Raw genomic sequence first — 55,735 nt, forward strand, 5'->3', positions numbered from 1 at the left:
CCGAAACCCCTAGGTGGCCGATATGCGTCGATCCGTCCGTCGCCAAGACAAACCAAACCGCCCGCATATCCCTTCATGCGTTCAATTTTCAAAGAGCGAGGCGAAAAAACCCGATCGCACTGGTCTACCCCAGTCCAATCGCTGCCCTGTTCGCCTTGTTGCCTGCGGTCGTTCCCGCCAGCCCGGTGGATATAGGGGAATCGCCGGATCGAAGTCAACACCCCCATTTCATCCGATTGTCATTTTTCTGCCCGGCCCTCGCTTCGGGCCAGCATCTTGATCACCCTCAGCGTTCGCCCGAAGGCCGCAACCATCGAGAATGCAAAGCCTTTCCAGCCTCCGGTCACATGCCGGCGCAGCAGGTAGAACTTCACGAAGGCCAGAGGAAACTCCAGCGGCAGGCGCAGAATCAGGCCGGTGCGACCGCGCGGCCGGGCCGCGTTGGCGGCGAAGCTGGAATAGCGGTTCTCCTTGTCGACGAAATGCTCCCAGGAGATCAGCGGAAAGTGGTGGAGGGGCGCGGCCAGCCGGCCGGGCCGCACGCCCGGAGAAAGCTCGACCCGGTCGAAAAGCGGGTGCGCGCGATACCGGCCCGCCGCGCGATGGTAGAGCCGCACCACCTCGTAATCCGCGGCCAGCGGCCGGGGCCGGTCGTCCCCGGGATAGACGTTGAGGATCCGCACCCGCCATGCGCCCGGCGGCGGCGGGCCGTCCGCGAACTGCGCCGCGATCTCGGCGGCAAGCGCCGGTGTCACCACCTCGTCGGCGTCGACATTGAGCATCCAGTCGTTGCGGCAAAGGCTCTCGGCGAACGCCTTCTGCGGCCCATAGCCGTCCCAGTCGCGGTGATGGACCTCGGCACCCATCGCGCGGGCGACCTCGCAGGTCGCGTCGGTGCTGCCCGAATCGACCAGCACCACCTGCCCGGCCCAGCCCAGCGCGGCGAGCGTCGCGGGCAGGCGCACCGCCTCGTCGCGCGCGATCAGGAACACCGAGACCGGAAGCTTCGCCCCATCCGGCGCGGCCCCTCGCGCCGTTGCGTCGTCATCCGCCACGCCCGCCTCCCGCCGCATGTGCAGGCTCCGCCCGTTGCCCGGCGGCATCATGCGGGGCAAAACACCGCGCCTGCAACCCTGCCCCGCCGCGCGCAGGGGGTTGAATTTGCCGCGCCGCACCGCCACAAGGCGGCCAAGCCGGCCATGGCCCGCCATAGGCGCCGGTGCTCCCGCCAGCGAATTCCGGACACGCCATCATGCTCAACACCACGCCGATCCCCGAGCTCTACGTCTCGCCCGAGAGCGCCGCCAAACTGAAGGTCGAGGCCGGGCGCCTCGTCAGCCACGATCTCACCCACCGCCAGGTCTGCGATCTCGAGCTCCTGATGAACGGCGGCTTCGCGCCGCTCAAGGGATTCCTCGGCGAGGCTGATTACGACAGCGTGGTCGAGCACATGCGCCTCTCGGACGGCGCGCTCTGGCCGATCCCGGTCACGCTCGACGTGAGCGAGGAGTTCGCCGCCAGGGTCGAGCCCGGTCAGGACATCGCGCTCAGGGACGCCGAGGGCGTGATCCTCGCCATCATGTCGGTCACCGACAAGTGGGTGCCGAACAAGAAGCGCGAGGCCGAGAAGGTGTTCGGCGCCGACGACCTCGCCCACCCGGCGGTCAACTACCTGCATCACACCGCGGGCAAGGTCTATCTCGGCGGCCCGGTCACCGGGTTGCAGCAGCCGGTGCACTACGACTTCAAGGGCCGGCGCGACACACCGAACGAGCTGCGCGCCTATTTCCGCAAGATGGGGTGGCGCAAGGTCGTGGCCTTCCAGACCCGAAACCCGCTCCACCGCGCGCATCAGGAGCTGACCTTCCGCGCCGCCAAGGAGGCCGAGGCGAACCTGCTGATCCACCCGGTCGTCGGCATGACCAAGCCCGGCGACGTCGACCACTTCACGCGGGTGCGCTGCTACGAGGCGGTGCTCGACAAGTATCCGCCGGCGACCACGCATATGAGCCTGCTCAATCTCGCCATGCGCATGGCGGGCCCGCGCGAGGCGGTCTGGCACGGCATCATCCGCAAGAACCACGGCTGCACCCATTTCATCGTCGGCCGCGACCATGCCGGCCCCGGCAAGAACAGCCAGGGAAAGGACTTCTACGGCCCCTACGACGCGCAGGAGATGTTCAAGCAGTACGAGGCAGAGACCGGGATCGAGATGGTCCCCTTCAAGCAGATGGTCTATGTGCAGGAGCGCGCGCAGTACTTTCCCGCCGACGAGGTCGAGCAGGGCATGACCGTGCTCGACATCTCGGGCACCGAGCTGCGCCGCCGCCTGCGCGAGGGGCTCGAGATCCCCGACTGGTTCTCGTTCCCCGAGGTGGTGACCGAACTGCGCCGCACCTCGCCGCCGCGCTCGCGCCAGGGCTTCACGGTGTTCTTCACCGGGCTCTCGGGCTCGGGCAAGTCCACCATCGCGAACGCGCTGATGGTCAAGCTGATGGAGATGGGCGGGCGCCCGGTGACGCTGTTGGATGGCGACGTGGTGCGCAAGCACCTCTCGTCGGAACTGGGCTTCTCCAAGGAGCACCGCGACATCAACATCAAGCGCATCGGCTATGTGGCGTCCGAGATCACCAAGAACGGCGGCATCGCCATCTGCGCGCCGATCGCCCCCTACACCGCCACGCGGCGCGCGGTGCGCGAGATGATCGAGCAGTACGGGGCCTTCGTCGAGGTTCATGTCGCGACCTCGGTCGAGGAATGCGAGCGGCGCGACCGCAAGGGGCTCTACAAGCTCGCGCGCGAGGGCAAGATCAAGGAGTTCACAGGCATCTCGGACCCCTACGAGGCGCCCGAGAGCCCCGAGGTCCGCGTCGAGACCGTGAGCGTGACGCCCGACGACTGCGCGCATCAGGTGATGCTCAAGCTGGAAAGCCTCGGCCTGTTCGGCTGATACCGACGGGGCCAGCCCAGCCGCAACGCTTCGGGGCTCCGGCGCCAGCCGGGGCCCTTTTTCTTCGAGATCGGGCCGGCCCTCCGGGTCATCGGCGCGGATGGCACCATCCCGCGGGGGGCTAGGCCGTCGTCGGGCGCCACCAGCGGGCAGTCCGGCTCGACGGGTCGGCCAGCAGCGCCGCGGCTTCGCCCTCCTCAGCCACGCGGCCCGCTTCGAGCCAGATCACGTGATCCGCGAGCGCGAGCGCCGCAGGCCGATGCGAGACGAGAACGACCGTGGCCTCGCACAGTTCGTGCCGCAGCCCGGCCAGCACCTCGGCCTCGGCCGCCGCATCAAGCGCGTTCGTCGCTTCGTCCAGCATCACCAGCTGCGGGCGGCGCAGGATCGCGCGGGCAAGGCGCAGCCGCTGGCGCTCGCCGCCCGAGAAGCGCGTCGCATCCGGGCCCACCTGCGTGTCGAGCCCCTCGGGCAGCCCCGCCAGCAGCCCGCCCGCCCCCACGGCGTTCAGCGCCGCGCGCATCGCCGCCTCGTCGGCCTGCCCGCGCGCGCCCCAGGCAAGGTTCGCGCGCAGCGTCGGCTCGATCAGGAACGGCTCCTGCCCGACATAGGCGAGCACCTCGGCAAGCCCCGCGCGCAAGGCCGCGTCGGCAGGCGCCCCGTCGACGGTCAGAACCCCGCGCTCCGGCCGCGCGAGCCCCGATAGCAGGTCGCACAGCGTGGTCTTGCCCGAGCCGGAGTCCCCAGCAACGAGCGTGACGCGGCCCGCCGGCACGTGGCAGACGATGCCGCTCAGCAGCACGCTCCCGCCCGCCGTGAAGCTGACGCCTTCGAGCGCCAGCGCCGGCGGGCGCGTGACCGGGCGCGGATCCACCACCGGCTCGGCCCGTGCACCGGCCAGCGCCGCTTCCAATCTGCCCTCGGCCGCCGCATAGGCCGCCGCCGCGCTCGCCATGCCCTGCAACGCGTGTTGCAGGGTCTGGAAGGGGCCGACGATCCGCACGAGGATCAGCAACATCGCGATCAGCGCCTCGGGCCCCGCATCGGTCGCGACAACCCCCGCGAGCACCACCAGCGCCGCGGCGACCGCGACCGCCGTCTGCATTGCGATGCTGCCCAGCGCGAGGTCCATGCGGATCGCGGCTGAGCGCTCGGCGACCCGCTCGGCCGCGGCGACCGAGCGCGCGCCATAGGCCTCGGACAGCCGGTGCGCGCGGGCGGGCTTGAGCCCGGCGAGGAACCGCCCCGTCTGGCCGTAGAGCCCCGCATCCGTGGCGCTCAATTCGGCCCCCAACCGCCCGGCGCGCCGGCGCAACGGGCGCAGCGCTAGGAACAGCGCCGCGCCAATCGCGGCCGCCACCAGCGTCATCACGGGCGCCACAACCATCGCGATGGCGCCGTACACGGCCAGCGAGACGGCGGCGAGCAGCCCGCTCCAGAACCCCCAGACGAAGCCCTCGGCCCGGCCCAGGTCGATGCTCAGCGAATGCCCCGCCGCCTCGCGGTCGAGGCCCGCCACCGCGTGCCACGGCGCCGCCGCCAGCGCCGTGAAGAAGTGCCGCCGCAGGGCCACGACGAAGCCCATCGCCAGGCCCAGCATCGAACGGGCGCGTGCAAGATCGACCGCCGCGCGGAGCGCCACGACCCCGAGGAATGCCCCGAGCCCCAGCGCAAGCTGCCCGTCCCGTCGGGTCACGCCCAGCGCCTCGAAGGCCTGGGACGCGACCTGCCCGGCCCGGCCCGCGGCGTCGGGTCCGCCCAGGACCAGCGAGATCAGGGGCACCAGCAACAGCACCCCCGCCCCCTCGAGCAGCGCGGCGCCCAGCACCAGCGCTGCCGTGCGCCACAGCCCCGCGCCCGCGTGCGCGCGAAACAGCCTGAACAGCGCGAGCTGCGCCTGCCTGCCGGCCGCACCGTCCGCGGCACGGGGCTCGGCGGGCTCGCTCATCGCGCGCGCCCCTGCGCGACGTCGCGCGCCCCCGGGGGGCCATCGCCCGACCAGCGCGCGCGCAACAGCCCGGCCACCGCCTCGGACGCCGCGTGATCCCATGGCCGGACGAGGCGCGCCACCGGCACCGCGCCCGCCAGCGAGGCGACCTCGACGAACTCCTCGCCCCGCCGGCCAAAGGCCTCGGCGAACTGCGGCCGGTAGACGTTCTCGCCGATCGCCCGCACCGCCTCGAGCAGCGCCAGCGGCTCGATCCGCGGCACCTCTCCCGCATCCGACGCCGCGAGGATCAGGATCTCCGCCAGCTCGTGCGGGCGCTCCTCGGCGGCGCGGGGATTGGCCAGGTAGAACTTGTCCACCCGGCTCGCGACCCGCGGCCCGGCCGCGCCCGCCAGCCCCGCCGCGTCGAGCGCGTCGCGCCATAACTTGAAGCTCGTCCCCGACGGATGGATCGCGAAGCGCCCCGCCCCGCCCGCCGGCCACAGCGCCACCGTGTCGTCGCCCAGGATCGGGCAGCCGGCCACCCCAAGCCGCGCGGCCAGGGTCGACTTGCCGGCGCCGCTGCGGCCGAGGATCAGCGTCGCCCGCCCGCCATGCGCCACCGAGGCGCCATGCAGCACCAGCGCACCGCGCTGGAACAGCGCAAGGCCCATCGCCGTCCCCAGCGTGTAGAGCGCGACCATCCCCGGATCGGCGCCCGCATCGGGCGCCACGCGGATGTCACGCCCGTCGCGCACCCAGAACGCGCCCACGCCCGCGACCTCGAACGCGCCGCCACCCTCGGTCGGGTCGGCCTCGATCACCTCGGTATCCCGCGGCTCGCGGCCCGCGCGCGCCGCCGCGCGGCGCACGACCGCGGCTGCAGCGGGATCGTGCCGGATGCGGATGTCGGCCGGCGCGGCGCATGGCGAGCGGCGGAACTCCGGCACCTCGAAGTCCGACTGGATCTCGAGGCCGTGCGCGCGATAGCGGAAGCCGCCCGCGCCGGTCATGCCGCGCCGCCCCGCGCCCGTCCCGTCCGCCGCCACCCCAGGGCAGCCCGGCGCGATCCTGCCATCGTCCTCGACACCGCTTGTCTCTCCCCTCGCGCTCCGGCTGTTTTCCCCCAGCGCCGCGCCGATGTCGAGCAGCCACTCGCGCCCGTGCTGCGGCGCGCCGTGGCGTCCGCTAGCCACCCCGCCTGTGCAGCCATGCCTCGACCACCGGCCCCAGCGCGCTCTCCGAGCCCGGGATGCCGGTCACGGTCTGCTGGTAGTAGATCGACGTGCCGATGTTGCCCTCCAGGACGACCGGCCCGGAGGGGGAGATCACCACGTCCCAGGCGACCACCGGCACGCCGCAGTCCAGCATCCGGTGGGCAGCGCTGACGGCGCCGACCGACGCCTCCCAGAACGGCAGTGGGGCGTCGGGCAGATCGAGGCCCGCGACCGGCGCCAGCCAGTCGAGATGCGACTCCTGCTGGATCTGCGTCGTGATCGGGCGGCCCGAGCCGGGATCGATCACGGTGATGCCCATCACCCGCTCCGCCCCCTCGGGAACGAGCGAATACCAGAGCGTCGCATAGGCGAGGGTGACCGCCCCCTCCGGGGCGCGCCCGGTGATCATTCGCAGCACCGGAGGAAGCACGAGGTCGGCACGCGCCAGCGCCGGATGCGCCGGGACCATCGGCTGCAGCAGCATCGCGCCATGCCGTGTAGCGAGGTCTGCGACCCTCGCGCCCAGCGCCTTTCGCTCCAGCGTCAGGGCGGCGCCGGAGGCGCGCTGCCATCTCCCTTCCTCTCGGGGCACCCATGCCTCGAGCCCCTGCGCGCGGAAGGCCGTGACGGGCTTGAGCACGACCCCGTCGCAGGCCGCCGCAAGCGCGTCGCCAATATCTCCGGGCGCACCCGGCTGGACGACGGCCAGTGTCGCCGGCACCGGAACGCCCCGCTCGGCCGCGAGCCGCGCGAAGGCCACCTTGTCGTCGCAGAGCGCCCGCGCCGCCGTCGAGGCCAGCGCGCGGTTGAGGTGACAGAACTCGGCATGGAGGAACCAGCGGTTCGCCTCGGCCGGCCGGTCGGCGGGGACCCGGTAGGCAAACTGCTCGAGCGGCGTCATCCCGCTCCGCATCGCGCTGCGCCAGAGCGCGAAGGCGCCGGACCATCCCCGCCCGCCGCGCTGCGCAAGGATGCGCGCGGGCCTCAGCGTCATGACCGGCCAGCCCGCCGCCTGCCCGACGGCGACGAGGACGCGCAGGAAAGGCCCGAACCGCGCTCGCCGCGCCACCCATGCGGCATGCCGGATCTGCGCAGCCCTGTCTGCCCGCCGACTGCCCGCGGGCGGCCATGGCGCGCCCTCGCCAAGGACGTCGCGATAGCGCGCGGGGTCGAGGACGCGCCGCAGCCTCGCGCGCAGGCCCGCTGTCATTCGCGCCGGACCCACGGAAATTTCGCGGGGCATCCTCGCCACCCCGAATGGCGGCGGTGTCCCGGATGTTCAGCGATACCGTCCGACAACGACGTAATCCGCGAGGTCCGGAAGCGCGCCGGTCACCACGACATCCCCCACGGTGGTCCAGGCATGAGCGCCGAGCCCCGCCCGGACCCTGTCCTGCCCACCCTTGCGGCGCAGCCCGAAATGCACCGTCGATGCGATCCCGCGCCGGCGCAGCATCCGCCGCGCGGCAAGCGCGCGCTGCAGGCAGACGGCACGAAAACCGACCCGACGGCCCACCGCCTCGATCGCGCGCCCCACCGCGACCGCGGCCTGGACCGCCTCGGAGGCAGGCGCCGCGGCTTCCGCCGCTCCCGGCTCGCAGCGACGCAGGTCCAGCAGACGAAAGTACCACCGCTCCGGCAAGGCGGTCAGGGCCGTGCACAGTGCGATCTCGAGGAGGGCCTCGAACAGGATCGGTCGCGCCAGGCGGGCCGCCGGAAGGCGGTGCCTCGGGGGTCCCAGAGGCGCGATCATCATCGGGGAGGTTCGATCATCTTCTGATCGAGCAGCGACTCGGCGAACGCGATGACCTCGGCGCGGCACACCGTCTCCTCGACGTCGTATTTCTGCGTCAGCAGCGCGACGATATCGTCGATGCTCCGCTCGCCGTCGATCATGTCCCAGATGTCGCGGGCCGTGTCCTCGAGCATGAGATACTGGCCCGCATCGATGTTCATGAAGATCAAAGCCTGATCGAGCGGCGCCTGAATCACCCCGGGCGCACGTCTCAGGACAGTATCACGTTGCATTACGCTGGACATTCCCCCCGGATTCCGGCTCGACCTCGGCACCCGAAGGCTGCCGGCCCAAGACGGATCAGGAGTCGCACTTCTGCGGAATGTTCACCCCCGACGGCGTGCACCCCGGCAGAGTGGGATCCTCTGTCGCCTTGATCGGCAAGGACTTGATCACGGGCGGGGTCCACTTCACTCGATTACTCATCCTACACGCGCTCCAATAACACGATAACGTGTAGCAACCTACCGAGACGCGTGAAGAAGATCAAGATTGCTTGCGGGGGCGCCACCAGCCGGCAACATGTGCGACCCGCCGCCGGAAACGCCGGGGCGCAAACCCTCGGTCCCACCCCGCGCGGAACTTCCGCCCCCCGGGCGGCGCTCTCTCGCACGCCATCGGCTGGCTTCGCGGCGGGCATCTGCGCCCTCGACAGCGGCCCGGGGCGTCATTATCTGGAACGGACCCTTTCCCGGAGTTCCCCAGATGCCCCGCCCGCGCCGCATGCCTGTCGCCGGAATCCTGTTCGACAAGGACGGCACGCTCTTCGACTTCCAGGCGACATGGGCAGGAGTGGTCGAGATGCTGCTCGACGACCTCGCCCCCGCGCCCGCGGACCGCGCGGCGATGGCGTCGGATGCGGGTTACGATGCGGCCGCGCGCCGCTTCCTGCCGGGCTCGCCCATCGTCGCGGGCGCGACTGCCGAGACGGCGGCGATCTGGGCGCGCCACCGGCCCGACCTCGGCGCGCGCGTCATCGAGGAAATGGCGAATGCCGCCGCGTTGGCGGTTGCGCGCCGCCCGGGCGGGCTCGTCACCGCGGCACCCGACCTGCCGGGCCTCCTCGACGGCCTCGCCGCCCGCGGCCTCGCGCTGGGTGTTGCGACCCACGACACCGAGGAAGGCGCGCGCGTGCAGCTTGGCGCCGCCGGCGCGCTCGACCGCTTCGCCTTCATCGCGGGCTATGACAGCGGGCACGCGCTGAAGCCGGCTCCTGCGATGCTGCTCGCCTTCGCCCGGCAGGCGGGGATCGCGCCGGAATGCGTCATCATGGTGGGCGACAGCCGCCACGATCTCGAGATGGTCCCGGCGGCCGGCGCGGCCTTCGCCGTGGGCGTGCTCACCGGCCCCGCCACGGCCGAGGACCTCGCCCCCCATGCCGACCACATCCTGCCCTCGATCGCGGCGCTTCCGGCGCTCCTCGACAGCCTCGCCTGAGGCCCGCCGCCGCCCGCCGCATCGAAAACGCGACAGCGCGTGACGCATCCGCGCGCGCAATTCCCTCGGCCCGCGCCGCATTGTCGGCGCGACAGGGAGGCCCCGGCGATGGATCACGACGAGACGGCAGGCGAAGGCGGGCGCGCGCGGCGCACGGGCGGGCGGGCGGGACAGCGCCGGCGCGGCGGCGGGGGCGGCTTGCGCCAGCTCGACTGGACGATCCCGCAGCTGACCGACGCGCCGGTCGAGCCGCTGACGCCCGAGGGCGTCGCCGCCATCGACAACGCGGCAATGCGCATCCTCGAGGAAATCGGCATCGACTTCCTCCACCCCGAGGCCCGGCACCACCTGAAGGCCGCGGGAGCCGAGGTCGCCGACGGCTCGGATCGCGTCCGCATGGGCCGCGAGATGGTCCGCGAACTGGTGGCGAAAGCGCCCCCGCGCTTCACCATCACGCCCCGCAACCCCGCCCGCGCGGTCGAGATCGGCGGGCGCGCGCAGGTGTTCATCAACGTCTCGTCGCCGCCCAACTGCTCGGACCTCGACCGGGGGCGACGGGCGGGCAGCATCGAGGATTTCCGCAACCTCATCCGACTCAGCCAGCATTTCAACTGCATCCACATGCTGGGCGGCTACCCGGTCGAGCCGGTCGACATCCACCCCTCGGTCCGGCACCTCGACTGCATCCGCGACAAGCTGGTGCTGGGCGACAAGGTCGTCCACGCCTACTCGCTGGGAACAGAGCGGGTCGAGGACGCGATGGAGATGGTCCGCATCGCCGGCGGCCTCAGCCATGCCGAGTTCGAGGCGACGCCGCGGATGTACACCAACATCAACTCGACCTCGCCCCTCAAGCACGACTGGCCGATGCTCGACGGCGCGATGCGGCTGGCGGCCCGCGGCCAGCCGGTGATCGTCACGCCCTTCACGCTGGCGGGCGCCATGGCCCCGGTCACCCTCGCCGGCGCCATCGCCCAGCAGACGGCCGAGGCGCTGGCCGCGATCGTGCTGCTCCAGCACATCCGCCCTGGCTGCCCGGTGGTGATGGGCTCGTTCACCTCGAACGTCGACATGCGGTCCGGCGCGCCCGCCTTCGGGACGCCCGAATACATGCGCGCGACCCAGATGTCGGGCCAGATGGCGCGCTTCTACGGCCTGCCGATGCGTGCCTCGAACGCCTGTGCCGCCAACTGCCCCGACGCGCAGGCGGCGTGGGAGAGCGCCTTCTCGCTCTGGGCCTGCGTGACGGGTCACGCCAACGTCGTATATCACGCGGCGGGCTGGCTCGAGGGTGGGCTCTGCGCCTCCTTCGAGAAGTTCGTGATGGACTGCGAGACGCTGCAGCAGGTGATCGCCTACAACCAGCCGATCGGCGTCACCGAGGACGACCTCGCGGTCGACGCGATCCGCGCGGTCGATGCCATGCCGCCGAGCCAGCGCCACTTCTTTGGCGCCGAGCACACCCAGAGCCGCTACGAGACCGCCTTCTACGCGCCCTTCCTGTCGGACTGGCGCAACTACGAGACTTGGGAGGAGAGCGGCGCCGTCCAGACGCCGGAACGCGCGAACCGGATCTGGAAGCAGATCCTCGCCGAATTCGAGCCGCCCGCCATGGACGAGGGCACCCGCGAGGAACTCGACGCCTTCGTCGCTCGCCGCAAGGCCGAGGGGGGTGCGCCCACAGATTTCTGATCGGAGGGCGCGCGCGCCCAGGCGCTCAGGCGCGGCAGCCGCCGCCGTCGTAGCGCCAGGCCGTGACCCGGCCATCCTCCAGCGTGAAGGTGGTCTCGCAGCGGCGGGTGTAGATGCGACTCGCGCCGACGCCCGTGTAGACACCACCGCCCCAGACCGAGAAATAGCCGGGATCGACCGAGCCGTAGACTTCAGTGTCGGAATACTGGAGGAACCGGACCCCGTCGGCTTCGTAGATCGAGTCCGGCACGCCCCAGCCCGCCACCAACTCGCGCTCGCTGGCGCCGAGCCAGCCCTCCAGCATGGCCTCGTAGCCCTTGGCGGTGGCGCATCCGGCCACCAGCAGAATGGCGATCAGCAGCCGTCTCATGCGCCACATGATAGCGGGCGATCGCGCCTCCCGGTAGCGGTCGTCGCGCCACGGCATTGCCTGTCCGAGACATCCGCCGTCGCTTCCCGCCAAGCCCACTGACACCACGGCGCGTTAGCGTCGCGGAATCGTCGAACGGGGGAAACCTGAATGAAGACCGGATTCATCGGCCTCGGCAATGTCGGGGGAAAGCTCGCGGCCTCGCTGCTGAGAGGCGGCATCGACCTCAACGTGCGCGATCTTGACCGAGCGGCGGCCGAGCCGCTCGTCGCGGCCGGTGCGAAATGGGCCGAGAGCCCCGCTGCGATGGCGGCGGAGTGCGACCTGATCGTCACCTGCCTGCCCTCGCCCGCCGCCTCGGCCGCGGTGATGGAGGGGGCGGATGGCGTGCTCGCGGCCATGCGCCCCGGCGCCATCTGGGCCGAGATGTCCACGACCGACGCGGCCGAGGTGACGCGCATCGGCGCGAAGGTCGCAGCCGCCGGCGGCCACGCCGCGGACTGCCCGGTGACGGGCGGCGTGCATCGCGCGGCCTCGGGCAACATCGCGATCCTCGCAGGTTGCGAGCGGGCGGTGTTCGAGCGCCTGCTGCCGGTGCTCGGTCTGATGGGCCACGACATCCTGCATTGCGGCGCGCTCGGCACCGCCTCGACGCTCAAGGTCATGACCAACGTGCTGGCGACCGCCAATCTCGTCTCGCTGTGCGAGGCGCTGGCGGTGATGAAGGCCGCGGGCATGGACCTCGCCACCACCTACGAGGCCATCCGCATCTCGTCGGGGAACTCCTTCACCCACGAGACCGAGAGCAAGCTGATCCTGTCCGGCTCGCGCAAGATCGACTTCACCATGCAGCTCGTGCTCAAGGACATCGGGCTCTTCCAGGCGATTGCCGACCGCACCGGTGTGCCGCTCGACCTCAATCCCCTGCTGATCCGCGTCTTCGAGGACGGTGCCCGGCGCTACGGGCCACACGAGCAGTCCGACCAGATCATCCGCCGGATCGAGGAGGCGACGGGCCTTTCCGTCACCGCCCCGGGCTTCCCCGACGAGTTGGTGGACGACGAGCCGAAAGCGCCGGGCCGCGAGGTCGTGCCGCCCGCCGAGGTGCGCTGACCGCAGGGGCGTCGCGGGCGGGCGCTCCTTCGGCTACACTCAGTGCAAGCCGAAGGAGAGCGCCGATGTCCTGGAATCCCGCCCTCGACCCCCACTGCCCGACCGGCGACGAGGTCGACCGGATCGAGACCGTCATCATCCCCCGCGCTCGGGACATCGGCGGCTTCGAGGTGCGCCGCGCCCTGCCCGCGGCGCGGCGCCAGATGGTGGGGCCCTTCATCTTCTTCGACCAGATGGGCCCCGCCGAGTTCCTCACCGGCCAAGGCATCGACGTGCGGCCCCACCCGCATATCGGCCTCGCGACGGTGACCTACCTGTTCCGGGGCGCACTGCACCACCGCGACAGCCTCGGCACCTCGATGGAGATCACGCCGGGCGCGGTGAACTGGATGATCGCGGGATCCGGCATCACGCATTCCGAGCGCACCGGCGCCGCCGAGCGCGCGAGGCCCGAGAAGTCGCTGTTCGGCATCCAGACCTGGGTCGCCCTGCCCGAGGCGGCCGAGGATGCGGCGGCCCGCTTCGAGCACCAGCCGCGCGAGGCCCTGCCGGTGGTCGACGCCGAGGGCAAGTCGGTGCGAATGATCCTCGGCACCGCTTATGGCGCGCGGGCACCCGTCAAGACCTTCTCCGAGATGTTCTATGCCGATGCCCAGCTGGACGCAGGCGCAGCCCTGCCGATGCCCGACGAGCACGAGGACCGCGCGGTCTATGTCCTCTCCGGCACGGTCGAGGTCGCGGGCGAGCGGTTCGAGGCGGGGCGCATGATGGTCTTCCGCCCCGGCGACCGCATCACGCTTCGCGCCACCGAGCCCGCGCGCCTGATGCTGCTCGGCGGCGAGACGCTGGGCGGTCCGCGCCACATCTGGTGGAATTTCGTGGCCTCCTCGCGCGAGCGGATCGAGGCCGCGAAACAGGCGTGGCGCGAGGGCGACTGGCAGCATGGCCGCTTCCGCCTGCCGCCCGGCGACGACGCCGAGTTCGTCCCCCTGCCGGAGCGCTGAGCCCCGGGATCGCGGGGCCGCGTCCGCTCAGGCGAGCGCGGGCACCACGCTCGCGCGACGCCGCTCGCCAGCCCGCGGCGCGCCGGCCAGCATCCCCGCCATCGCCCGCGCAACCCGCTCGGGCGTCCAGACCGGACCGGGCGGGGGGACGTGGAGGAAGGCCACCCGCGGCACCGCCTCGCCCAGCGCCGCCCAGTAGGTCGTGTCGCAGACATAGCCGCCCGCATCGCGCGAGACCCGCACCGCGAGGCCCGCCCCGCGCATCGTTGAAAGCGCCGCGGCCCAGTCCCACCGCCCCCGCCGGGTCTCCGCCGACCAGGGCGCGAGCGGCCCGGGCCGGGCGAGCATCTCGAGCCGCAGGACGGGGTCGGAGGCGAGGCCCGCCATCAGCAGAACCCGCGGCCCCTCGCGCGCCACCGCCGCGGCGAGCGCCGAGGCCGCAGCGGCGTGATCGACCGGCAGGCACTCGGCCACGGTGTCACGCAGGTTCGCAGAAAGCAGGCGCGCGCCTTCCCAGCTCGAATTGCGGGTCCAGTGGCGGAAGGGCTCGAAGCCCGTGACGAGGATCTCGGCCATGCGGCGGAGGATGCCGCGGCGCGGCCCGCTGCGCCAGCCCCGCCGCGAACCCCGCATCACGCGATGCCGCAGCAAGGGCCGGGCGCCGCGTCCCAGCGCCGGTGCAAGGCCGCGCGTCGAGGCCGGATCTGCACCCTTCCCTGCGGCAGCAGCGCCGGGATCGGCCTTGCACCGCCCCGCCCGCGCCGCTAACCCGAAGGCCCACGCCGCGCCGCAGAAGAGGCCCGCCATGCCCGTCGCCCTCGCCCATCTCGACTACGCCGCAGCCGAAGCCGAGGCCGAGCCGCCGCTCCTGATCGCGCATGGCCTGTTCGGGCAGGGCCGCAACTTCCACACGCTGGCGCGGCGGCTCGCGACGACGCGGCGGGTGGTGGCGGTGGACATGCGCAACCACGGCGCCAGCCCCTGGGACCCGGTGATGAGCTACGAGGCGATGGCCGAGGATCTGGCCGACGCCGCCCGGCGGCTCTGCGGCGGGCGTGCGAACGTCCTTGGGCATTCGATGGGCGGCAAGGCCGCGATGACGCTCGCGCTGTCCGAGCCCGGGGTGGTGGCGGCGCTCGTGGCGGTCGACATCGCGCCCGTACCCTACCGGCACTCGCATCTGGGTTATGTCCGGGCGATGCGGGGCCTCGACCTCGGCCGCGTCACCCGGCGATCCGACGCCGATCCCTTGCTGGCGGGTGCGATCCCCGACGCGGGGCTGAGGGCCTTCATCCTGCAGAGCCTCGAGATGAAGGAGGGCCGCGCGAAGTGGCGGCTCAACCTCGCGGCCCTCGAGGCCAACATGGAGGCGATCCTGAGCTTTCCTTCGGACCTGCCCGGGAGCGCCTACGAGGGCCCGGCCTTCTTCCTGCACGGCGGCGCCTCGGACTACGCGGCGCCACCCACGCATCCCCGCATCCGCGCCCTATTCCCCGCGGCCGAGATCGAGGCGATCGAGGGCGCCGGCCACTGGCTCCATGCCGAGCGGCCCGACGAGTTCGTGGGCCGAGTGGATGGGTGGCTCAAGGGGCTGTGAGCCGCGCGCCGAAGCTGACTCTGACGCGTGAGACCGGAGTTATCGCGCTGATCCCGAGTTTCCTTCACGGAAATCCTCCACGCAGGCCCTGCCGCCGGAATCGAGCCCGTAGCGCAGGGTTCACCCAGCCATCGGTCGCGCAAAGATTGGCGGGGCTAACCCAGCCCTACGCCGCCGCTGCCATGGGGCCCGGGCTCGAGCCGTGACCTCGCAAAGCATTGGGACCATCCCGCATCGTGGCCCAGCGCCGGGCCCATCGCGCAGCACGACCCACTCTCAGGGAAAGCGAATTGCGGTGATCTCGAGCTCGGCGCGGCCGGCGGGGCGCTCCCAGACCGCGACGTCGCCCACCCGAAGCCCGACCAGCGCGCGCCCGAGCGGCGAGAAGGCGGTGATCCAACCCCGCGCGGGATCGGCATCGTCCTCGCCCACGATGCGGAAGACGCGGGATCCGCCGTCCTCGTCCTCGACCGTGACCTCTGCGCCGAAGGCGACGATGCCGGGCGGCTGCGCGGCCGGGTCGACCGGGATGGCGCGGCGCAGCCGTTCCTCGAGATAGCGGATGTCGCGCCCGGCCACCGCCGACGCCATCCGCGCCGCCGGATCGTCGCCCCCCGCCCGATGCGTCTCGAGCGCCGCGCGTGCCTCCGACAGCCGCGCCTGAAGGGCCGCGAGCCCCTCGGGCGTGACGTAGTTGGGGTGCGGGCTCTGCGGCAGGTCCGGCAGGGCCTCGGGGGCCGAGCCGTCGTCCTCGCGGGTGAAGGCCCTGCTCACGCCGCCTCCATTGCCCCCTCGCTCACCAGCTTCACGATATCCGCCATGATCCGGTTGAGCTCGAAATCCTTGGGCGTGTAGACCCGCGCGACGCCCCTCGCCATCAGGGTCCGGGCGTCCTCCTCCGGGATGATGCCGCCCGCCACCACCGGCACGTCGTCGAGCCCCGCCGCCCGCATGCGCTCGACCACCTCGGTGACAAGCTCCATGTGGCTGCCCGAGAGGATCGAGAGGCCGACCACATGCGCGCCTTCCTCCAGCGCTGCGTTGACGATCTGGGCGGGCGTCAGGCGGATACCCTCGTAGACCACCTCCATGCCGCAGTCGCGGGCGCGCACGGCGATCTGCTCGGCGCCGTTCGAGTGGCCGTCGAGGCCGGGCTTGCCGACGAGGAACTTGATGCGCCGGCCAAGGCGGCGCGAGACCGTCTCGACCTCGGCGCGGATGGCCGCGAGCCCCTCGGCGGACGCCGCAACCGCCTTTCCCACGCCCGTGGGCGCGCGGTATTCGCCGAACGCTTCGCGCATCACGCGGCCCCATTCGCCGGTGGTGACGCCCGCCTTCGCGGCGGCGATGGACGGGCCCATGATGTTCTCGTCCCCTCGCGCGGCACGTGCGAGCGCGGCGAGGGCGGCCTCGACGGCCGCCTCGTCGCGGCCTCGGCGCCACGCCTGCAGTGCCGCGACCTGCTCGGCCTCGACGGCCGGATCGACCACGAGGATGCCGCCTTCGCCCGCCGTCAGCGGCGAGGGTTCGGTCTGGGTGTAGCGGTTCACGCCGACGACCACCGTCTCGCCCGCCTCGATGGCTGCGAGCCTGCGGGTGTTGCTCTCGACCAGCGCGCCCTTCATGTGGTCGATGGCCGCAACCGCGCCGCCCATGGCGTCGATGCGGGCCAGCTCGTCGCGCGCACCGGCCTTCAGCGCCTCGACCTTGGCCTCGACCGCGGGGTTGCCGTCGAACAGGTCGGCGTATTCCAGCAGGTCGGTCTCGTAGGCGAGGATCTGCTGCATCCTCAGCGACCACTGCTGGTCCCAGGGGCGCGGCAGGCCCAGCGCCTCGTTCCAAGCGGGAAGCTGCACGGCGCGGGCGCGGGCCTTCTTCGACAGCGTCACCGCCAGCATCTCGATCAGGATTCGATAGACGTTGTTCTCGGGCTGCTGTTCCGTGAGCCCGAGGCTGTTCACCTGCACGCCATAGCGAAAGCGCCTGAGCCCCGGTTCGGTGACACCATACCGCTCGCGGCAAATCTCGTCCCACAGGTCCACGAAGGCGCGCATCTTGCACATCTCGGTCACGAAACGGATGCCCGCGTTCACGAAGAACGAGATGCGGCCGACGATGCCGGGAAAATCCGTGGCGCTCACGCGCGGGCGCACCTCGTCGAGCACGGCGCAGGCCGTAGCGAGCGCGAAGGCAAGCTCCTGCTCGGGCGTCGCGCCCGCCTCCTGCAAGTGATAGCTGCAGACGTTCATCGGGTTCCATTTCGGCACATGCGCGTAGCAGTAGGCCGCGACATCGCCGATCAGGCGCAGGGACGGCGCGGGCGGGAACACATATGTGCCGCGGCTCAGATACTCCTTGATGATGTCGTTCTGCACCGTGCCCTGAAGCGCCGCGATGTCCTCACCCTGCTCCTCGGCCACGGCGATGTAGAGTGCGAGCAGCCAGGCCGCGGTCGCGTTGATGGTCATCGAGGTGTTCATCTGCCCCAGCGGAATGTCCGCGAACAGCCGCCGCATGTCGCCGATATGGCTGACGGGCACCCCCACCTTGCCGACCTCGCCGCGCGCGAGCGGGTCGTCGCTGTCATAGCCGGTCTGCGTCGGCAGGTCGAACGCGACCGAGAGCCCCGTCTGCCCCTTGGCGAGGTTCGCGCGGTAGAGCGCATTCGAGGCCGCCGCCGTCGAATGGCCGGCATAGGTGCGGAAGAGCCAGGGGCGGTCTTTCTGGGCGGTCATGTCGGGCCTCTCGAAGGGTCGGCGTCGATTCGATCCGGAATCGTCCTGCCGCTCTAGCTTATTTCGCAGCGCAGCGCAAAATACATTGTAATTTTCTGTCTCGCTGGACCCACCTGCAGCAAGATATGGTCGATTCAGGCCGAATACCGCCAGATTTCAACCCGGAGCCGGCCAAGCCCTGTCATCAGGACGGATTTCCCTGATGCGCTGCACAAAACCCCTTGCGCCACAGTTGCGGCAATGTCATTAACGCGGGAAGTCAGTTTTTGAACGATTGTTGCGCGGCGCGGCCGCGCAGCACGGCCGCAGGAGACGAGACATGGACGGCGCCCCCGCCACCCAAGCCCCGCTGAAGGACCTCTACGAGGTGGGCGAGATCCCGCCGCTCGGCCATGTGCCCGCCCGCATGCATGCCTGGTGCATCCGCCGCGAGCGGCATGGCGAGCCCGACATCGCGATGCAGGTCGAGGTGGTCGAGACGCCCGAAATCGACTCGGGCGAGGTGCTGGTGCTCGTGATGGCCGCGGGCGTCAACTACAACGGCGTGTGGGCCGCGCTCGGCAAGCCGATCAGCCCGTTCGACGGGCACGGCCAGCCCTATCACATCGCGGGCTCGGACGCCTCGGGGATCGTCTGGAAGGTGGGCGACAAGGTGAAACGGTGGAAGGTGGGCGACGAGGTCGTCATCCACTGCAACCAGGACGACGGCGACGACGAGCACTGCAACGGCGGCGACCCGATGTACTCGCCCAGCCAGCGGATCTGGGGCTACGAGACGCCCGACGGCAGCTTCGCCCAGTTCACCCGCGTGCAGGCGCAGCAGCTGATGGCGCGCCCGAAGCACCTGACCTGGGAGGAATCGGCCTGCTACACGCTGACGCTGGCCACCGCCTACCGCATGCTGTTCGGGCACGAGCCGCATGAGTTGAAGCCCGGCGACAACGTGCTGGTCTGGGGCGCCTCGGGCGGGCTTGGCTCCTACGCGATCCAGCTCATCAACACGGCGGGGGCGAACGCGATCGGCATCATCTCGGACGAGGACAAGCGCGACTTCGTGCTGGGCCTCGGCGCCAAGGGGGTGATCAACCGCAAGGACTTCAAGTGCTGGGGCCAGCTTCCGAAGGTCGGCACGCCCGAGTACAAGGCCTGGTTCGACGAGGCGCGCAAGTTCGGCAAGGCGATCTGGGACATCACCGGCAAGGGCAACAATGTCGACATGGTGTTCGAGCACCCCGGCGAGGCGACCTTCCCGGTCTCGGTCCTCGTGGTCAAGCGCGGCGGCATGGTGGTGATCTGCGCGGGCACCACGGGCTACAATCTGACCTTCGACGTGCGCTACCTGTGGATGCACCAGAAGCGGGTGCAGGGCAGCCACTTCGCCAATCTCAAGCAGGCCTCGGCCGCGAACAAGCTGATGCTGGAACGCCGGCTCGACCCCTGCATGTCCGAGGTGTTCGATTGGGCCGACATCCCGACCGCGCACATGAAGATGATGCGCAACGAGCACAAGCCCGGCAACATGGCGGTGCTGGTCTCGGCCCCCACCACGGGGCTGCGCACGATCGAGGACGCGCGCGAGGCGGGCGCCGCCTGAGAGCCGCAATCGGCCCGGGTCCGGGGGAGGAGATGCGCGCCGCGCCGGGGCAACCCGGCGCGGCGCTCCGTTTCGCGCGAAACGCACTGGCCGCGCGGCGGGCGGGGGCTTAGACAGGGGCGATGCTGCTCGACAACCCGCGAACCGAGGCTCCGCTGCCCCTCTCCGACGACCAGGCCGCCGCTTGGGCGATGCTGGCCGCGCGGCTGAAGGCGCATGGCGTCGATATCGAGGCGGGCGATACCACGCCGCGCACCGAGGCGGCGGGCGAGGGCGAGGTGCTGGCCATCACCGGCAAGGCGGGCTCGGGCAAGACGGTGCTGCTCGCGCGGCTCGCCCACGGGCTTGCGGCGGCGGGGCTGCGCAGCGTGCGGCCCGACTACGAGCCCAAGCGCCGCGACGCTCGCTCGTTCGCCGTGCTCGCGCCCACCAACAAGGCGGCCTCGGTTTTGCAGGCGCGCGGCGTGCCCGCGACCACGATCCACCGCATCGTCTACACCCCGGTCTACGACCCCGACTTCGAGGAGATCGCCGAGTGGATCGCGGGCGAGCGGCACGCGAGGCCCGCGACCGATGCCATGACGCCGGAGGCGCTCGACCGCGCCAAGGCCTCGTTCGAGAGCCACGGCTCGGTTGCGAGCGCGCTGGCGGCGGCGGGCGTGCGAGGGTCGGACTTCATCACCGGCTGGAAGCGGCGCGACGAGCCCCTCGACATCGCGCTGGTGGACGAGGCCTCCATGATCGAGCCGCGTCAGCTTCAGGACCTTTCCGAGATTTTCGGCCTCGTCATCCTTTTCGGCGACCCCGCGCAGCTTGCACCAGTGGGCGAGCGCGGCGCGATGGTGTTCGACAGCCTGCCCCCAGCGCGGCGCCTTGCGCTGAGCCGCATCCACCGGCAGGCCGAGGACAGCCCGATCCTCGACCTCGCGCATCTGCTGGGTCGCGAGGGGCTGAGCTTCGAGGCGTTCGAGGACGCCGTGCGCGAGGCCGCCACGCGCGACCCCCGCGTGGTCATCGCCCCCCGCGCCGACGCCGACCTGATGTGCGAAAGCCCCATGCTGGTCTGGCGCAACAAGACGCGGCTGCGGCTGATCGCGGCCTTCCGCGCCGCGCACGGCATCGCCCCCGACGCGCTGGCGCCCGGCGAGCCCCTGATCTGCGACGGGCTGGAACTGCCTCTCAAACGCCGCAAGGAGCGCATCGCGCTGGAAGCGCACGGGCTCATCAAGGGCGCGCAGGCGGTCTATCTTGGCCCCGGCGCGCGGCCAGCCTACCAGCGCGTGCGCATCATCGGCACCGGCGAGCCTGGGGTGAGCGTGGCCTCCATCATCCAGATCGAGCAGCCCGACGGGGCCGAGCCGCTGCTGGTCTCGGCCGCGCGCATGGGGGCGGTGTTCCTGCATGGCGCGGCGGTGACGATCCACAAGGCGCAGGGCTCGCAGTGGCCGCGCGTGCAGGTGTTCGCGCCGGACCTGTGGGCCGCGGCGCGGGCGGGCCAGACCGAGGCGGGGCTTCCGCTGTGGGCGCGGCTGGCCTATGTCGCGATCACCCGGGCCGAGCGGGAACTGGTGTGGGTCACGCGCGCGATGATCGGCCGGGCGGCCAAGCCGCTGGGTGGCGCGCAGGACGGATGACCGCGCCGGCAAGGGCGCGCGGGAGGCAGGAGAGGGCGATGCTCAGGGCGGCGAAGATCGGCGGCGCGGCCGTCATCGTGGCGGCGGCGGGATGGGGCGCACTGTGGCTGACCGGGCGGGGCGAGATCCTCGCCCGGCTCGACCTCGAGCGCAGCCGTCTGGCCGCGCAGGGCATCGAGATCACCCATGGCGAGCCGCGCATCGGCGGCTTTCCGGTCGGCTATGTCGTCGAGCTGCCGCAGGTCGCCGCGCGCGACCGCGCACTCGGCCTGAGCGCCGAGCTGCCGCAGGTCGTCGCGGAGGCGGGGCTCGGCGCGCCCGACCGGATCGTCTACCGCCTGCCTCAGCGCTTCACGGCCGAGATCGGCCTCGCGGATGCGCCGGGCGGGCAGCCGGAGGGCGGCGCGCGCGCCCTGAGCGTCGAGTTCGAAGCCGAGGAGCTGGTGGTCGAGCAGCAGATGAGCGGCGAGCTTCCCGCGTCGCTGACCCTGCGCGCCGGCTCCCTGCTCGCGGTCCATGCGGCCGAGGCGCCCGAGCCCAGCGCCGCGGTCGAGCTCGCCGGCCTCGAGGCGACGCTCGATCTGCCCCGCACGGCGCAAGGTGGCGAGACGGCGCTGCGCGTTGCGGTCGCCTCGCTCGACTACCTCGCGACGGCCACGACCGAGACCGGCGCACCGACCCGGCTCGAGGGCGGCGCCAGCCGGCTGGCGCTGACCGCCTCGACCGACCAGCGCACGCCGGCGGCGATGCTGGCGGTGCTGGCCGGCGCGCCGGGCGGCGGCCGGTTCGCCGCGACGCTTCAGACCGGCGCCACGCGCATCGAGGGCGAGGTCGGCGGCGACGACCCTGCCCGCAGCGGCCGCGTCGCGGTGACGAGCGGGGCGAGCGGCGGGGTGCTGGCGATCGAGAATGGCCGGCTCGCGCTCTCGGGCACCAGCGAGAACAACCGCTTCGAGCTCGCGCCCGCCGACCCCGCGGTCCGGCTGCGGGGCGCGGCGGTGGTCGACCGGATCGAGACCGTCTACCGCTCGCCCCTGGTGCCGGCCGAGGCGATGGACGAGCTGGCATTCCGCGTGGCGCTGGGCCGCATCGCGCCCGACGAGGCGCTGTGGCAGGCGATCGACCCCGAGGGGGAGCTGGTCCGCGCGCCGGGCGAGGTGATCCTCGACCTGATCGGCTCGGCGCGGATGCTGGCCGACGAGGCGACCGGGCTGCCGGGGCAGGCCGAGCTTGGCAACCTGACCCTGCGCCACGCCGATGTCTCGCTCCTGGGAAGCTCGGCCGAGTTGCGCGGCGACATCGAGTTCTCGCAGCCCGCGAACCGGCCCACGGGGCAGCTGACGCTGACGCTCAACCGGAGCATGGAGCTGGTGGCAGAACTGGTGCGCGCGGGGCTGATCGACATCGGGGCGGCGCAGGCGGTGACGGCCACCGCGGCCAACCTGACGCGGCCCGGCGACACGCCGCAGACCCTGTTGACCGAAATCGAGTTCGAGGACGGCGAGGCGCGCATCAATGGCGAGCCGGCGTGGTTCTTCGGCGGTGGAGCACAGTAAACGACCCGGCGCCATCGCGTCGGACGACGCGCCCGGCGATCACCGGGAAAGGCGGCAGCCGGTTTCCCCCTCAGCCGGGGGTGAAGCCCTGCCGCGCGGCGTTCGCCTCGGCGTCGGACTTGGCGTTGTAGCCTTCCGATGCCGCGCCGACGATCTTGCCGTTCGAGGCCATGCGTCGCCAGCGCCACTGGCCGCGCTTGTCCTTGTAGATCTCCCACTTGTCCTTGGGGTTGCTGCCGCGGTTCATGTTGGCCTCGCAATCGGCCTTCGACATGTAACCCTCGCAGGACGCGCCAACGATCTTGCCATTGGCAGCCGAGAAGCGACGCCAGCGCCACTGGCCGCGCTTGTCCTGGTAGACCTCGAACTTGTCACCCTCTCCGGCCATGATACCTCCATGTCGCTGACGTGTGGGGACTCCCTCCAGGCGGTCTGACGCCACCATGCGCGAACAGAGTGGACAATGCGGCCGGGGGCGGCAAGCGAAAATCCCCCCGCACGGCAAGATGCCGGACCGGCGTGGCCGGTCAGTCCGGCTGACCAAAGCCGGGGCGGGTGGGGTGGTCGCGGAACGTTCAGTCAACACCGTCGTAGAGCGCGATCCGCCGTGGATCGGCGCGCCCGGCGGCGATCCAGCGCGCGACCGCCGGATGCCCAAGCAGCCGACCGGCATAGGCCTCGGTCCCCGGCGTCATCAGCGCGTAGCTGTCGAGCCGCGTCGCCACCGGCGCGAAAAAGGCATCGGCAGCCGAGAAGACCGCGCCGCCAAGCCATGGCCCGCCGGTCACCGCGAGCGCGTGGCCCCAGACCAGCGCGAGCCGCTCGAGATCGGCGCCGACGCCGTCGGGACGGGCCGCACGCGGGCGCCCTTGGCGGTGGAGATTCATCGGGCAGGCGCCGCGCAGCGCAGTGAAGCCCGCATGCATCTCGGCTGCGAGGCTGCGGGCCAGCGCGCGATGGGCGGGGTCTGCGGGCCACAGCCCGGCCTCGGGGTGGCGCTCGGCCAGCGTCTCGGCGATGGCGAGGCTGTCCCAGACCCGCAGCGTCCGCCCCCCCTCGGCGATCTCGAGCATCGGCACGCTGCGCCCCGGCGCCTTGGCGCGCTGCATCGCCTCGAACTCGGGGCTGTAGAGGGGGACGAATTCCTCCTCGAACGGCAGGTCGAAGGCGGCGAGCAGCAGCCAGCCGCGCATCGACCAACTCGAGTAGGCCTTGTCCGAGATGACGATGCGATAGCTTGCGGTCATGGGGCTCCCCCGAGGCTCACGGGGCGCGCGCGCACGCGCATGCGGCCGTGCCCCCTGTCGAGCGAGAGTGGCCGGGCGCACCCGGCCACTGCAATCGACATTTCGTGATGGCTCAGGGCGCGATGAGTGATGGCAGCCAGAGCACGATGCCGGGGAAGGCGATCAGCACGCCCACCGTAACGACATCGGCGATGAAGAAGGGCGAGGCCCCGCGGAACACGTCCTGCACCGAGATGTCATGCCGCTCGCCCGCCACGCCCGCCACGACGAAGCAGTTGAGCCCGATCGGCGGCGTGATCAGGCACAGCTCCGCCATCTTGACGACGATGATGCCGAACCACACCGCGCACTGGTCGGCCGACATGCCCAGCGCCGAGGCCTCGGCGGTCACGTTCGGCCCACCGTTCAGCGCGATCACGGCCGGGAAGGTGATCGGCAGCGTCAGGATCAGCATCCCGATCGCGTCCATGAACATGCCGAGCACGACATAGGCGAGCAGGATCAGCATCAGCGTCAGCATCGGCGACTGCTCGAGCCCACCGATCCAGGCGGCGAACTGCCCCGGCAGGTCGGCGAAGCCCAGATAGCGCACGAAAATCAGCACGCCCCAGATCATCGTGAAGATCATCGCCGAGAGCTTGGCGGATTCGTAGAGCGCACCCTTGAGCTGGGTCCAGCGCATACCGCGCTGCATCGCCATCACCAGCACCACGAAAGCGCCCAGCGCGCCAGCTTCGGTCGGCGTGCCCCAGCCGCCATAGATGCAGAAGATGATGATGAACACGACGAACATGATCGGCAGAGCGCCGGGCAGGCTCTCGAAGCGCTCGCGCCATGTGAAGCCGCCGACCGGCGGGCCGAGATCGCCGCGCCAGCGCGCAAGCCCGATGATCAGCCCGGCATAGATCACCGCCGACGTGAGCCCCGGCAGGAAGCCCGCCATAAGGAGCTGGCCGACCGAGCTTTCCGTGATGATCGCGTAGATCACCAGGATCGCCGAGGGCGGGATCAGCGAGGCGAGCGTGCCGCCCGCCGCCACGACGCCTGCCGCGAAGCGCTTGTCGTAGCCGAGCTTGAGCATCTCGGGGATGGCCACGCGCGCGAACACCGCCGAGGTGGCGACCGAGGCGCCCGAAACGGCGGCGAAGCCCGCGGTCGCGAACACGGTCGAGACGCCGAGCCCCCCCGGCATCCAGCCGGCCCAGCGCTTGGCGGCCTCGAACAGCGCGCGTGTGAAGCCCGCGTAATAGGCGAGATAGCCGATCAGGATGAAGGTGGGGATCAGGCCCAGCACATGGCTCGACATCTTGGAATGCGGCACCTGCCCCGCGATCTGCAGCGCCGTCATGAAGCCGCGCTCGAAGCCCTGGTTGCGGTCGATGGCGAAGATCGACCAGAGCCCGAGGAAGCCGATCAGCGCCGTCGCGAAGGCCACGCGGGCGCCCGAGAACACGAAGAGGATCAGCACCCCCGCCAGCAGGATCGAGATCTCGGTCGCATGGGTCATCGGCCGGCCTCCGCGCCGTTGGTCTCGTCATCGAGGCCCGAGACGGTCTCGGCCTCGCGCTCGGCCTGCTCGGCCGCGCTCTCGATCAGGGGCACCGCGACGGGCCGGTCGGCGCCGCTCGCGAAGGCAAGCCCGTAGGCCCAGAGCTGGATCAGGCAGCGCAGGACGAGAAAGCCCAGCATGATCGGTATGACCAGCTTGATGGGCCAGATCGGCAGGCCGATGTCGATGGTCGAATCGCGGCTCCAGAACGGCGCGCCCCAGGCGAAGGACCGGTCGAAATGCAGCCAGGCCCCCCACATCAGCACCAGCGAGACGAACAGGATCAGCAGCACGCTGATGAACTCGAAGACCCAGACCGCGCGGCCGCCAAGCTTGCTCAGGACCAGGTCCATGCGGATGTGCCCGCCCAGCCGCTGGCAGAAGGTAATGCCCAGGAAGGCGATCAGAGGCACCGCCTGCTCCATCCAGTCGACGAAGCCGGGCACCGGCATGTTGAACAGCTTGCGGCCGAGGATGTTGCCAACCGACACCAGCATGACCGCCATGATGGTGAGCCCGGCAACCAGCGCCATGGCCCGCTCGACGGCGAAGAGCGCACGGTCGGCGCGGCTGACGGGCGAGCCGTCTTCCAGAACGGATTGGGCCGTCATCGCTGCCCTCCCCCCTTCACGATGTCTGGCAGTTCAAGATGCGGGCGGCGCCGCGACGGCGCCGCCCGGGGAGCGCGCGTGGCCTCAGCTGCCGCCGCGGGCCTGCTTGAGCGCGTCCTTCACGGTCTGGATCAGTTCCTCGGCCGGGATGCCCTGCCCGCTCATGTCGGCGATCCACTTCTCGCGGACGCCGCCCGCGGCCTTGTCCTCGAAGGCGGCGATCTGCTCGGGCGTGTAGACGATCTTCTGCACGTCCTTCTCCTTGAGCGTGGTCTCCCACTTGTCGAGCAGCTTGCCGTAGTTCTCGATGTAGTAGGCGATCGCCTCGTCGACCGACTCGTCGAGCGCCTTGCGCTCGTCGTCCGAGAGCGCGTTGTAGGCGTCGATGTTCACGACCACCGGGCAGTTCACCGTGCCGGGGTTGAGGTTCGCGGTCCACCACTTGGCGATGTCGATGGTGCGGAAGCTGAAATGCGCGTGCTGCGCGAAGGCTACCGAGTCGACGACGCCCGACTCCATGGCGGTGTAGGCCTCGGCCGAGGTGACCGAGGTCGGCGTCGCGCCGATCGTGCGGAACGCCTCGCCGATGCCGCCGGTCGCGCGGATACGCATGCCGGAGTAGTCGTCGAGCGTCTCGGGCGCCTTGCCGACGCCGGCGACGTTGTACTGCGGCATGGGCGAGGTCATCAGGAGCTTGGCGTTCCAGCGCTCGAGGTCCTTGACCGTGGCGGGATGGCCGTAGACCGCGTTCGAGACCGCGACCTCCTCCTCGAGCGTGTTGACGCCCAGGAAGGGCAGCTCGAGCACCGTCAGCGTGGGGTTCTTGTCGGGATGGTAACCCGCGCAGAACTGCGCCATCTCGAAGGCCCCGATCGAGATGCCATCGAGGTTTTCCTTCTCGTTCGACAGGCCGCCATACGAGATGTTGAAGGTGAACTCGCCGTTGGTCTTCTCGGCCACCAGGTCGCCCAGCTTGTGGATGTGCTCGGTAAAGGCGCGCCGCTTGCCCCAGACCGAGACGTTCCAGGTGGTCGCCATGGCCTCGCCCGCGCCGAAGGCGGCGACGACCGCGGCGAGGGTGGTCAGCTTCAGCTTGCCGATCGTCATCTTGTGTCCACTCCCTTGTCGTGTCGTTGATGCCCTTCCGGGCATGGTCCTGTCGCGAATGCAGGCGCGACACTAGCAGGGAGTGGACTGGAATCCAGACCACAATCGCCACGCCGGGGAAGATTTGGCGCCGCTAGGCCCGGATTTTCCGCCACGTGCGAGTGCCAAATTCGCCGGAGCGCCGCGTGACCGGGACTGGTGGCCTGTCGCGAATTTGTCGTCATCCCTGCCAAAGCGCGCAATGCGGGGGCGTGGGTCCGTGGGAGGCTTGATATGTACACCCTGCCGGGAGATGCGCCATGTTCACCGATTTCATCCACGATCTCCACGCCGCCGACCTGCCAGTCGAGGTCCGCCACGCGGCGCGGATCGCGTTGCTCGACACGCTGGGCGTGGCGGCGGCGGCGACCGGCACGGACGCCTCGCGGATCGCGCGCGGCCACGCGGCGGCGCTGTTCGGCGCGGGCGGGGCGGCGGCATCACTGATGTTCGACGGGCGCCGCGTGAGCCCCGCGGGCGCGGCCCTGGCGGGGGCCGCGACCATCGATTCGGTCGATGCGCATGACGGCTGGCGGCCGTCCAAGGGCCATGCCGGCTGCCATGTCGTTCCCGCGGCGCTGGCCTGCTGCGAGGCCGAGGGCGTCGAGGGCGGGGACGAGCTGCTGGCGCAGATCGTGATCGGCTACGAGATTGGCTGCCGGGTCGCCGCCGTGCAGCACGCAACCGTGCCGGAATACCATGCCTCGGGCTCGTGGGGCGCGGTCGGGACCGCGGCGGTCGGTGCGCGGGCGCTGCGGCTCGGGCACGCGCAGACCCGCGAGGCGCTGGGGATCGGCGAGTATCACGGGCCGCGCAGCCAGATGCTGCGGGTGACGACGACGCCGACGATGGTCAAGGACAGCTCGGGCTGGGGCGCTATGGTGGGGGTCTCGGCCGCCTATCTCGCGCGCGAAGGCTTCACCGGCGCGCCTGCCGTCACCATCGAGGCGCCCGAGGCCGCGGGCTGGTGGGCCGATCTCGGCCGCCGCTGGATCATGACCGAGCAGTATATCAAGCCCTACCCGACCTGCCGCTGGTCGCATGCGCCGATCCGCGCCGTGCTGGACCTTGCCGCGGCGCACGGCATCACCCATCGCGAGATCGCGCACGTCGAGATCGCGACCTTCGCCGAGGCGATGACGCTGGCCACCGCCGCCCCCCGCACGACCGACGAGGCGCAGTATTCCCTGCCCTTCCCCGTCGCCGTGGCACTGGTGCGCGGCGGCGTGGGGCCGGCGGACATCGACGGCCCGGCGCTGAGCGACCCCGAGATCCTGCGGCTCTCGACCGGCCTCGTGATGCGCGAGGACCCGGAGTGCTCGGCCGCCTTCCCGGGGCGGCGGCTCGCCCGCGCCGTGCTGGTGCTGCGGGACGGGCGGCGTCTGGAGAGCCCGCCGACCGAGCCGCTGGGCGACCCCGAGCGGCCGCTGACAGAGGCGCAGATCCGCGGGAAGTTCCGCGCCTATGCCGCGCCCGCCGTCGGCGCGGACCGGGCCGGGGCGCTCGAGCGCGCGCTGATGGCGGTCGAGGGCGAGAGCGTCGCCGACCTCGTGCGGCTCCTCGCCCCGCCGCCCGGGATGGCCGCGGCCGCGGAGTAGTGCCTTGCGCGGCGGGCCCGGGGCGCGCCACTCTGGCGCACCGCCCACCTGAAACGGAGCGCTGCGCGATGACCGATCTCGTCTTCCTCGCCACCGAGGGCCCCGGCGCGCCCGCACCCGATCACGGCACGCCCGACCCCGCGAAGCTGATCGCGGGCGGTCACGCGACCACCACCTGGAACGCCTGGGAAGGCGAGGACGGGCGGCTTCACTGCGGCATCTGGGCCGCCGAGCCGGGCAAGGTCGCCATCGACTACACCGAGTGGGAGTTCTGCCACATCATCGACGGCCGCGCGGTACTCACGAACGAGGCTGGCCGGAGCTGGACAGTGCGCGCGGGCGACGCATTCGTCATCCCGCCCGGCTTCCGCGGAACCTGGGAGACGGTCGACCCGCTGCGCAAGCACTACGTGATCCTTCTGCCGCGCGGCTGAGGGATGCTGCCCGATCAGGGAGTCGGGACAAAATGCGGCGGCAGCTCGGACCATTTGTCGGCCTCGAACCCGTAGCGGTAGCCCAGATCGAACAGCGCGCGCATGTAGGCCGGATCGAACAACTCGGACGGCTCGACATCGAACTCGGCCGGGATCCATGTGACCTTGAGGTCAATGCCGTCGCGCTGCGCGACAGTGAAGATGCGGAAGATGTCGCCCGAGCCCGAGCCCCGGATCAGGCTGCTCATCGCGGTCGAGGCGATCGCCAGAACGCGCGGGCGGACGACGTCGTAGCGCCGGGTGAGCTTGTTGTTCATCACGACGTAGACGGTGCGGTCCACGCGGACGCCAACGGCCTCGTCCACCGCGCGCAGCGACAGCTCCGGCGGCAGCAGCATCACCTGATGCGTCGCGCCGCCATCGACGTGCATCTCGTCGTAGACGCGGCCGTCCGGCGTCTCGACCGGGATCAGCACGGGGGGGAAGACCGCGGGAATGGCCGAGGACGCCTCGATCACGTCGTGGATCAGGCGCCGCGCCTCCGGATGCCCGCTCGCGGCGATCCCGGTCACATTCCAGACCACGGGGCGGGCGGCGTCGAGATTGGTGGTGCCGATCAGCAGCGAGCGCCCGCGCGCGGCCTCGGCGGCAAGCTTCGCGACCACGGCGTCGTCGACATACTGCTCGATCAGCCGCCGATAGCCGCTGGTATCCGCCACCGCAGTGCCACCCAGCAGCGCCGCGAAGATCGCGCGCGTCAGGAGTTGTCGGGTCGAATAGCTGGTGTAGATCGCCTCGAGCTCGTCGTCGTAGTCGGGCCCGAGGAAAGCGAACAGCCCGATGATCGCGCCCGTGCTGATGCCCGTGACGGTGCGGAAGTCGGGCCGGTCGCCGCGCGCGGTCCAGCCCTTCAGCAGCCCCGCGCCGAATGCGCCATCGGCGCCGCCGCCCGAGAAGGCGATCGCAGCCTCGGTGATCGGCTCGCCCGAGGCGATGCTCTCGGCATAGACCTTCCGCGCGCGCTCGATGGCGGATGCGAGGATCGCCTCGCGCCGGACCTCGCCGATATTGTCGCCCCAGAACCGCACCCGGACATTGGAGATGCCATAGGGCGCGGCTTCCTCGATCCTGCTCTCGGGCACGCCGTTGCGCGCAAGCACGGTCGTGCAGGCAGAAAGCGCCATCGGGATCAGCAGCCCGAGACACACGAGCCGCAGGAGTGACACGGCGGATACGCGCTTACGGCGCATGGGGCATCCCGTTCTGCTGCGGGGCCGCACCTTGCCCGGCCAGCCGCGCCCTTCCGGTTGATCGGTCAAACCTAGCCGGTTTCCCGCGCCCCGCAAACCTGCCGCGGCGCGGGGGCCGCGGCCCCCGCGCGCCGCCTCAGACGACGCGAGTCGGCAACTCCCGCCCGGCGAAGAAGGCATCGAGGTTCGCCAGCACCGTCATGCCCATCGCCTCGCGCGTCTCGATGGTGGCGCTGCCCAGATGCGGCAGCAGGCAGACATTGTGCATCTTCGTCAGCGCCGCGGTGATCTTCGGCTCGCGCTCGAACACGTCGAGCCCCGCGCCGCCCAGATGACCGCTGTTCAGCGCATCGACCAGCGCCGCCTCGTCGATGATGTCGCCGCGCGCCGAGTTCACGAGGATTGCGCCCTTCTTCATCTTAGCCAGCCGCGCCGCGTTGATCAGGTGGACGTTCTCGCCCCCGCCCGGGCAGTGCAGCGACACGAAGTCCGAGGCCGCCAGCACCTCCTCGACCGTGGCAAGCTGCTCGGCTGGTACGCCCGCGTCGGCCACGGGGAAGGCGTCGTAGAACACGACCCGCATGTCCAGCGCGTGGAAGCAGCGCTTGGCCATCGCCTTGCCGATACGGCCCATGCCGATGATGCCCAGGGTCTTGCCCTGCGGGCTCACGCCCATCAGCTGTGTCGGGCGCCAGCCGGTCCACTCGCCCGCGCGCAGCATCTGCTCGCCCTCGAAGGTGCGCCGCGCGACGTTCAGCAGCAGCGTGAGCGCGATGTCGGCGGTGGCGTCCGTCAGCACGCCGGGGGTGTTGGTGACGATCAGAGACGCCTTCTTCGCGGCCTCGATGTCGATGTTGTTGAAGCCCACGCCGAACTGGGCGATCAGCTTGGCGCGCCCGGGCGCCGCCATCACCGCGGCATCGACCTTGTCTGTGACGGTGGTGCAGACCGCATCATAGTCGTCGAAGGCTGCGCGCAGTTCGTCCTGCGTCAGCGCCACGTCGACCTCGTTCAGCGTCACATCGTATCGGGCCTTCAGCTCCGCCTCGACCCGTGCGGGCCACTTGCGGGTGCAGATCACGCGCGGCTTTGCCATCGTCCTTGTCCTCCCTGTCCCTGTCTCAGTCGCGCGCCGCCCGGCGTCGCTCGTCGCTCGGCCTTATGCCATAATGTTTCTGGTATGCCATGGCGAAATGTGAGCTGGACGAGAAGCCCGTCAACACCCCGATCTCGAGCGTCGAGAGATTGGTGTGCACCAGCAACTCGCGCGCCTTTTCCAGCCGGATGCCGCGGTAGAACTGTGCCGGGCTCACGTCGAGATGGGCCTGGAACATCCGCTCCATGCGCCTGAGGTTGAGGCCCGACAGGTCCGCGATCTCGTCCATCCTCAGCGGCGTCTCGATGTTCCCCAGCATCAGGTTCACCGCCTTCTGCAACGTGCCCGGCAGGGTCTCGAGCCGGTCGAGCGCACCGGGGCGCTGGTGGATGGCCGAGTTGCGGATGCGGTCAACCTGGAACTGGTTGCCGACCGAGCGCGCAAGGCCCGGGCCGTGATCCTGCTCGATCATCTGCAGCATCATGTCCATTCCGGTGATTCCGCCCGAACCGGTCCAGCGGCCGCGGTCGATCACGAAAAGGCCGGGGCCGCAGTCGATGTCGGGAAAGGCTTCCTCGAAGGCGGGCTGGTATTCCCAGTGCACCGTGCAGCGATAGCCGTCCAAGAGCCCCGCCCGCGCCAGCACGAAGGTCCCCGCCGACAGCGAGCCCAGCACCACCCCCGCCCGTGCCGCCTTGACCAGCGTCGCGTTGATCCGTGCCCGGTTCGGCGGGTCGGTGTCGAGCCCGGCGCAGACGAAGATCGCGAACAGCCCGTCGAGCGACCCGCCCAGTTCCGCAAGGCTCATGTCGGGCGCGATGGTGAGCCCGTTCGAGGCGCGCACCGGCTGGCCGTCGTCGGTCACCAGCCGCCAGGCATAGGCGGGCTTGCCCAGCAGGCGGTTCGCGCCCCTGAGCGGCTCGATGGCCGAGACCAGCGAGAGGCTCGAGAAGTCGCGCACCACCAGGAAGGCGATGGTCTTGGGTCCGGGCTTCATCCCTCTCTCCCCCGCGGGGACGCCTGAGTCGCGACCCTCTATTGGCCGCGATTGTCGCGTTTCTGGCGCAAGACGCGACACTTTTTGCGGCATTCTCGGTCGGAATTCGCCGGGGAGGGACCGCATGACCATTACCACCACCATCCGCCGGGGCGGCCGGCGTCGCGGCCGGGCCGAGGGCGCAGGCGGCGGCATCGCCCAACCCGGCTGGCGGCAGGTGACAAACCCCTACGCGCCGATGGCCCTCTTCTCGCGCGACGAGATCGAGGCGATCGACGCGACCTCGATGCGCATCCTCGAGGAGCTGGGCATCGAGCTGATGAGCCCGCGCGCCTGCGACGTGCTGGAACGCGCGGGGGCGCAGGTGGACCGCGCCACGATGACGGTGCGGATGGACCGCGCGCTGGTGGCCGAACTGGTGGCGAAGGCGCCGTCCGAGTTCACGCTGACCCCCTGCAACCCGGCCCATGCCGTGCGGATCGGCGGCAATTCGGTCGTCACCACGCTGGTCGCCGGGCCGCCCGCCGTGCATGACCGTATCCGCGGGCGGCGCGCTTCGAACCTCGCGGACTACCGCAACTTCATCCGCCTGACGCAAAGCTTCAACGCCGTCCACATGATCGGGAACCAGGTCGCCGCGCCCATCGAGATGCCGGCGAACAACCGCCATCTCGATTGCTACCTCGCCAACCTCACCCTCTCGGACCGCAGCTTCCACTGCACCTCGATCGGGCGGGGGCGCGCGCTCGACGGGATCGAGATGATGGCGATCTCGCGCGGGCTCACGGCCGAGCAGATGATCGGCGATCCGGGTGTCACGACCATCATCTCGGTCAACTCGCCGCGCCGCTTCGACGACGCGATGGCGGACGGGCTGATGACCATGGCCGAATACGGCCAGTCGGTCTGCGTCACCCCCTTTACGCTGATGGGCGCGATGACGCCGGTCACCCTGCCCGCGGCGCTGGCCCAGCAGAACGCCGAGGCGCTGTTCGGCATCGCACTGGTGCAGGCAATCCGCTCCGGCTGCCCGGTGATGTATGGCGCCTTCACCTCGAACGTGGACATGAAGTCGGGCGCGCCCGCCTTCGGCACCCCCGAGAACGCAAAGGCCAACATCGCCTCGGGCCAGCTTGCCCGGCGCTACGGCCTGCCCTACCGGGCCACGCCCTCGAACGCCTCGAACGCCGCCGACGGGCAGGCGGTGTGGGAGACGATGATGTCGCTCTGGGGTTGCGTGCTGGGGGGGGCGAACATGCTCTACCACGCGGCGGGCTGGCTCGAGGGCGGGCTTTGCGCGAGCTACGAGAAGTTCGTGATGGATGTCGAGATGCTCGAGATGATGTTCGCCTTCCTCGAGCCCACTCGGGTGGATGCCGACACGCTGGGGTTCGACGCCATCGCCCGGGTGGCGCCGGGCGGGCATTTCTTCGGCGACGCGCACACCATGGCGCGCTACCAGACGGCGTTCCACGCGCCCTTGCTGTCGAACTGGCAGAACCACGAGGCCTGGGTCGCAGCGGGCGCCGAGGACGCGACGCAGCGTGCGACGAAGCTATGGCAAACGGCGCTCGATGACTACGAGGAGCCCGCCATGGACCCCGCGATCCGCGAGGCGCTCGACGCCCATGTGGCAAGGCGCAAGGAGGAGATCGGCGCCGGCGATCCGTAAGTGTCCGGGTTCCCGCACCTGACGGGTCGGCAATTTCGTGCCAGAATTGTTATTTGCATATGAATTTCGCGCAAAGGACGATCAGTCGCGAATGATTGTCAGACGCGAGGTAATTGAAATGGCCCGTTTCATTCTCGGCCTTTTCCTGCTCTGCGTCCTCGCGCCACCCGGGGCCGGGGCGCAATCCTGCACCGAGATCCGTTTCGCCCGCGGCGCAAGTTCCGGCGAGGTCACCGGTTCAGCGCCCGCCGACGGCGTGATCTGCTACATGCTGAGTACCGGCGCGGGACAGCAGGCCCGGCTTCGGGTGCTCGAGGGCAACAACACCATCTTCACGATCGAGGGTCTGGTCGACGCGCAGAACGATTACAGCTTCCGCACCAAGGCGCGGACCTACCGCATCCTGGTCGGCCAGCTGATGCGCACCGCCCGCGACCAGCCCTTCCGGCTGCATGTCAGCGTGGCCGGCGGGCGCGGCGCAGCGGCGGGCAGCGACGGCCCGGCCTGGCGCAGCATGGGCGGCGGTATCACCGCGACGTCCGAGGGCCGCGCACGGGACGGCAGGACGCGCGCGATCTTCCAGTGCCGTGCGGGCGGCCCGGCATGGGCGACGCTGCAGCTCTATGGCGAGCCGGGCCCGGGCCTGCCGCTGCGCGACGGCGAGCGCGCGCAGGTGACGATCGCGATCGACATGCGCGGCGGCACACACCGGTTCGAGGCGGTGCTGACCCGGCATGACGGGAACGATCAGTGGTGGGATGCGGTCGACGCCTTCGTGGCCGACTTCCTCGACGCCTTCGCCGCCGGACGGACGATGGCACTGGTGGATGCGGGTGGGGCCGAAGTCGTTCGCTTCGATCTGAGCGGCAGCGCCGATGCCCGCCGGGCGATGCGGGCGAAATGCGGGTTCTGAAGCTGCTCAGCCGTCGTGGCTCGGCGCGCCCGCCTTCGCCTCCCAGGGCCGGGTCAGGTCTGCGAGCGCCGCGTCGAGGCACTCGACATCGACCGCAAGCTCGGCGCCGCCGCCAAGCCGCGCGACGATGCAGCCCGAGCAGTCCTCGCCCGGCTCGAAGTCGAGCGCGAGAAGCGCATAGACCGTCTCGGGGTCGTCCGGGCCGATCCCGCGGGCCCGCACATGCATGACGCTCTCGAAAGTCAGCGCAGTCCGCACCCGCTCGAAGGGCCGGCGGGCGCGGCTTGCGGCGTCGGCGTCCTCCCAGCGGAAGCGGTTCATCAGCACGACGAGGCGGCGCTTCTTCGGCAGCCAGGCGACATCGCCCACCTTGCCGACCGCGTCCTGCACAAGCGACGAGATGATCGCCAGGTCCTCGGCCGTCTCGGCCCTCAGCCGCAGCGGCCGGTCCGACAGGGGCGCATCCTCGAAGCGGGCGTCGGAGGTCATGCGTCGCTCTCCCTCACGCGCTCGATCAAGGCGCCGCAGCGGCCCAGCTTCTCCTCGACCCGCTCGTAGCCGCGGTCGAGGTGATAGACCCGGCTCACCACCGTCTCGCCCTCGGCCGCGAGGCCCGCGAGGATCAGGCTCACCGAGGCGCGTAGGTCGGTTGCCATCACTGGCGCACCCCTCAGCCGCTCGACGCCATGAACCCGCGCTGTGCCGCCATGCACCTCGATGCGGGCGCCCATCCGGCCAAGCTCGGGGACATGCATGAAGCGGTTCTCGAAGATGTGCTCCTCGACGACGCTCTCGCCCGTGGCGAGCGTAAGCATCGCCATCATCTGCGCCTGCAGGTCGGTGGGGAAACCCGGGAAGGGCTCCGTCACCACGTGGAGCGGGCGGATCACGCCGTTGCGGCGCGCCACGCGCAGGCCGCCGCCAACCTCCTCGACCGCGATGTCGGCTTCCTCGAGCTTGTCCGCCAGCGCCGCGACCAGCGCCCGCTCGCCACCCATGAGCGTGACCTCGCCGCCAGCGATGACGGGGGCGATCATGTAGGTACCAAGCTCGACTCGGTCGGGCAGCACGCGGTGCGTGGCGCCGCCCAGCGTCGGCACGCCCTCGATGCGGATCTCCGGGGTCCCCTCGCCCTCGATCCGCGCGCCCATCGCGCGCAGGCAGCGGGCGAGATCGACGATCTCGGGCTCGCGCGCGGCGTTCTTCAGCACCGTGGTGCCCTTCGCGAGCGTCGCCGCCATCAGCAGGTTCTCGGTCGCGCCGACCGAGACGAAGGGAAACTCGACCACCGCGCCCCTCAGGCCGCCGTTGGCCGAGGCGGTGACATAGCCATCCGCCAGCTCGAGGCTCGCGCCCATCCGCTCCAGCCCCGAGAGGTGCAGGTCCACCGGCCGCGCGCCGATCGCGCAGCCGCCCGGCAGCGAGACCCTCGCCCGCCCGAAGCGCGCGAGCAGCGGCCCCAGCACCAGGATCGAGGCGCGCATCTTGCGCACGATGTCGTAATGCGCCGTGTGCGAGCCGATCGAGGCGCCCGAGAGCGCGAGCACCCGCCCCTCCTGCAGCCCCGCGACCTCGCAGCCCAGCGAGGCGAGCAGCTCCGACATGGTGCGGATATCGGCCAGGCGCGGCGCGTTGGTCAGCGTCAGCGGCTGGTCGGTCAGGATCGCCGCGGGCATCAGCGCGAGGCAGGCGTTCTTGGCGCCCGAGATCGCGATCTCGCCCGAAAGCGGCCGGCCGCCCTGAACCCGGATCCTGTCCATCCCTGCCCCTTCTCCGGCCCGGCCGCTTCGGCACGGGCACCCGCTCGCCTCAGTCCTCGCCGCCGCGCGCGGTGCCGTCGGCCGCTCGCTCGCCCGCCGCGGCCTCCGGCTCGGCCGCCGCATCCGAGGCTCGACGCGCCCGGGCCTGGGCCTTGCGCAGATGCAGGTTGCGTCGCAGCGCCTCGGCGAGCCGCTCGGCCCGCGCGGACCCCGGCGCCCGTTCTCCCGCCTTGTCGCCACCTCGCGTCATTGCAGAGCGCGATGTAATCGTCTTTGCGGCGAAGGTCCAGATTGGGCTTGCATTCAGGGGCGATGCTGGTATCTGTCGCCCCGCGCCGCCCGAGGCGAAAGCCCGACGGGTCGAACCGCATGACAGGCGCTGCTGTAGCTCAGTGGTAGAGCACTCCCTTGGTAAGGGAGAGGCCGTCAGTTCAATCCTGACCAGCAGCACCATTTTTTCAACCACTTAGACCGTTGGGCAGCGTCGTTGTACGGCGCTCGTCACCCACCTGTCACCCACAAGGGTCGGATTTCGGCTCCGGAGCGCGCATACCGTTTCGTGGGCGATTGGGCGAAAAGTTAACCCCGAAGTAACGATAACGCGGAACCCAGCCTTTTTGCATCAGGGGGCGATGTGATGTCTTAGCAGGCTGCCGAAAAAAAGGCGCTGCCAGTTCGACTAACGGACGCCTGCCACGTACGAACCGATCCTGACGCCGGCTGGGCGCCGCTCATCGGGACCCGTACATTCCCGGATCCCTGCCATCAGGCCAGCTGGCAGCGCCTTTTCTTCAACAGCCTGCTAGAGGCCATCTGTTTCATTGAGACCAGGATCAGGACCCATAACCAGAAGATGACGGTTGCGGCGATGCAGACTGCACTTATGCAGGTGTGGGCGCATCGGTCGCATCGCATGGCGATGCGTCGCCAGTCCGTGAGCCTGCCGAACATGCGCTCGATGCGTTTGCGCTGCTTTTACCAGACGGCATCATGGTCGACTGCGCGCTTGCGGCGCGTCCGTCCGGGAGTGCAGGGCGTGATACCGAGGCGGCGGAGCGCATCACGAAATCGGTCACTTTCGTAGCCTTTGTCAGCAATGACCATGTCGGCGTCGGGCAGCGCCGGCAGGACGGTTGCCGCCCCGCGGCAGTCGCTGACCCGGCCTTCGCTGGGCAGCAGGGTCAACGGCTTGCCGTCGCCGGCGCAGACCGCGTGGAGCGTCGAGTTCAGGCCGCCCTTGATGCGCCCGATACGCCGGGGAACAGCCCCTTCTTGGGCAGGCTGGGGGCGGTGCGATGCGCTTTCAGGTGTGTCGCGTCGATCATCACGGTGTCGGTTGCCGCGATTGCGGCCGCAAGCGTGGCGAAGATCCGAGCGGCGACGCAGATCCGGCCCCAGCGGACGAACCGGTTGTAGAGCGTCTTCGGCGGCCCGTAGCAAGCCCGCGCGTCGCGCCACATCTGCCCGCCCCGGATCACGTGGAGGATCCCCGAGATCACGTTGCGATTATCCACCCTAGGCCCGCCACGCGGATTGTTCCGGAGCAGCGGACGAAGGCAGGCAAACTGAGCATCGGAAAGCCAGAAGTGGTGGCCGGACATCGCAAACCCCCAGTATTTGGGAGCTCGACTCAGATTTCAGGGAATGCGGGAAGCCCGTTTATATGTCCTGAGCCGATGGAGAAAAACTAATCTTGGAGATTCAGAAATCCGCTTACTTCTGATAACAAACTGGCGAGCGCCCCCGGCAGCGCCGGGATCGGTGAATGGCCTGCAGGGGAGCATGGGGACCGTGAGAGCATCAACGATGCAGGCGCATCCGCTCGCGCCTCGGTTCTGGGCCTACGCGGTCCTGCTCGGACTTCTGCTGACGAACCTCTTCTCTGCGGGCCTCCTGCTCCTGCCGCAGGAGCGGGACGGACCCGCCGTCATGGCCTATACTGAGGCGCGGCTCGCGCGCTTCGTCGACCGGATCCGCGGCGGCGCGCTCGGCGTCGTGCTCATCGGCGATTCCCGGATGCAGTTCGCGACGCTCGGTGAGGAAGCGCTCGCCGCCTCGCTCACGCGCGCGGCCGGCAGGCCAGTCGCCGTCATCCGCTTCCTGCGGGTCGCGAGCACGTTCCGCGAGATTGAGCCCTATGCCGAGGCGATACTCGATTCAGGCGCCTCGGCGATCGTGCTCCAGCATTCCTTCATGGCGCGACAGGACACGGTCGTCTCGCGGATCGGCGACGCGCGCCGGATGGTCGCCGACACGCTCTTCGGACGCGGCTCTCGGCAGAGCTCGCCGGCTCTTGCTGCCTATTATGAGGGCCTGTCGGCCTGCGAGGACATCAAGCCGATGCGGCTTCCCTTCACGATGCTAGGCGCCTCGGTGACACGGGACCGCTATGCCGCAAGGGGCGAGAGCGCCCGCCTCTCGGCCCGTTTCACGGACGAGGCGCACCAACGTGGGATCGCGATGATCGTGGCCGAGACGCCCGCGCGCGACATCGCGGGCGTCGAGACGACGCTTGCGCCCGACCCCACGCTCTTCGTCCATCCGCCACGGCCGGTGGAAGTGGCAGGGCTGACCGACCCGGGGCTCTATTGCGACGAGTACCATCTGAACGAGACGGGGCGCGCGCTCTACTCCGATTGGCTCGGCCAGCGGATCGTCGAAGCGCTCGCGAGGGAGGGGAGCAGGGAATGAGCGAGACCGATCCGCTCGGCGAGCTCGAGGCGACGATCGCGGCCCGGGCGGCGGCGAAGGCGCCCTTCATGGGTGGGCGGGCGAGCCTTGCCTATCCTCAACTGCGCGAGCGGATTGCGCGGACGCGCGGCCTCCTCGCTCGGCTCGGCGTCGGGCGCGGCGCGCGGGTGCTGATCGCGAGCGAGGACGACGCCGCGGTCGGCGTCCTCTACCTCGCCGCGCTGACGCATGGGGCGACAGCCGTCGTGATGGACCCGAACGCCACGCCGGCCGAGGCGGTCGTTCTCGCGGCGCGCAGCCGGCCGGCCGCGCTCTTTCTCGACGACATGCTGATCCGGCGGACGGAGGCGCTCAGCCGCTCCGTCGAGGCGCCGCTCGTCGCCATCGCGCCAGATCGTCCGGCGCGCGCCGGCCTCGGCTTCCTCATCCGCCCGAAGGCGACGGTGCCCGCGACCTATCCCGCGCTCCTCGGCGACGAGATGGCGGCCGAGCCCGAGCGCGAGGCCGCAGCGGACGACCCGGCCCTGATGCTCTTCACCTCCGGCACCACTTCGAAGCCGAAGGCGGTCGTGATCTCGCGGGGCGCGCTTGCGGCGCAGCTCGAGGTCCTCGTTCGGCGCTTCGGCCTCGATACGCGAAGCCGGATCGTCAACCACCTGCCCTTCCACCACACGGACGGACTGAACCAGGGGCCCCTTCTCGCCGCCGCGGCAGGGTGTGAGGTGATCCGGCCGGGCGCCGTGACGATCCAGTCGCTCGGGGCCATCCTCGACCTCGTCTACCAGCGCCGCGCGAGCCATCTCGTGACGGTGCCGACGGTCCTCGCGATGATGGCGCGGCTGCCCTCGGACTACGACGATACCTTCTCGCATCCCGAGTTCCGCTTCATCGAGTCGACCGCGGGCCCGCTCGACCCCGCGCTCTGGCGCGAGACCGAGGCGCGTTTTGCCGCGCGAGTCGTCAATTGCTACGGCCTGACCGAGACCGTCAGCGAGGCGCTTTACGCGGGCCCCGATGACGCCTCGCACCGGATCGGCACTGTCGGCCGGCCCGATGGATTCGAGATGCGCATCCGCGACGATGCGGGCGCGACCGTCGGCCGGGGCAAGACCGGCGAGCTGATGCTGCGTGGCGCCGGGCTGATGAGCGGGTATTTCGAGGACCCGGAGGCGACCGCGGCGGTTCTCGCGGATGGCTGGCTCGCCACCGGCGATCTCGCGGTCGAGGACGAGGACGGCTGCGTCCGCATCGTCGGGCGCAAGAAGAACATGATCATCCGCGCCTCGGTCAACATCTATCCAGAAGATCTGGACACGGCGGCGCGCGCCTGCCCGGGTGTCAGCGCGGCTGCCACGATCGGGATGCCGGACGAGATGCTGGGCGAGCGCGTCATCCTCTGCGTCACGGCGCGGCAGGGTGCCACGGGGCTGCAGGACACGCTGATGGAGCATCTGCGCGAGACGGTCGGGGCCGAGCGGCTGCCGAACGAGATCATCGTGCTCGACGCTCTACCCTACGGCCCATCGGGCAAGGTCCTGCTCTCGGAGCTGAGGACCATGGCGAGCGCGGCCGGTCCCGCCACGGCCGGCGAGACGATGACCGAGGCAGTGATCGCCGAGGCGGCCGCCGCCTTCGGCCGGCGTGCGGCGGAGCTCGGGCCGGAGAGCACCGCCGAGAGCACCGCGGGCTGGGACTCGCTCACCTTCCTCGAATTCGTGACCCGGCTCGAGCGGCGCTTCGCGGTCCGGCTCGCGCCGCGCGACGTGATGGCGATCGACCGCCTTGGGGACGCGATCGCGGCGCTCGAGAGGACGGGGACCACTGCCGCCGGAGCGCTGCAGTGAACGCTGCCGCGCGCGAGGGGGTGCTGATCCTCGGCCATCCTCGGTCGGGGACGACGCTGCTCCGCCGGCTCGTCGACCGCCATCCGGCCTTCGCCGCGCCACCCGAGACGCATCTCTTCGGCGCCTGCGCGCGCTTTCTCGCAGCCGACCTCACGGCGCATGGCGTCGACATGGGCGTCCTCGCCGGGCTCGACTTCGCGGGCTTCGAGGACGAGGTCGTGCTCGAGCGGCTCAGGGCCTTCGCCTTCAGCTTCCTGGAAGACTACGCGGAGCGGGCAGGCAAGCCCAGATGGGCCGAGAAGAGCGCCTTTGACATCTTCGACCTCGCCCCGATCGAGCGGCTCTGTGCCGACCGCGTGCGCTATGTCGGGATCGTCCGGCATCCCTTCGACGTGGCGGCGAGCTGCAAGGAGTTCTGCGACGCGGCCGGCGTCTACCCCGCACCGATGCACGCCTATCTCCGCCGTTTCAGCCAGCCGGTCGAGGCCTTCCTGCACTCCTGGGCCGACACGACGCGCGCGCTCGTGGATCTCGGCCGCCGCCGGCCGGATCGGTGCATCGTCTGTCGCTACGAGGATCTCGTCGCCGCGCCCGAGGAGGTACTGGGCCAGATCTTCGCCTTCCTCGGCGAGGCGCCCCTGCCCGCCCTACCCGCGCTCGACGCGGACGAGACGTTGGGCTTCGTCGATCACAAGGGGTTCGGCGCCGAGCAGATCTATGCCGACAGCGTAGCGCGCTGGCGCTCGATCCCGACGCCGCAACTCGCCCGGCTCCTCCCGGTCGTGGCCGGGCTGATGCAGGATCTCGGCTATGACCTGCCCGACCTGCCGCCGCCGCCCGACACGGCCGAAGCGCGCCGGCGGTTCGTCGCGGGGCTCGCTGCCGGCCGGGCGAGCCGGGGCAAGGGCGGTACGGGCAGCGCATGAGCTTCGTCTCAGTCAGCTGGCTCGGCTGGATCGCTGCGGTGACGGCGGTCTTCTGGGCGCTGCAGGCGCGGTTCCGGACGTTGTTCCTGATCCTCGCGACGCTCGTCTTCATCGGCTGGACCGATCCGCTCTCGCTCGGCGTACTCGCGGCGCTGACCGGGCTAACGATCGTAGCGACGCGGGAGCGAGCCGTGCCCGGCTGGCGGGCGGTCCTCTGCGTCGGCGCGATCGTCGCCGTCCTCGCCGGGTTCAAGATCGCGGTGGGGCCGATCGACGATGCGGGCGTCGCGGATCTCGCCATGCCGCTCGGCCTCTCCTACTACGCGCTGCGCTGCATCCACTACGTGATCGAGCGCTATACCGGCCGGATCGCGGCGGGACCGGGCCTTGACGTCGTCGCCTTCCTCTTTTTCATCCCGACGATCTTCATCGGCCCGATCCACCGTTTCCCGGAGTTCCGTCGCGACCTCGCCCGGCACCGCTGGGACGAGGCGCTGTTCTCGGAGGGCGTCGAGCGGATCATCCACGGCTATGCGAGGATCGTGATCCTCGGGAACTTCCTTATCGTGAACCTGACCGAGACGCTGACCCAGGCGCTCGGCCCCGACCGGACCGCGGCCGTCACCTATATCGCGATGGTCTCGACCGGGCTCAACCTCTACGTCCAGTTCGCGGGACATTCGGACATAGCGATCGGCTTCGCTCGGCTGCTCGGCTTCCGGGTAATGGAGAACTTCGACCGACCCTATCTCAAGCCCAACATCTCGGCCTTCTGGCGCGCATGGCACATCTCGCTCACCAGTTGGGCGCGCGACTATGTCTACGGCAGCGTGGTCGCGCTGACTCGGAGCCCGGCCCTTGGCGCCGTGACAACGCTCGTCGCCATCGGCCTCTGGCACGAGATATCGCTGCGCTACCTCGTCTGGGGCGCCTATCACGGGCTCGCTATCGTGGTCTGGCAGCAGGTTCAGGTTTGGAAGCGCGCGCTGCCCGCGCCCCGCTCCACAGCAGTTCGAGGGGCGCTGCACGTGCTCGCGGTGCTTCTCACGCTGCATTTCGTCTGGCTCGGCTTCCTTCTCGTGCGCCAGCCCGATCCGGGGGCCATGTGGTCTGTCGTCGTCACGCTTGTTTCGGGGGGATGGTAAGACATGGGCGTCTACCGGTTTCTCGCGCGCTTATTGCCACGTCGCGCCGCGATCGCGCTGACCTGCCTCTGGTTCGCGCTCCTGATCGCCCTCACGATCCATCTGGCATTCGAGCCACAGAACGCATTCCGCTACGGTAGGCTCTGAGAGCCTGCCCGAGAAGTTCGCGATGGAGGTTGAATGACCGCCACCCGCCTGATTCACCGTCGTTCCTGGCAAGAGACGATGGAGGATCGAATGGCTTGGACGGCGATCACCCGAAGGGACCATGCGCGCCTCGGTAGAGCGTATTGAAGCGACATGACGGAGCGGGACTCGGCGCTGAGCACTCCCCTCCTGCCGACGGCGAAGCATGCCGGGCGGCCTCGGACAACCTATCTGCGCTGCTAGCTTCGCGCGGTGCGTCTTTGTCCTGATCTGCTCGTCCTTCACCTGCCGGGCCAACTCCCGCCTTCCTGATCGCTCGGCCCCGCATGCGGAGGTTATGCAGAGATGAAACCTTTGCCCGCATCCGGAGAACTCCAGCGACAACTGGGCATCAGAATTCCTTCAATTTATTGATCACAATATGCGCGATCGGAAATAATGGGACACTATTGGAGATGTCTGGAAGTGAGCCTAGGCTGCCACAGCTCACTTGGTAAGGGAGAGGCCGTCAGTTCAATCCTGACCAGCAGCACCATTTCCTCACGCCTGCCTCCGCATCCGCGCCTGCGAGCGCGTCGGGCCCGGCTGTTCCGCCTAGGCGCGGAGGCCCGTTCGTGCGCCTGCGCCTACCAGATCTGGTCGAGCGAGCGCGGCTTCGCCGTCCTGTTCAGGGCGCCCGCGGCCCGGAGCAGGGCGTGGGCGGCCGACACGAGGGCGGTGCAGTCCGCCAGGGCGCTGGCGAAGCAGCGGTGGCTGAACTCGTCGAGGAGCCGCGCCGCGAGGCGCTCCTCACCCGCGTCGCACAGGATCTCGGCGCTCAGCAGCACGTCGGGCAACTCGGCATTGATCTGCCGCTCGAAGGCGCGCCAGTGGTCCCAGACCTCCCGCAGGATGGGATCCGGCTGCTGGAAGGCGAGATGCATCAGGCGCTTGAACTGGTAGACCGCCGACTCGGCGCTCTCGATCCCCTGCGGGACATGCGAGACGGTGTCGGGGTTCCTCGCCTCCTTGCGCGTGTCGAGAAAGCGCGCCGCCTCGCCGTCGGTGAGGTAGCGGTGCATGGCGTATTCGTCGGGCACCGCAGTCTGGCCCAGGAAGACCGGCATCAGCGGCGCCGTGACCGGGCCCACCGGCGCGTGCCACATCATCCTGAGCGCGTCGTGCCGCGGGTCGACCAGAGGGACGACCTGGCCATAGCCCGCGGTATCGCCGGTGAACATCCCCGTCGAGATCGCCCAGAAGACGTCCTCGATCCCGATCCGCTCGGGCCGGACGGCGCGCTCGCGGAGCTCCGCCTCGACGCGCTCGACGCCGTCCCAGCGGCCCTTGCCGTCGCCATAGACGGCGTTGACATCAAAGGGCCCGGCGGCCGCGCTCCACCAACCAAGATCGGCGGCAACGTCATGAAAATGCGCGGGGAACAGGAAATCGGCATCGGGTTCTGCGGGTATCGCGCCGATGTAGCCGGGACGCGAGGCGCGGATGCTGTCGGGACCCAGCCGCTCGGCCGCCCAGAGCCGCTTGCCCCCTGCGAACTCGATGACGACCCAGGCCTCGCCGGGATCGGCGATCAGGTGCGAGTTGCCGCCATAGGTGGAATAGCCGTGCTCGGCGATCAGCGCGCCGATCAGCTCGACACCCTCGCGCGCGGTGCGGGCGCGCTCGACCACGAGGCGGGCGAGGTCCGAATAGTTCGGCCCGGTCTGGTCCGGCGGCGTCATGGCGACGAGCTCGGGCCGCGAGGGCGACCACACGTCGCGCACCGCCACGCCGTGCTCGTTCAGCCCGCCATTGGTGAGCGGCGCGGGAAGCCCCAGGAAGTGGCTGTAGCTCACCCGCATGTTGCGCGCGGTCCGTGCCGCCTGCGGGATCTGCGTGAGGCGCCCCGGCATCGCGGCCCGCGGGGTGACGCCGACGGTCAGCGTCGCCCCCTCGGGGTGGGACTGGCGGGGATGGATCTCGAGCCAGTGGCTCGACGGCTCGTCGCCATAGCCGGCAAGATAGGGGATGCCGTCGGCGGTGAGGTTGCGGCCGACATAGATCGCATAGCTCATCGGGGTTTACCGGTCTCTCGTTGCACGGCTCGCGGACATTGAGGGCGTCGCGCGCGGTCTCCCGCACCGGCTTTTCGCATCGGCAGCGGCGCGGCACCAGAGGGCATCGCGCGCGAGCCGGGCCTCGCGCCGCCCGGCGGGGCGGCCCGCGCGACGTCCCTGGCGCCACGCTACGGGCGGCCCCTTCCGGCGCCCCCCTCAATCGATGCGCCGCGCCTCAGTCGCTGACGGCGCCTTCCTCGTCTTTGCGACGACCCATGCGGGCGCGCAGCACGCGGCCGAACAGGATCGGCAGGACGAAGCCCACGATCGACACGGTCCAGAGCCCGATGGCCAGCGGCGAGGCGACCAGCGCGCTCCACTCGCCATCCGAGATGGTCATGGCGCGGCGCAGGTTGGCCTCCATCAGGTTGCCGAGCAGCACGCCCAGAATCACCGGCACCAGCGGCACGTCGAGCTTGCGCAACACCCAGCCCAGCACGCCGAACACCACCATCACCAGAAGGTCGAAGGTCGAGCCCGAGATGCCGTAGATGCCGACGAACGAGACCATGGCGACAATCGGCATCAGGATCCGCGGCGGCACCAACAGGACGCGCACGAACATGCCGACCATCGGGATGTTCATGGCAAGCAGCATCAGGTTGCCGATGAACAGCGCCGCGATCAGGCCCCAGACCACATCGGGGTTCTGGGTGAACAGCAGCGGCCCCGGCGTGATGTTGAGCGCGAGCAGCATCGCCAGCAGCACGGCCGTGGTGCCCGAGCCCGGCACCCCCAGCGCCAGCATCGGCACCAGCGCGCCGCCGGCGGCGGCGTTGTTGCCGGCCTCGGGCGCCGCGACGCCGCGCGGGTCGCCCTTGCCGAAGGTCCCCTCGCGGTCCACCAGCTTCTTTTCCATCGAATAGGCGAGGAACGAGCCCAGCGACGCGCCCGCCCCCGGCAGCACGCCCGCAACGAAGCCGATCAGCGAGGTCCGAAGCATCGTGGGCGTGCAGCGCGCGAGCAGCCTGCCCGACGGGATCACCCGGCCGATGCCGACCTTCGAGGCATGACCCTCGACCGTGTCCTCGCCGCGGTGCTCGAGGAAGATGAACACCTCGGACAGCGCGAACAGCCCGACGATGGCGACCAGGAAGTCGATCCCGTCATAAAGATGCACCTCGCCGAAGGCGAAGCGCGGCACGCCGGTCTGCCCGTCCACGCCGACCATCGCGATGCCAAGCCCCAACGCCGCCGCGAAGGCCGCCTTGGCCTGGTTGCGCGAGGCGATGCCGCCCAGCGTGGCGAAGGCCAGCACGAACAGCGCGAAGTACTCGGCCGGGCCGAACAGCAGCGCCACCTTCACCAACTGCGGCGCGAGGAACACCAGCCCCCATGTCGCAAGGAAGGCGCCGACGAACGACGCGACGCCCGAAAGCGCCAGCGCCTCGCCCGCCCGGCCCTGTTGCGCCATCGGATAGCCGTCGAGCGTGGTCATCAGCGCCGGCTCGTCGCCGGGAATGTTGAGCAGGATCGAGCTGATCCGCCCGCCATACATCGCCCCGTAATAGACCGAGGTCAGCAGGATCATCGCCTCGGTCGGACCGAGGCCGAGAGTGAAGGCGAGCGGGATCAGGATGGCGACCCCGTTCGAGGGCCCGAGCCCCGGCAGCGCCCCCATCACGGTGCCGAGGAAGCAGCCGACGAGCGCTAGGAGCAGGTTCTGCCAGGTGAGCGCGACGGCAAAGCCGTCGGCGAGCGATGCGAGCGCGTCCATGCCGTCTCCCTCAGAAGCCCAGCGGACCCTTGGCCAGCGACAGGCCGAGGATCAGGTGAAAGACCGTGTAGATGCCGAGCGCGGTCAGCACCCCCGAGACCACCGCCCATAGCGGGCGGGTGCCGAGCCGCCAGGTCAGGATAGCCGAGGCCGCGGCGGTTGCGATCACGAAGCCGAGTTCGGGCAGCAGCAGCGCGTAGGCGACCATCACGGCCACGGCGCCGGCGATCTCGGCCACGCGCCCGAGGCGGGGCCAGTCCGGCTCGGCATCCGGCCGGGCGAGGACGGCAAGGCTGGCGAGCCCCAGGATCGCACCGATGATGATCGGAAAGGTGCGCGGGCCGACGGGGTCCGAGATGAAGCTCAGCTCGATCCGGGTCGCGCCCCAGATGAAGAAGGCGGCGAGCAGCAGGCCGACGCCGCCGAAGATGCGGTCACTCATGCGTTTCCTCCCGCGGCCTTGCGCTCGGGGCGTGGTCGCGTGTGTTGCCGGTGCCGGGGCGCGCGCACGCATGGCATGCAGGCCGCGCGCGCGCCGGCGGATGCGGGCTGGACGGGGGCCGCGCGCGGCCCCCATGGCCTCACTTGATGAGGCCGATCTCGCGCGAGATCTCGGCGATCGAGGCGATCGAGTCCGCCACGAAGGCACGGAAGGCGTCGCCCGAGAGGTCGAGCGGCGCGAGCCCGTTCTGTGCCATCACGGCCTTCCACTCGGGCGAGGCATAGACCGTCGCGACCCGTTCGACCCAGTAGGCATGGGCCTCGTCCGACATGCCGCCGGGGGCGTAGAACCCGCGCCAATTGGCGCCGATCGCGTCGATGCCCTGCTCGCGGGCGGTCGGGAAGGCGCCGAAGTCGCCCTCGAGCCGCTCGGGGGCAAGCACGGCGATCACCTTGATGTCGCCCGAGTCGACGAAGCCCTTGGCCTCGGACGCGTCGCCCGTGAAGGCCTGCACCGAGCCCGCGAGAAGCTGCGTCACCGCCTCGCCGCCGCCGTCGAAGGCGACATACTTGATGGTGCGCAGGTCCTCGATGCCCGCCTTGTCGGCGGCGATCAGCACCTTGAGGTGGTCCCAGCCGCCGACCGCCGAGCCGCCGGCGATCGAGATCGACCGGGGGTCGGCCTTGATGCGGTCCATCAGCTCGGGCAGCGTGTTGATTTCGCTCGATTTCGCCACCGCGACGATGCCGTAGTCAGCGCCGACCGCGCCGATCCAGCGGACCTGGTCCATGGTGTTGCCGGGATAGGCGCCCTGCGCGAGGCGGGTCGCCGTCGCGGTCGAGGCGGCGACGATCAGGCCGTTCTCGGCGCCGCGCTTGTTCACCACCTCGGCGAAGGCCACGCCGCCGCCGCCGCCGGCGATGTTGGTCACCTGCATCGTGCCCGGGATCAGGCCGAGGTCCTGCAGCGTCTTGCCAACCTGCCGGCAGGTGAAGTCCCAGCCGCCGCCGGGATTGGCGGGGGCGATGCATTCTGTCGCCTCGGGCTCGAAGGCGAGCGCCGGCGCCGCGAGCGTGCCGAGGGCGACGAGGGCCGCCGAGGCGAGCCGGCGGATCGGGGATGTTGCGAGCATGCGTTTTTCCTCCCGAGAGCATGTCGTTGCGGCCGCCGGTCGGGTTTTCCCGCGGCAGTCGGGCGCCATGTCTAGCATGGCCGGCTGTCGCCAACCTGTCGCGACGTCGGACCGGTGGCCGCGCGGGCGCGATCTGCGTGCTTCACCCCTGCGGCGGCAGGGGATAGGATCGGGGAAATGGAGCGGCCCGCCCGAACGAGCGCCGCCCGCGGGGAAACGCACGGCATGCGCGTTCTGCTGGTCGAGGACACGCCCGATGTTGCCGACGCCATCGTCGAGCACTTCCGGCGACGCGGCGACGCCGTGGACCTCGCGGACGCCTGCGCCGCGGCCGCGGACGCGCTGGCGGTGCAGGTCTATGACCTCCTGATCCTCGACATCAATCTCCCCGACGGCTCGGGGATCGACATCCTGCGCGGGCTGAGGCGGGATCGGGACGGCACCCCGGTGCTGGTGCTGACCGCGCGGCTCGCGGTCGAGGATCGCGTAGAGGCGCTGGACATGGGGGCCGACGACTACCTGATGAAGCCCTTCGACCTGCGCGAGCTCGAGGCGCGGGCGCGGGCGCTGGCGCGGCGCCGGGCGGGCGAGAGCGGCGGCGTGATCGAGTATGGCGACCTGCGCTTCGACCCCGCGGGGCGCACCGCCGAGGTGGCCGGCCGGCCGATCGCGCTGACCAAGCGCGAGTTCTGCCTGCTCGAGACGCTGGTCGCCAATCGCGGCCGGGTGATGCCCAAGGAGGCGATCTTCGACAAGCTCTTCGCCTTCGACGCCGAGGAAGTGGGGCTGAACGCGGTCGAGGTCTATGTCGGGCGGCTGCGGCGGAAGCTCGAGCCCTCGCGCGTCGCGATCCGCACGCTGCGGGGCCTCGGCTACCAGCTCGTCGCCGATGCCTGAGCGCGCGCCCTCGATCGCGCTGCGGCTGGGCATCGCGGTGGCGCTGGTGCTGGCGGTGGGCGGCGTCGGAGTCGCGGCGGCAGCGCTCGCCTATGGCCGCGAGGCGGCGCGCGAGGCCTATGACCGGATGCTGGCGGGCGCGGCCTTCGACATCGCCCGCGCGGTGGGCGTGTCGGGCGGCGACGTCGTCGTGGATATCCCCGTCTCGGCCTTCGAACTGCTCGCGCTCGCGCCGCAGGACCGCGTGGTCTATCGCGTGATCGACCGCGAGGGCGCGACGCTGACGGGCTATGACGAGATCCCGCCGCCGCCGCGGGGCGCGGGCGAGGTCAGCTTCTACGCGGCCGAGTTCGGCGGCGAGCCGGTGCGTCTGGCGGCCGTCCGCCGCCGCTTCGCCGAGCGCGCCTACAGCGGCGAGGTCGCGGTGGTGGTCGGGCACACGCTGCGCGCGCGCTCGGCGCTGGCATGGGACATCGCGCGCAACGCCATGTCGCTGGCCGCGCTGGGGGGCCTCTGCCTGATCGTGCTGACGGTGGCGGCGGTGCGCTCGGCGCTGGGGCCGCTCAGGCGGGTCGAGGCGGCGCTGGCCGGGCGCCGGCCCGAGGACCTCTCGCCGCTCACCGTCGAGACCCCGCGCGAGCTGAGGGCGACCGTGGGAGCGATCAACGGCTTCATGGCGCGGCTCGCGCGCCGGATGGACGCGATGCAGGCCTACATCGCCGATGCCGCCCACCAGCTTCGCACCCCGGTCGCCGCGCTCAGCGCGCAGGCCGAACTGGCGGCCGAGGAGACCGACCCGGAGCGCCTGCGCAAGCTGGCCGAGCGCATCCGCGGCCGCGCGGCGGGGCTGGGGCGGCTCGCGGACCAGCTGCTCAACCAGGCGCTGGTGATGCACCGCGCCGACGCGGCACCGCGCGAGCGGCTGGACCTGCGGCTGGTGGCCATCCGGGTGGTCGAGGAGAGCGACCACGATCTTGCCTCGACCGCCGAGGACCTGCAGCTCGACCTGCCCGAGGACGCGGTCATGGTCACGGGCGACGCGCTGAGCCTGACGGAGGCCACGAAGAACCTGGTGAACAACGCCCTGCGCTATGGCGCGCCGCCCGTCACCATCGCGGTCCGCGCGCCTGGCAGGATCGAGGTGACCGACCGCGGCCCCGGCATTCCCGAGGCCGCCTGGCCCGAGGCCGGGCGCCGCTTCGCGCGCAGCGAGGCGAACCCGCGCGGCGGCGCGGGCATCGGGCTTGCCATCGTGCGCGCGGTGGCCGAGGCGCATGGCGGACGGATGCGCTTCTCCCGGCCCGAGGTCGGCGGGTTCCGCGCGACGCTCGACCTCGCCCCCGGCGGGGCGGCCGAGGGGGCGCCGTCATGAGGCGGGCCGCTGCCGCGCTCGTCGCGCTCGCGCTTGCAGCCCCCGCCGCCGCGCAGCAGGCGGCGGTGACCGTCGGCACGGGTAGTGGCGAGCTGGTGGTCGAGGGCTCGACCGACATCGCGGTGTTCCTGCCTGTGCTCGAGGCCTTCGCGGCCACGCGCCCCGACCTCGCGATCCACTATGTCGAACTTGGCACGAACGAGCTTTTCGCCCGCACGGCCGAGGCCTGTGCCGCGGGTGTGGCGCAGGCCGACCTGGTGATCAGCTCGGCCATGGACCTGCAGGTCAAGCTGGTCAACGACGGCTGCGCGCAGCCGCACGAGACCGAGGCCGGCCGCCTGCTGCCCGACTGGGCGCACTGGCGCGACGAGCTGTTCGGGCTGACCTACGAGCCCGCGGTGATCGTCTACAACCGCGAGCTGGTGCCCCGCGACGAGGTGCCGGCCACGCGCTTCGACCTGATCGACCTGCTGCGCGCGCGGCCCGCGCGCTATCACGGACGGGTCGCGACCTACGACATCGAGGCATCGGGCCTCGGCTATCTCTTCGCTTTCGCCGACGCGCAGCAGGCGACCACCTTCGGGCGGCTGTTGGAAGCCTTCGAGCGGGCCGACGCGGTGGCGACCTGCTGCTCGGCCGAGCTGATCGACGCGGTGGCCGAGGGGCGCTACCTGATCGCATACAACCTGCTCGGCTCGTATGCGCTGGCGCGCGCGGCGGGCGACCCGCGGATCGGGGTGGTGGCGCCTGCGGACTACACTCTGGTGCTATCGCGCGCGGCGCTGGTGCCGCGGCAGGCGCGCAACCCCGCAGCGGCGAAGGCGCTGATCGACTTCCTGCTCGCGCCCGAGGGGCGCTTCCGGCTGGCACAGGCGGCACTGATCGTGAGCTTTGGCGAGACCGACGACCCGGCGACGGCGACGCTGGCGGGCGCACCCTCTGCGCTGAGGCCGATCGCGCTCACGCCCGCGCTGCTGGTCGGGCTCGACCGGCAGAAGCGGGCGCTGTTCACGGCGCTATGGCGCTCGATCATGGCCTCGCGCGATGACCTGCCCTGAGGGGGATGGACGCCGACGCATGGTCGGCTAGGCTTGGCGCCCGTGAAGCACGGGGGAGGGACGGGATGAAGACGGCACTGCTTGGGCGCACGGGGATGCGGGTCTCGCGACTCTGCATGGGCACGATGTCCTTCGGGCGCGAGGCGGACGAGGCGGAATCGGCCCGCATCTATGCCGCCTGCCGCGAGGCAGGGATCGACTTCTTCGACTGCGCCAACATCTACGCCGACGGCCGGTCCGAGGAGATCCTGGGCCGGCTGATCGCAACCGAGCGCGACCGGATCGTGCTGACCTCGAAGGTCGGGATGGAGCGGGCCGGGCTGGCAGCCGGCGGCCTCGGGCGGCGGCATATCCGCGAGTCGGTCGAGACGAGCCTCAGGCGCCTCGGGACCGACCGGCTCGACGTGCTGTTCGTCCACCGCTTCGACCCCGAGACGCCGGTCGATGAGACGCTGCGCACGCTCGACGACCTCGTGAGCGCGGGCAAGGTGCATCACCTGGGCGCCTCGAACTGGGCAGCCTGGCAGATCGCGCGGGCGCTGGGCCAGTCGGAACGGCGGGGCTGGGCGCGGATCGACGTGCTCCAGCCGATGTACAGCCTCGTCAAGCGGCAGGCCGAGGTCGAGATCCTGCCCCTGGCCGAAGCCGAGGGACTGGGCGTGATCCCCTACAGCCCCGTGGGCGGGGGGCTGCTCAGCGGCAAGTATCGCGACCCTGCCGCCGCGGGACGGATCCGCGCGAACGAGTCTTACGTCCGCCGTTATGGCGAGGAGTGGATGTTCGACACCGCCGCTCGCTTTGCCGATTTCGCCGAAGGCCATGGCTGGCACCCGGTGAGCCTCGCGCTCGCCTGGGTGGCGGGGCACCCGGCGGTGACCGCCCCGATCATCGGCGCGCGCGACGTGGCGCAGTTGCGCCCCGCGCTCGCGGCGCTTGACATCCCGATGAGCGCCGAGTTGCGCGAGGAGATCGGCCGCCTCTCGCGCCGCCCGCCGCCCGCCACCGACCGGCTGGAGGAACAGGCCTGAGGGTTCAGGGCCCGCCGCTCTCGCCGATGTCCCAGAACAGCCCCGCCATGAGGCCCAGCGCATCGCGGCAGAGGGCCTTGAGCGCATGCTCGTCCGGCGCGTGCTGCGAGCAGCCGCGGTAGGAGTGCGGCACCCACACCGTCGGCAGGCCGAGAATTTCCGAGAAGCAGTCGTTCGGCAGCGACCCCGCGAGGTTCGGCAGCACATGCGGCGCGCGCCCGGCGGTGTGCCCCAGCGACGCCGCGACGAACCGCGCCCATGGGTGCGAGGGGTCGAGCCGCGTGGCCTTGAAGGCACCGCCTTCCAGCGGGCGGATCTCGACCTGCGCGAAGCCCTCGCGGTCCAGATGCCGGCGCAGCGCGGGCAGGATGTCGTCTGGGTCGGTCCCGACGACGAAACGAAGCTGGCAGGTCGCGCGCGCCGAGGCCGAGATCGCGTTCACCGGCGCCTCGGGCACGCCGCTCGACATGGCGAGGATGGCGAAGGAGTTCCAGCCGAACACGCGCTCGGCCGGCGTCAGGCTCTCCTCGCCCCAGTCGGGGTCGATGGCGGGGCCATCCCCTTCGGCCACTGGCAGACCCGTCAGCGCCGCGCGGATCTCGGGCGTGAGGCTGGTCGGGCGCCATTCGGGGATGCGGATCTGCCCGCGTCGGTCGGTGATCGAGGCGAGCGCGTGGGCGAGGATCATCGCGGGGTCGGAGAGCAGCCCGCCCCAGTTGCCGGAATGATGCGCCCCATCGCGCAGATCGACCGCAAGGTCGAAGGTGACGCCCCCGCGCGAGCCCATGAATATGGTGGGCGTGTCGGGGGCGAGGCGCGGCCCGTCCGAGGCGATCAGCACGTCCGCCTTCAGCCGCTCGCGCTCGGCCGCGCAGAAGGCATGGAGGCCGGGCGAGCCCGTCTCCTCCGCCATCTCGATCAGGATGCGAACGTTGAAACCCAGCCGCCCGCGCTCGGCCAGCACGGCGCCGAGCGCGGTGAGGTTGATCAGGTGCTGGCCCTTGTTGTCGGCGGTGCCGCGGCCATAGAGGCGCTCGCCTTCCTCGACCAGGCGGAAGGGGTGTAGGCCCGCGCGCCAGCAATCCGTCTGCGCGCGGATCACATCGCCATGGCCATAGGTTAGGATGGTGGGAAGGCCGGGGTCCTCGATTCGCTCGGCCACCATCAGCGGGCCGCCCTGCGGGTCGGGGTTCTCGAAGATCCGGGCGCTGAAGCCCAGCGCGGCAAGGCGCGGGGCCATGGCGTCCGCAAGGTAGCGGCGCAGTTCGGGGGCTTGCGCGGGGTTCTGGCTCTCGGTCTGGAAGGTCACGAGGTCCCGGAGATCGGCGGTGAAGCGGCCGCTGTCGAAGGCGGCTTCGGCGCGGGCGACGGCGCCCTCGCGGCTCGGCTGCGCGGTCATGTGCGATCCCCCTCGGGCTCGGTCACGGCATCGCCCCAGGGGGACATGATCTCGGTCGCACCGGTGTTGAGGCCGTCCCGTCGCATCACGCCCGCCGGGCAGGCAAAGGCGTATGGATAGACTGTGCGGCGCGCGCGCATCACGGGGTGGCGGGCCTCGATGGCCGCGATGGTCTCGGCCGGCAGCGTGTCGTCCACCGCCACCACCTCGCCGCCAGAGACGTCGATCCGCGGATGGTGGAACGCCTGCTCGAGGTCCATCCCCCAGTCCGCGATAAAGGCCGACAACTGCGTGACCGCCGAGACGATCTTGCGCCCGCCCGAGGCGCCGAGCGCAAAGCGCGCGCCCCCCGCCTCGCCGATCACCGGGCAGACATTCATCAGGCACGCCTTGCCGGGCCCCAGCGAGTTCGGCCCGCCCTGCACCGGGTCGAACCACATGATGCCGTTGTTGAGGAGCAACCCGGTCGAAGGCGAGACGCAGCGCGCGCCGAAGATCGAGAGCAGCGTCTGCGTCAGCGCCACCATGTTGCCCTCGCGGTCCACCACCGAGAAATGCGTGGTGCAGGCGGGGGCGCCCGCGGCCTCGTCCTCGGCGCCCATCGTCGTGAGGCGCCGGGCGTAGGCCGCTTTCAGCGCGTCCCCGATGGCCGCGAAGCCCACGCCGTCGGGCCGCGCTGCGGGCGTTTCGGCCAGCGCCGCCAGCGCGTCCCGCAACGTCGGCCCGGCGGTCAGGCCGGGCGTCGCGAAGAACTGCGCACCCCGGTGCTCGAAGGCCAGCGGCTCCTCGATCCGGGCGCGGTAGGCGTTGAGATCGGCAAAGCGCAAGGCGCCGCCCTTGGCCTCGACATCGGCGGCCAGCGCGCGGCCGACATCGCCGTCGAAGAACTCGCGCGGCCCCTTCTCGGCCAGCCGGTCCAGCGTGTCGGCCATGCGGTCCATGGCGAC

49 protein-coding genes, 1 tRNA gene and 1 pseudogene (1 of these 51 cut by a window edge) are annotated in these 55,735 nt (G+C 70.8%); 23 read left to right on the plus strand and 28 right to left on the minus strand.

Annotated features, from left to right (window positions below):
• Positions 1-239: 239 nt before the first annotated feature.
• On the minus strand, positions 240-1,073 hold the full coding sequence (locus tag M1105_RS07225) for a glycosyltransferase family 2 protein (protein ID WP_249579682.1): 834 nt from the start codon (positions 1,071-1,073) through the stop codon (positions 240-242).
• 179 nt (positions 1,074-1,252) lie between these two features.
• On the opposite strand from M1105_RS07225, the gene M1105_RS07230 reads away from it, so the two are divergent.
• Positions 1,253-2,950, plus strand: coding sequence for a bifunctional sulfate adenylyltransferase/adenylylsulfate kinase (locus M1105_RS07230; protein ID WP_249579683.1), 1,698 nt, complete (start codon positions 1,253-1,255; stop codon positions 2,948-2,950).
• A gap of 121 nt (positions 2,951-3,071) precedes the next feature.
• Here M1105_RS07230 and M1105_RS07235 read toward each other — a convergent pair whose 3' ends face one another.
• From M1105_RS07235 to M1105_RS07255, 5 genes are all read right to left on the minus strand, one after another.
• Entirely contained in the window at positions 3,072-4,898 is a 1,827-nt protein-coding gene (locus M1105_RS07235; protein ID WP_249579684.1) for an ATP-binding cassette domain-containing protein, read from the minus strand.
• The gene (locus M1105_RS07240) at positions 4,895-6,073 is read right to left on the minus strand and encodes a phosphoenolpyruvate carboxykinase (ATP) (RefSeq protein WP_249579685.1); all 1,179 of its coding nucleotides are present in this window, start codon (positions 6,071-6,073) and stop codon (positions 4,895-4,897) included. The genes M1105_RS07235 and M1105_RS07240 overlap by 4 nt, the downstream gene beginning before the upstream one ends.
• Positions 6,066-7,304 carry a sugar-transfer associated ATP-grasp domain-containing protein gene (locus M1105_RS07245; protein ID WP_249579686.1) on the minus strand — a complete coding sequence of 413 codons (1,239 nt, stop codon included), beginning with the start codon at positions 7,302-7,304 and terminating at the stop codon, positions 6,066-6,068. Before M1105_RS07245 ends, M1105_RS07240 begins: the two co-directional genes overlap by 8 nt.
• Positions 7,305-7,373: 69 nt before the next feature.
• Positions 7,374-7,850, minus strand: a complete 477-nt coding sequence (locus tag M1105_RS07250) for a lasso peptide biosynthesis B2 protein (protein WP_249579687.1) — start codon at positions 7,848-7,850, stop codon at positions 7,374-7,376.
• Positions 7,847-8,134: a PqqD family protein gene (locus M1105_RS07255; RefSeq protein ID WP_249579688.1), complete on the minus strand. Its 288-nt coding sequence runs from the start codon at positions 8,132-8,134 to the stop codon at positions 7,847-7,849. Before M1105_RS07255 ends, M1105_RS07250 begins: the two co-directional genes overlap by 4 nt.
• A gap of 460 nt (positions 8,135-8,594) precedes the next feature.
• Here M1105_RS07255 and M1105_RS07260 point away from each other — a divergent pair, with 460 nt between their 5' ends.
• Positions 8,595-9,326 (plus strand): HAD family hydrolase, encoded by a 732-nt coding sequence (locus tag M1105_RS07260; RefSeq protein ID WP_249579689.1) that lies wholly within the window; start codon positions 8,595-8,597, stop codon positions 9,324-9,326.
• 108 nt (positions 9,327-9,434) lie between these two features.
• Positions 9,435-11,018, plus strand: a complete 1,584-nt coding sequence (locus tag M1105_RS07265) for a trimethylamine methyltransferase family protein (protein WP_249579690.1) — start codon at positions 9,435-9,437, stop codon at positions 11,016-11,018.
• A gap of 25 nt (positions 11,019-11,043) precedes the next feature.
• Here the strand turns inward: M1105_RS07265 and M1105_RS07270 are convergent, their stop codons facing one another.
• Positions 11,044-11,388: a hypothetical protein gene (locus tag M1105_RS07270; protein ID WP_249579691.1), complete on the minus strand. Its 345-nt coding sequence runs from the start codon at positions 11,386-11,388 to the stop codon at positions 11,044-11,046.
• Positions 11,389-11,538: 150 nt separating this feature from the next.
• On the opposite strand from M1105_RS07270, the gene M1105_RS07275 reads away from it, so the two are divergent.
• Both M1105_RS07275 and M1105_RS07280 read left to right on the plus strand, forming a co-directional pair.
• Positions 11,539-12,501, plus strand: a complete 963-nt coding sequence (locus M1105_RS07275; RefSeq protein WP_249579692.1) for an NAD(P)-dependent oxidoreductase — start codon at positions 11,539-11,541, stop codon at positions 12,499-12,501.
• A gap of 65 nt (positions 12,502-12,566) precedes the next feature.
• Entirely contained in the window at positions 12,567-13,505 is a 939-nt protein-coding gene (locus M1105_RS07280; RefSeq protein ID WP_249579693.1) for a pirin family protein, read from the plus strand.
• Positions 13,506-13,532: 27 nt separating this feature from the next.
• On the opposite strand, the gene M1105_RS07285 is transcribed toward M1105_RS07280, so the two are convergent.
• Entirely contained in the window at positions 13,533-14,138 is a 606-nt protein-coding gene (locus M1105_RS07285; RefSeq protein WP_249579694.1) for a C15 family peptidase, read from the minus strand.
• Between the two features lie 172 nt (positions 14,139-14,310).
• Between M1105_RS07285 and M1105_RS07290 the strand changes: the two genes are divergently transcribed.
• The gene (locus M1105_RS07290; RefSeq protein WP_249579695.1) at positions 14,311-15,102 is read left to right on the plus strand and encodes an alpha/beta fold hydrolase; all 792 of its coding nucleotides are present in this window, start codon (positions 14,311-14,313) and stop codon (positions 15,100-15,102) included.
• Between the two features lie 276 nt (positions 15,103-15,378).
• Here M1105_RS07290 and M1105_RS07295 read toward each other — a convergent pair whose 3' ends face one another.
• Positions 15,379-15,876: a GreA/GreB family elongation factor gene (locus M1105_RS07295; protein ID WP_249579696.1), complete on the minus strand. Its 498-nt coding sequence runs from the start codon at positions 15,874-15,876 to the stop codon at positions 15,379-15,381.
• Positions 15,873-17,990, minus strand: a complete 2,118-nt coding sequence (locus M1105_RS07300) for a protein meaA (RefSeq protein ID WP_319936783.1) — start codon at positions 17,988-17,990, stop codon at positions 15,873-15,875. The genes M1105_RS07295 and M1105_RS07300 overlap by 4 nt, the downstream gene beginning before the upstream one ends.
• Before the next feature lie 166 nt (positions 17,991-18,156).
• On the opposite strand from M1105_RS07300, the gene ccrA reads away from it, so the two are divergent.
• From ccrA to M1105_RS07315, 3 genes are all read left to right on the plus strand, one after another.
• Entirely contained in the window at positions 18,157-19,431 is a 1,275-nt protein-coding gene (ccrA, locus tag M1105_RS07305) for a crotonyl-CoA carboxylase/reductase (RefSeq protein ID WP_249579698.1), read from the plus strand.
• Positions 19,432-19,553: 122 nt separating this feature from the next.
• Positions 19,554-21,065 carry an AAA family ATPase gene (locus M1105_RS07310; protein ID WP_249579699.1) on the plus strand — a complete coding sequence of 504 codons (1,512 nt, stop codon included), beginning with the start codon at positions 19,554-19,556 and terminating at the stop codon, positions 21,063-21,065.
• A gap of 38 nt (positions 21,066-21,103) precedes the next feature.
• Positions 21,104-22,621 carry a DUF2125 domain-containing protein gene (locus M1105_RS07315; RefSeq protein ID WP_249579700.1) on the plus strand — a complete coding sequence of 506 codons (1,518 nt, stop codon included), beginning with the start codon at positions 21,104-21,106 and terminating at the stop codon, positions 22,619-22,621.
• Positions 22,622-22,691: 70 nt separating this feature from the next.
• On the opposite strand, the gene M1105_RS07320 is transcribed toward M1105_RS07315, so the two are convergent.
• The 5 genes from M1105_RS07320 to M1105_RS07340 all read right to left on the minus strand — a co-directional run bounded on the left by M1105_RS07320 (position 22,692) and on the right by M1105_RS07340 (position 27,135).
• Complete coding sequence (locus tag M1105_RS07320) at positions 22,692-23,009, minus strand: YegP family protein (protein WP_249579701.1); 318 nt, start codon at positions 23,007-23,009, stop codon at positions 22,692-22,694.
• Between the two features lie 187 nt (positions 23,010-23,196).
• Positions 23,197-23,868 carry a glutathione S-transferase gene (locus tag M1105_RS07325; protein WP_249579702.1) on the minus strand — a complete coding sequence of 224 codons (672 nt, stop codon included), beginning with the start codon at positions 23,866-23,868 and terminating at the stop codon, positions 23,197-23,199.
• Between the two features lie 112 nt (positions 23,869-23,980).
• Positions 23,981-25,375 (minus strand): TRAP transporter large permease, encoded by a 1,395-nt coding sequence (locus tag M1105_RS07330; RefSeq protein ID WP_249579703.1) that lies wholly within the window; start codon positions 25,373-25,375, stop codon positions 23,981-23,983.
• Positions 25,372-26,028, minus strand: coding sequence for a TRAP transporter small permease subunit (locus tag M1105_RS07335; protein WP_249579704.1), 657 nt, complete (start codon positions 26,026-26,028; stop codon positions 25,372-25,374). The genes M1105_RS07330 and M1105_RS07335 overlap by 4 nt, the downstream gene beginning before the upstream one ends.
• 84 nt (positions 26,029-26,112) lie before the next feature.
• Complete coding sequence (locus M1105_RS07340) at positions 26,113-27,135, minus strand: C4-dicarboxylate TRAP transporter substrate-binding protein (RefSeq protein WP_249579705.1); 1,023 nt, start codon at positions 27,133-27,135, stop codon at positions 26,113-26,115.
• A 299-nt stretch (positions 27,136-27,434) separates the two neighbouring features.
• Between M1105_RS07340 and M1105_RS07345 the strand changes: the two genes are divergently transcribed.
• Complete coding sequence (locus M1105_RS07345; protein ID WP_249579706.1) at positions 27,435-28,772, plus strand: MmgE/PrpD family protein; 1,338 nt, start codon at positions 27,435-27,437, stop codon at positions 28,770-28,772.
• A gap of 68 nt (positions 28,773-28,840) precedes the next feature.
• Positions 28,841-29,206 carry a cupin domain-containing protein gene (locus M1105_RS07350; protein WP_249579707.1) on the plus strand — a complete coding sequence of 122 codons (366 nt, stop codon included), beginning with the start codon at positions 28,841-28,843 and terminating at the stop codon, positions 29,204-29,206.
• Between the two features lie 14 nt (positions 29,207-29,220).
• Here M1105_RS07350 and M1105_RS07355 read toward each other — a convergent pair whose 3' ends face one another.
• The 3 genes from M1105_RS07355 to M1105_RS07365 form a co-directional block, all read right to left on the minus strand.
• The gene (locus M1105_RS07355) at positions 29,221-30,456 is read right to left on the minus strand and encodes a patatin-like phospholipase family protein (RefSeq protein ID WP_249579708.1); all 1,236 of its coding nucleotides are present in this window, start codon (positions 30,454-30,456) and stop codon (positions 29,221-29,223) included.
• 136 nt (positions 30,457-30,592) lie between these two features.
• Complete coding sequence (locus M1105_RS07360) at positions 30,593-31,552, minus strand: 2-hydroxyacid dehydrogenase (protein ID WP_249579709.1); 960 nt, start codon at positions 31,550-31,552, stop codon at positions 30,593-30,595.
• Positions 31,553-31,577: 25 nt separating this feature from the next.
• Positions 31,578-32,549, minus strand: a complete 972-nt coding sequence (locus M1105_RS07365; RefSeq protein ID WP_249579710.1) for a GlxA family transcriptional regulator — start codon at positions 32,547-32,549, stop codon at positions 31,578-31,580.
• A gap of 124 nt (positions 32,550-32,673) precedes the next feature.
• On the opposite strand from M1105_RS07365, the gene M1105_RS07370 reads away from it, so the two are divergent.
• Both M1105_RS07370 and M1105_RS07375 read left to right on the plus strand, forming a co-directional pair.
• Positions 32,674-34,221 (plus strand): trimethylamine methyltransferase family protein, encoded by a 1,548-nt coding sequence (locus M1105_RS07370; protein WP_249579711.1) that lies wholly within the window; start codon positions 32,674-32,676, stop codon positions 34,219-34,221.
• A gap of 118 nt (positions 34,222-34,339) precedes the next feature.
• Positions 34,340-35,134, plus strand: coding sequence for a hypothetical protein (locus M1105_RS07375; protein WP_249579712.1), 795 nt, complete (start codon positions 34,340-34,342; stop codon positions 35,132-35,134).
• 6 nt (positions 35,135-35,140) lie between these two features.
• Here the strand turns inward: M1105_RS07375 and M1105_RS07380 are convergent, their stop codons facing one another.
• Genes M1105_RS07380 through M1105_RS07390 form a run of 3 tightly spaced genes read right to left on the minus strand, consistent with a single transcriptional unit; the run spans position 35,141 to position 37,144 of the window.
• The gene (locus M1105_RS07380; protein ID WP_249579713.1) at positions 35,141-35,623 is read right to left on the minus strand and encodes a DUF2948 family protein; all 483 of its coding nucleotides are present in this window, start codon (positions 35,621-35,623) and stop codon (positions 35,141-35,143) included.
• Positions 35,620-36,894 carry a UDP-N-acetylglucosamine 1-carboxyvinyltransferase gene (gene murA, locus M1105_RS07385; protein WP_249579714.1) on the minus strand — a complete coding sequence of 425 codons (1,275 nt, stop codon included), beginning with the start codon at positions 36,892-36,894 and terminating at the stop codon, positions 35,620-35,622. The genes M1105_RS07380 and murA overlap by 4 nt, the downstream gene beginning before the upstream one ends.
• Before the next feature lie 49 nt (positions 36,895-36,943).
• Positions 36,944-37,144, minus strand: coding sequence for a hypothetical protein (locus tag M1105_RS07390; RefSeq protein WP_249579715.1), 201 nt, complete (start codon positions 37,142-37,144; stop codon positions 36,944-36,946).
• Between the two features lie 128 nt (positions 37,145-37,272).
• Here M1105_RS07390 and M1105_RS07395 point away from each other — a divergent pair.
• A tRNA-Thr gene (locus M1105_RS07395) sits at positions 37,273-37,347 on the plus strand.
• A 390-nt stretch (positions 37,348-37,737) separates the two neighbouring features.
• Here M1105_RS07395 and M1105_RS07400 read toward each other — a convergent pair.
• Positions 37,738-38,495: pseudogene (locus M1105_RS07400) on the minus strand (IS5 family transposase); the annotation flags it as partial.
• Positions 38,496-38,700: 205 nt separating this feature from the next.
• Here M1105_RS07400 and M1105_RS07405 point away from each other — a divergent pair.
• Genes M1105_RS07405 through M1105_RS07425 form a run of 5 tightly spaced genes read left to right on the plus strand, consistent with a single transcriptional unit; the run spans position 38,701 to position 43,647 of the window.
• Positions 38,701-39,585 (plus strand): hypothetical protein, encoded by an 885-nt coding sequence (locus M1105_RS07405; RefSeq protein ID WP_249579716.1) that lies wholly within the window; start codon positions 38,701-38,703, stop codon positions 39,583-39,585.
• Positions 39,582-41,429, plus strand: coding sequence for an AMP-binding protein (locus tag M1105_RS07410; RefSeq protein WP_249579717.1), 1,848 nt, complete (start codon positions 39,582-39,584; stop codon positions 41,427-41,429). Before M1105_RS07405 ends, M1105_RS07410 begins: the two co-directional genes overlap by 4 nt.
• Positions 41,426-42,355, plus strand: coding sequence for a sulfotransferase family protein (locus M1105_RS07415; protein WP_249579718.1), 930 nt, complete (start codon positions 41,426-41,428; stop codon positions 42,353-42,355). Before M1105_RS07410 ends, M1105_RS07415 begins: the two co-directional genes overlap by 4 nt.
• Positions 42,352-43,500, plus strand: a complete 1,149-nt coding sequence (locus tag M1105_RS07420) for an MBOAT family O-acyltransferase (RefSeq protein WP_249579719.1) — start codon at positions 42,352-42,354, stop codon at positions 43,498-43,500. The genes M1105_RS07415 and M1105_RS07420 overlap by 4 nt, the downstream gene beginning before the upstream one ends.
• Positions 43,501-43,503: 3 nt before the next feature.
• Positions 43,504-43,647 carry a hypothetical protein gene (locus M1105_RS07425; protein ID WP_249579720.1) on the plus strand — a complete coding sequence of 48 codons (144 nt, stop codon included), beginning with the start codon at positions 43,504-43,506 and terminating at the stop codon, positions 43,645-43,647.
• A gap of 626 nt (positions 43,648-44,273) precedes the next feature.
• Here the strand turns inward: M1105_RS07425 and M1105_RS07430 are convergent.
• The 4 genes from M1105_RS07430 to M1105_RS07445 form a co-directional block, all read right to left on the minus strand.
• Positions 44,274-45,701, minus strand: a complete 1,428-nt coding sequence (locus M1105_RS07430; RefSeq protein WP_249579721.1) for a C69 family dipeptidase — start codon at positions 45,699-45,701, stop codon at positions 44,274-44,276.
• Between the two features lie 217 nt (positions 45,702-45,918).
• Positions 45,919-47,460 carry a tripartite tricarboxylate transporter permease gene (locus tag M1105_RS07435; RefSeq protein WP_249579722.1) on the minus strand — a complete coding sequence of 514 codons (1,542 nt, stop codon included), beginning with the start codon at positions 47,458-47,460 and terminating at the stop codon, positions 45,919-45,921.
• A 10-nt stretch (positions 47,461-47,470) separates the two neighbouring features.
• Positions 47,471-47,902, minus strand: coding sequence for a tripartite tricarboxylate transporter TctB family protein (locus M1105_RS07440; RefSeq protein ID WP_249579723.1), 432 nt, complete (start codon positions 47,900-47,902; stop codon positions 47,471-47,473).
• A 139-nt stretch (positions 47,903-48,041) separates the two neighbouring features.
• Entirely contained in the window at positions 48,042-49,034 is a 993-nt protein-coding gene (locus tag M1105_RS07445; protein WP_249579724.1) for a Bug family tripartite tricarboxylate transporter substrate binding protein, read from the minus strand.
• A gap of 225 nt (positions 49,035-49,259) precedes the next feature.
• Here M1105_RS07445 and M1105_RS07450 point away from each other — a divergent pair, with 225 nt between their 5' ends.
• The 4 genes from M1105_RS07450 to M1105_RS07465 all read left to right on the plus strand — a co-directional run bounded on the left by M1105_RS07450 (position 49,260) and on the right by M1105_RS07465 (position 53,389).
• The gene (locus tag M1105_RS07450) at positions 49,260-49,931 is read left to right on the plus strand and encodes a response regulator transcription factor (protein WP_249579725.1); all 672 of its coding nucleotides are present in this window, start codon (positions 49,260-49,262) and stop codon (positions 49,929-49,931) included.
• Positions 49,924-51,303, plus strand: a complete 1,380-nt coding sequence (locus M1105_RS07455) for a sensor histidine kinase (RefSeq protein ID WP_249579726.1) — start codon at positions 49,924-49,926, stop codon at positions 51,301-51,303. Before M1105_RS07450 ends, M1105_RS07455 begins: the two co-directional genes overlap by 8 nt.
• Positions 51,300-52,361: an ABC transporter substrate-binding protein gene (locus M1105_RS07460; protein ID WP_249579727.1), complete on the plus strand. Its 1,062-nt coding sequence runs from the start codon at positions 51,300-51,302 to the stop codon at positions 52,359-52,361. Before M1105_RS07455 ends, M1105_RS07460 begins: the two co-directional genes overlap by 4 nt.
• 65 nt (positions 52,362-52,426) lie before the next feature.
• Positions 52,427-53,389, plus strand: coding sequence for an aldo/keto reductase (locus M1105_RS07465; RefSeq protein WP_249579728.1), 963 nt, complete (start codon positions 52,427-52,429; stop codon positions 53,387-53,389).
• A 4-nt stretch (positions 53,390-53,393) separates the two neighbouring features.
• Here the strand turns inward: M1105_RS07465 and M1105_RS07470 are convergent, their stop codons facing one another.
• Both M1105_RS07470 and M1105_RS07475 read right to left on the minus strand, forming a co-directional pair.
• On the minus strand, positions 53,394-54,788 hold the full coding sequence (locus M1105_RS07470; RefSeq protein ID WP_249579729.1) for a M20 family metallopeptidase: 1,395 nt from the start codon (positions 54,786-54,788) through the stop codon (positions 53,394-53,396).
• Positions 54,785-55,735 carry the 3' portion of a gamma-glutamyltransferase gene (locus tag M1105_RS07475; protein ID WP_249579730.1) on the minus strand. The gene runs 630 nt beyond the window's last position, so only the last 951 of its 1,581 coding nucleotides appear in the window; its start codon lies off the right edge, out of view — the gene reads right to left on this strand; it ends in the stop codon at positions 54,785-54,787. The genes M1105_RS07470 and M1105_RS07475 overlap by 4 nt, the downstream gene beginning before the upstream one ends.

This window comes from Thermohalobaculum sediminis (assembly GCF_023487995.1).
In the GTDB taxonomy this organism is placed as follows: domain Bacteria; phylum Pseudomonadota; class Alphaproteobacteria; order Rhodobacterales; family Rhodobacteraceae; genus Thermohalobaculum; species Thermohalobaculum sediminis.

What these genes read in the sequence shown, in the direction of transcription:
- M1105_RS07355 (WP_249579708.1), bottom strand. Translation starts at nt 30,456, where the DNA reads ATGCGCCGTAAGCGCGTATCCGCCGTGTCACTCCTGCGGCTCGTGTGT.
- M1105_RS07350 (WP_249579707.1), top strand. Translation starts at nt 28,841, where the DNA reads ATGACCGATCTCGTCTTCCTCGCCACCGAGGGCCCCGGCGCGCCCGCA.
- M1105_RS07375 (WP_249579712.1), top strand. Translation starts at nt 34,340, where the DNA reads ATGGCCCGTTTCATTCTCGGCCTTTTCCTGCTCTGCGTCCTCGCGCCA.
- M1105_RS07450 (WP_249579725.1), top strand. Translation starts at nt 49,260, where the DNA reads ATGCGCGTTCTGCTGGTCGAGGACACGCCCGATGTTGCCGACGCCATC.
- M1105_RS07250 (WP_249579687.1), bottom strand. Translation starts at nt 7,850, where the DNA reads ATGATGATCGCGCCTCTGGGACCCCCGAGGCACCGCCTTCCGGCGGCC.
- M1105_RS07235 (WP_249579684.1), bottom strand. Translation starts at nt 4,898, where the DNA reads ATGAGCGAGCCCGCCGAGCCCCGTGCCGCGGACGGTGCGGCCGGCAGG.
- M1105_RS07370 (WP_249579711.1), top strand. Translation starts at nt 32,674, where the DNA reads ATGACCATTACCACCACCATCCGCCGGGGCGGCCGGCGTCGCGGCCGG.
- M1105_RS07320 (WP_249579701.1), bottom strand. Translation starts at nt 23,009, where the DNA reads ATGGCCGGAGAGGGTGACAAGTTCGAGGTCTACCAGGACAAGCGCGGC.
- M1105_RS07225 (WP_249579682.1), bottom strand. Translation starts at nt 1,073, where the DNA reads ATGCGGCGGGAGGCGGGCGTGGCGGATGACGACGCAACGGCGCGAGGG.
- M1105_RS07245 (WP_249579686.1), bottom strand. Translation starts at nt 7,304, where the DNA reads ATGACAGCGGGCCTGCGCGCGAGGCTGCGGCGCGTCCTCGACCCCGCG.
- M1105_RS07440 (WP_249579723.1), bottom strand. Translation starts at nt 47,902, where the DNA reads ATGAGTGACCGCATCTTCGGCGGCGTCGGCCTGCTGCTCGCCGCCTTC.
- M1105_RS07425 (WP_249579720.1), top strand. Translation starts at nt 43,504, where the DNA reads ATGGGCGTCTACCGGTTTCTCGCGCGCTTATTGCCACGTCGCGCCGCG.
- M1105_RS07445 (WP_249579724.1), bottom strand. Translation starts at nt 49,034, where the DNA reads ATGCTCGCAACATCCCCGATCCGCCGGCTCGCCTCGGCGGCCCTCGTC.
- M1105_RS07335 (WP_249579704.1), bottom strand. Translation starts at nt 26,028, where the DNA reads ATGACGGCCCAATCCGTTCTGGAAGACGGCTCGCCCGTCAGCCGCGCC.
- M1105_RS07275 (WP_249579692.1), top strand. Translation starts at nt 11,539, where the DNA reads ATGAAGACCGGATTCATCGGCCTCGGCAATGTCGGGGGAAAGCTCGCG.
- M1105_RS07455 (WP_249579726.1), top strand. Translation starts at nt 49,924, where the DNA reads ATGCCTGAGCGCGCGCCCTCGATCGCGCTGCGGCTGGGCATCGCGGTG.
- M1105_RS07325 (WP_249579702.1), bottom strand. Translation starts at nt 23,868, where the DNA reads ATGACCGCAAGCTATCGCATCGTCATCTCGGACAAGGCCTACTCGAGT.
- M1105_RS07465 (WP_249579728.1), top strand. Translation starts at nt 52,427, where the DNA reads ATGAAGACGGCACTGCTTGGGCGCACGGGGATGCGGGTCTCGCGACTC.
- M1105_RS07230 (WP_249579683.1), top strand. Translation starts at nt 1,253, where the DNA reads ATGCTCAACACCACGCCGATCCCCGAGCTCTACGTCTCGCCCGAGAGC.
- M1105_RS07410 (WP_249579717.1), top strand. Translation starts at nt 39,582, where the DNA reads ATGAGCGAGACCGATCCGCTCGGCGAGCTCGAGGCGACGATCGCGGCC.
- M1105_RS07460 (WP_249579727.1), top strand. Translation starts at nt 51,300, where the DNA reads ATGAGGCGGGCCGCTGCCGCGCTCGTCGCGCTCGCGCTTGCAGCCCCC.
- M1105_RS07265 (WP_249579690.1), top strand. Translation starts at nt 9,435, where the DNA reads ATGGATCACGACGAGACGGCAGGCGAAGGCGGGCGCGCGCGGCGCACG.
- M1105_RS07360 (WP_249579709.1), bottom strand. Translation starts at nt 31,552, where the DNA reads ATGGCAAAGCCGCGCGTGATCTGCACCCGCAAGTGGCCCGCACGGGTC.
- ccrA (WP_249579698.1), top strand. Translation starts at nt 18,157, where the DNA reads ATGGACGGCGCCCCCGCCACCCAAGCCCCGCTGAAGGACCTCTACGAG.
- M1105_RS07285 (WP_249579694.1), bottom strand. Translation starts at nt 14,138, where the DNA reads ATGCGGGGTTCGCGGCGGGGCTGGCGCAGCGGGCCGCGCCGCGGCATC.
- M1105_RS07435 (WP_249579722.1), bottom strand. Translation starts at nt 47,460, where the DNA reads ATGGACGCGCTCGCATCGCTCGCCGACGGCTTTGCCGTCGCGCTCACC.
- M1105_RS07255 (WP_249579688.1), bottom strand. Translation starts at nt 8,134, where the DNA reads ATGTCCAGCGTAATGCAACGTGATACTGTCCTGAGACGTGCGCCCGGG.
- M1105_RS07390 (WP_249579715.1), bottom strand. Translation starts at nt 37,144, where the DNA reads ATGACGCGAGGTGGCGACAAGGCGGGAGAACGGGCGCCGGGGTCCGCG.
- M1105_RS07365 (WP_249579710.1), bottom strand. Translation starts at nt 32,549, where the DNA reads ATGAAGCCCGGACCCAAGACCATCGCCTTCCTGGTGGTGCGCGACTTC.
- M1105_RS07315 (WP_249579700.1), top strand. Translation starts at nt 21,104, where the DNA reads ATGCTCAGGGCGGCGAAGATCGGCGGCGCGGCCGTCATCGTGGCGGCG.
- murA (WP_249579714.1), bottom strand. Translation starts at nt 36,894, where the DNA reads ATGGACAGGATCCGGGTTCAGGGCGGCCGGCCGCTTTCGGGCGAGATC.
- M1105_RS07405 (WP_249579716.1), top strand. Translation starts at nt 38,701, where the DNA reads ATGCAGGCGCATCCGCTCGCGCCTCGGTTCTGGGCCTACGCGGTCCTG.
- M1105_RS07330 (WP_249579703.1), bottom strand. Translation starts at nt 25,375, where the DNA reads ATGACCCATGCGACCGAGATCTCGATCCTGCTGGCGGGGGTGCTGATC.
- M1105_RS07280 (WP_249579693.1), top strand. Translation starts at nt 12,567, where the DNA reads ATGTCCTGGAATCCCGCCCTCGACCCCCACTGCCCGACCGGCGACGAG.
- M1105_RS07470 (WP_249579729.1), bottom strand. Translation starts at nt 54,788, where the DNA reads ATGACCGCGCAGCCGAGCCGCGAGGGCGCCGTCGCCCGCGCCGAAGCC.
- M1105_RS07380 (WP_249579713.1), bottom strand. Translation starts at nt 35,623, where the DNA reads ATGACCTCCGACGCCCGCTTCGAGGATGCGCCCCTGTCGGACCGGCCG.
- M1105_RS07290 (WP_249579695.1), top strand. Translation starts at nt 14,311, where the DNA reads ATGCCCGTCGCCCTCGCCCATCTCGACTACGCCGCAGCCGAAGCCGAG.
- M1105_RS07420 (WP_249579719.1), top strand. Translation starts at nt 42,352, where the DNA reads ATGAGCTTCGTCTCAGTCAGCTGGCTCGGCTGGATCGCTGCGGTGACG.
- M1105_RS07430 (WP_249579721.1), bottom strand. Translation starts at nt 45,701, where the DNA reads ATGAGCTATGCGATCTATGTCGGCCGCAACCTCACCGCCGACGGCATC.
- M1105_RS07270 (WP_249579691.1), bottom strand. Translation starts at nt 11,388, where the DNA reads ATGAGACGGCTGCTGATCGCCATTCTGCTGGTGGCCGGATGCGCCACC.
- M1105_RS07260 (WP_249579689.1), top strand. Translation starts at nt 8,595, where the DNA reads ATGCCCCGCCCGCGCCGCATGCCTGTCGCCGGAATCCTGTTCGACAAG.
- M1105_RS07345 (WP_249579706.1), top strand. Translation starts at nt 27,435, where the DNA reads ATGTTCACCGATTTCATCCACGATCTCCACGCCGCCGACCTGCCAGTC.
- M1105_RS07340 (WP_249579705.1), bottom strand. Translation starts at nt 27,135, where the DNA reads ATGACGATCGGCAAGCTGAAGCTGACCACCCTCGCCGCGGTCGTCGCC.
- M1105_RS07310 (WP_249579699.1), top strand. Translation starts at nt 19,554, where the DNA reads ATGCTGCTCGACAACCCGCGAACCGAGGCTCCGCTGCCCCTCTCCGAC.